Source organism: Pseudoalteromonas sp. GW168-MNA-CIBAN-0100, from assembly GCF_040309225.1.
Lineage (GTDB): Bacteria > Pseudomonadota > Gammaproteobacteria > Enterobacterales > Alteromonadaceae > Pseudoalteromonas > Pseudoalteromonas arctica.
Genome location: NZ_JBEOOL010000012.1, coordinates 57,672 through 115,342, shown reverse-complemented (window position 1 = coordinate 115,342; position 57,671 = coordinate 57,672). Strand labels below are relative to the sequence as shown.

Genomic DNA, 57,671 nt, shown 5'->3' with positions numbered 1-57,671 from the left:
TTTAGTAATATTTGCGCGAGAAATAATGCCATCAATTGGTGATACTACTGACGTAAACTCTAAATCAAGCTCTGCTGAAGTAAGTTGTGCTTGAAGTGCTGAAAGCTGTGCTTCGCGTTGGCGTAGTGTTGAAGTACGCGCTTGTGCTTGCTCAGTTGAGATTGCCTTACGATCTAATAAGCGTACCGCACGTTTGTCTTCACTTTTAGCTTGTTCAAGTGCGGCTTCTGCGCTGTTAATTTGCGCTTTTAAACTAGCAACCACAGCAGCAAATGGACGAGCATCTAATTGAAATAAAACATCGCCTTCTTTAACCACGTCGCCTTCTTTAAATTCAATGCTATCGATGATTCCCGATACACGCGGCATTAAGGCAACTTCTTGTGGAGACTCTAAACGAGTTGTATATGTGTGCCAGCTTTGTACCGGCTTAACAAGCACCTGTGCTACATCAATTGGTTGAAGTTGCTGTGCAGGTGCTGATTGAGCTGTGCTCTCATCGGCACAACCTGCTAGTGTTAAAGATGCCGCTGTAAGTGCAGCAGCAATTAGATGTTTGTTCATGAAGACGCTCCATTGTTGATTAGCCTCGCATAATACGGATTAAACCCGTGTGTAAAAACCATAGATTTTTAAATTCATTAATGCCAAAATGGCATCAATAGATTAGTTAGGGTGTAATAATGGATACAACAAGTCGACTTTTAATGTTACTTGAAGTGGTTGAGCAAGGCTCTTTTGCTAAAGCTGCAGAAATCCGCAACATAGATCGCTCTGTTATATCTAAACAAATTAGCCGTTTAGAGGATGAGTTAGGCGTTAGGTTACTTAACCGAACCACGCGTTCATTTTCGCTCACAGCGGCGGGTGCCGAAATGATCAAAAAAGCCGCTGAGCTTAGAGAGCTGCTCGGCGAAACCGTACGCATGGCTGAAAACTACCATTTAGAACCGCGTGGCGTATTGAAAATCACTTCCTCAACACTTATTGGTCGTCGTTATTTACAACCTGTACTTAATGATTTTCAAAAACGCTTTCCTCAAGTAGAAGTTGAACTGCGTTTAGACGATAGATTAGTAGATATAGTCTCTGAAGGATTTGATTTGGCTTTTCGTGTAGGTGAGCCTAAAGATTCGTCACTTATTGCACGTAAAATAGCGCGTAACCGATTATTAATTTTAGCTGCACCGCAGTTTATTGAAACTTACGGTATGCCAAAGACAATCGAAGAGTTAGCGCAATTACCAGCAGCAAGCTATGCCAGTAATTCTATTCGAGTAGAAACCATAGATTACTACGATAGTAAGGGTGAACGCTGCGAGCAAAAAATAAAAAGTGTGTTTCGTGCTAATGATGCCGAGTCATTGTTAATGAAAACACTATCGGGTACAACTTACTTTGTCGCCCCTGCATTTATTATTGGTGATGAAATAATACAAGGTAAGCTAGTGCCTTTATTGACCGATGTAAAACTCATGGAGTTTAGTGCGATGTATGCCGTATATCCGCACCGAGATTTACCAGTGAGGACCCGGTTGTTTTTTGATGCTGTGCGCGAGCATTTAGGAAAAGATAAACCGATTTGGGAAAACGGGATCCCCAATTTTGAGCAAATGTATTAAGTAACCCTGCTTAAGCAACTACCGTTTCGTAGTCATGTTCTTTTTTAAACTTACAATACACTTTATTGCGGCCAAATTGTTTTGCTTTGTATAACTGTTTATCTGCTTGGTTTACAAAGCTTTCCAATGAATTAGTACTTTTAAATTTTGCCACACCAATACTGGTTGTAACATTAATCGCAAGGCCGTCAATGTCAAATGTGGTATTTTCAAAACGTGCTCTTATTTGTTCAGCGGTATTAAGTGCAGCCTCTTCATTTGCAAAAGAGCTAAATAAAGCAAACTCTTCACCGCCTACTCTAAATACATACCCTCTACCAAGCACAACTCTTAGTAAAGTGGCCACTTCGATAAGTACTTGGTCACCGACACCATGGCCATGCTCATCATTTATCTGCTTAAAAAAGTCTAAATCGAGTAAAAACAAATATAACTGTGACTTATCTTGTAGTTCAACTTCAAAGTAGTGGTTCATTGAAAGGCGATTACCTGCACCCGTTAACGGATCAAGTAACGCTAAATTTTTAAGGCGCTTTGAAAAATGTGAGCGGCTCCCTTCAAAAACATGAGAAATCGCCCAAATACTTAAATAAGCACAGAGTAGATTAAGGGATAAGTTAAAAGTTTCAAAGGGGGCAAGTGTAGACTTACTCCCTAAAATAAACACTTGGATAACTAATAAATTTGCAGAGAAAATTACACCATATTGTTTACCTAATAACAGGTAGTACAAAATAGGTAATGCAAATGACCATACAAATACACCATTACGAGGCGATGCTAAGGATGTACCTAAAATAACAATTAGCGTTATAAGTACACACATTACAACGGATTGCCAAAACTGTAATGGGCGGCGTATAAGTGAAATATAAGTAAATATACAATAAATAGAAAAACAGATTTCGATGTAGCCAAGCAATGGAAAGTTATTTACGGTTAAATTAAATCCCGCAAATCCTACCGATAAAAAACCAAAACAAAGGCACATCCCTCTCAGGACGTCCTTTCTTAATGATTTAGTGCTATTAAGAGCCGCGATATCCATTCTAATCACTTAATAAAAATAAAAAGTAAGTTTAACGTGAAAATACAATTTAACAAGCTTTGTTGATATAAAACCATGTAGATACAACCAGTTATTTACCTTTTAGGGATAATGTACTGTATTTTAGAAACACGTTTGATGCTTTAGTATCACTAAGTGGCTTTAACAACTAGCCACCTAACATAGATAAATTAGTAGTAATACCGGTATTACCTTGGTGTAAAAGGTGAGTTGGCTTTTTAGTTTTAATATAACGAGATAACAATGCCATTAATTCACTGTTTGAACTGTCGTTCATATATTCTCTTAGCGAAATACCCTCTTCAGAAAACAAGCATAAGTGCAGATTTCCTTTTGCTGTAACCCTTAGTCGATTGCAGGTACTACAAAAGTCGTTACTGTAAGGCATGATCAAACCAATTCTGCCTTGATAATCAGGATGCGCAAACTCTTGAGCAGGACCTGCTGATGCACTACGCGCAACTTGCTGCCAGCCCGTTTGTAGTAGCTGAGTTTTTAAAACTTGCCCAGAAACATGGTTAGCATCAAAAAAGGCTTTGTTGTCGTTTGTTTGCATCAATTCTATAAAGCGGATGGTGACGGGGCGGTGTTTAACCCAATTTAAAAATGTATCAAACTCTTTTGCGTTGTATTGCTTCATCAGCACGCTGTTTATTTTTACCGAATCAATACCCGTTTCAAGCGCAGTATCAATACCTTTCATTACTGAGGTAAATTTGTCATGCCCAGTAATGGTGTTAAACATGCGCGAATCTAAACTATCAATGCTTACATTAATGGCGTTTAAGCCTGCATCTACCCAGTCATGAATATTCTTATGAAGAGAAAAACCATTGGTAGTCATTGCAATTTTTTTTATGCCCGCGACATCTTTTGCCGCGCGAACAACATCTATAAAATCTTTTCTAAGGGTTGGCTCTCCGCCAGTGATCCTTACTTTTTCGATACCATGGTGTGCAAACGCTTTAAGCGTGTTGCTAATTTCATCAATTGTGAGAAAACCACGGTCTGGCCCGCCCTGATAACCATCTGGTAAACAATAAACACACTTAAAATTACATACATCAGTAATAGACAAACGTAAGTAACTAAACTCTCGCCCTGTTGGGTCGATTAGCATAAATAAACCTTAACTAATATCAACACGTAATAACAACCTAATACCAATTTGCAATAATACTTAATCATTTAATTAAGCAAATTGGTATAAACAACGCTACTTATTGATACATAAATAATAATTACATAAATATATTTAATAACTTAAAGGGGCAGCATAAAGCATACCCCTTTAGTTATTTTTGTTTTACGCTTCTAAGCCTTTTTTAAGTTCGCTTGGCTTCATTGGTAGGTCACGTAAACGCACGCCTACTGCATTAAACACAGCATTACCAATAGCAGGAGCGACCCCTATCACGCCAGGTTCGCCTAAACCAACTGGAAACTCATCACTTTGTAAAAATTCAATGTCAATATCTGGCACATCTTGCATTCTTAGCGGTAAATAAGTATTAAAGTTAGTCGCTGATACTTGCCCATCTTTATACGTATTTGATTCATGCAATGCAAGGCTGCTGCCCCATAGTAACGACCCTTCAATTTGCGCCAGTGCGCCATCTGGGTGAACTATTAAGCCAGCATCTACAACAACATAGAGCTTTTTGAGCGTTATTTTACCACTATCACGGTTAACATGAACATGCGCTGCGGTTGCAAGCCATGCTGGCATAGTACGTTCTTGCCCTGAACTTACAGAAAAACCAATGCCCTCATCTTTAGCTAATTTTACAGAAGCTACTTTGTCAGACACCGTTTTAAGCACATTACGTAAGCGCAGTGCTCCGCCAACGCTCTCAGGTGCTTTACCTGCTTGCTTGCCTTTACCATCTAACATTTCAATTCTAAATTGAACTGGATCTTTGCCTTGCTTATGGGCAATTTCATCAATAAACGACTCAAGGCTCCAAGCAATCCAACCTGGCCCTACTGAACGTAACCAACCTGGAGTAAAGGTGCTTTGTGCAACTTCGTTATTAATAGCGCGTGCACGATGACTGCTCATGCTATACCAATGATCAGCGCCCGATGCCGAAAATGCATCAAATTTACCTTTACCATCAACACCCGGTGATAAAAACGCTGGTGCCATTGCTTTAGTAGGCCAACCTGCAGCAAATGCATGCTCTAAACCAGTAAAAGTACCGTTTTTATCAAACGACGCCGTCATTTTTGCAGCAGATGCAGAACGAGACTGATCGAATAAACTATCGTCTGCTCGTGTAAATACCAGCTTTACTGGTTTACCTACTGCTTTTGCAGTTAGAGCTGCAGGTACAGTCCAGTCACCAAATAATCGACGACCAAAACCACCACCTAAATAATAAGGACGAATAATTACTTTGTTTTGTTCTATATCGAGTGCTTTAGCAAGCGCTGGTAACGTAAGTGACTGCCACTGGTTACCTGTATGAATAATCCAATTTCCGTCTTTAAATTCTGCAACCGCATTTAATGGCTCTAGCTGATAATGACTTGCTGTCGCTGTGGTATACATTGATTCTAACGACTCACTGGCGTCTGCTTGAGTTTTCTTTATATCGCCTTGATCAACAAATAAAGTACCCGAGTCTCGTTGCTCGCATAATCGCTTACCTTCTTTTTGAATATCAGCCTCAGATATATTTGCTGACTCACCCTTTTTGTAACTCACCTTTAAAGCATCTACTGCTTTAATGGCACTTGGGTAACTATCAGCTAATACAACAACCCAGCCTTGCACTGTGTTACTAGGGTCATTTAAAATTTCATAGCCTTTGTAACCTTTAATAGCTTTTGCTGCACTATCGTCAACGTTTGTTACTGTGCTGCCATAACGGGTTGGCGGTATTACTGGTCGCGCGTACAGCATGCCTTCAACTTCTACATCTATCCCATATACTGCGGTACCATTTGTTTTGGCTGGTATATCAAGCGCTTTAAAGTCTTGTTTAAGCCCAGTTAAATGACGTTTATTAGCAGGTTTTAGTGGAAGGTTTGCAACTTCATCACTGGTAAATGTACGATTAAACTCGCCTTTTTTAACTATGTCAGCATAACTAACCGATTTTTCGCCTGCAATAATATAGCCCTTTTCAGCACGACATTTGTCTGCAGGCACGCCAAGCATTTTAGCTCCGGCTTCTATTAATGCAATTCGACCCGCAGCGCCGGCTTGAGATAATGGCTTGAAGCTTTGAAATACAGACCACGAACCACCCGTTACCATAAAGCCCCATTTTTCATGGGTATCTACGTAGGTAATTGATACTTTATCCCAATCACATTCAAGCTCATCAGCCACAATGCGCGCAAGAGCAGTACCAATATGTTGACCCATTTCAGCTTTAGCAATACTCACTTCTACGGCGCCGTCGGTGCTCATAGTCCACCAAATAGTGGGTGAAAAAGCTTGTTGCGCAATTGATTCTTTTGCACTGAGCGAACCCGAAAATAACGCAGGGGCAAACGCCATGACTAAGCCTGCGCTAACAGTGCCAATCATAAACGAGCGACGATTTAAATTAACGGTTTCGCTATTTTTTTGAAATAATTTTTTCATTATCGGCTCCAGTTAAGCGTCTTGTGCATTTGGATCAAATATATTTACTACACTTTGTGACTCATCTGCAGCGCGTTGAATAGCAGTTTTAATACGTTTATAAGCCATACAGCGACAGTAGTTACCATTCATATGGCTTACTATTTCTTCATCTGAAGGACTTGGATTAGCTGCCAGTAATGTAGCAGCTTGCATTATTTGCCCCGATTGGCAGTAACCGCACTGTGGTACTTGCTCTTCAACCCATGCTTTTTGAAGTGGGTGTTCGTTATTAAGCCCTTCAATTGTGGTAATGTTTTTTCCTGCAATTGCGCCAATTGGTAAAACACATGAGCGAGTTGCTTGCCCATCTAAATGCACCGTACACGCACCACACATTGCAATACCGCAACCAAACTTCGTACCTTTTAATCCAATTTCATCACGAATAACCCATAACAATGGTGTATCTTCACTTGCGTGTGATTCAACCACCTTGCCATTAATTGTAAACGTCACCATAGCTTGCCCCTTGATTAAGCTTTATAACCCGTGTTTAAATTATTTAATTTAAACACGGGTTATAACAGTTAAGATTGTTGTAACTACTAATCCATAACACATATAGTTACCGCATCAGCTACATTAACAGCTAAATACCATAACCACTGCACTAAAGCGTTAGCGCAGCTAAAACTTATTTTGCCCTACTAATACTTTTTCACTCATTTTTAGCTATAAAATTACTTAGCTGCTTTTGAGTATCTATGTCTAAACTCGCACTACGTAAACTAATTGTATTGACTACTTCACTGCTGGAGCGCAGTAATTGCTGTGCACCTCTATCTGAAGTTAAGCTTGCAAGCTGAGATAAATCAACCGCTGGGAATATAGCGGGTACACCTAAACGCTCGCCATAGTTTGCGCACCAGCGCGATGGATTACGTGTAAAACCAGTAACTAGCTCACTTAAGTGCGCTACTTTTAGCTCAACCTGATCCGCGAGCATAAATAAAATCCCATCAAAGGACTTATTTTTAAACACTGTTTGAGAAGCTATCGCGATTGAATTACCTAAACCTTGGCTCCATTGCTTGTTCTCAATGAGCTCTATGTTTTTATAACCTGCCAGTGCTTGTGATACTTCTTTATGCCATGCCCCGGTAACTACATATACAGGTGTGTCATCAAGTTCTTGAAGTGTATTTACTGCATGCTCAATCATTGTTTTGCCAAACCCGATATCAGCCGTTAATTTACAGCCGTTAAAGCGAGATGATTGACCTGCGGCTAAAACAACTTTTGCAATTAGCACGCCTCTTGCCCCCAATGGCTTAGCGATTGGGCGTTTTTGTCACACAGCACTGCATGTATTTCACTGATCAGCGATAGTGCAATACTCTCTGGCGAGTCGCCGCCTAAATTTAAACCGACAGGCCCAAAAACAGGAGCCTTAATTTGTGAAACACGCGTATTTGCGTGCTCTAAAACTTGTTCACGTCTGTGCTTAGGACCCAATAACCCTATGTATTTAAACGGAACATCTTTAAATTGAGCCAACGTACTCGCGTCGAGCTCAACGCTGTGAGCCATTAAAATAGCAGCATCTACTTTATTAGTTATGCAATATTCTTTTAACTCACTCGGTGTGAAGCGCAAAATAGCATCTGCATTTTTAAAATATTGCCTTTTTGCATTGGCAGCACGTGTATCCCATACAGTTACACTCCAACCAAGTTGTTTGGCAAATGTATAAACCGGAACTGCATCAGCGCCACCACCTACTATTAATAAATGAGGAGGCGGATAAATAGAAGTTTGCAAGCACGTAGCGCCTTGTAATTCTACCAACTGCGCTTTGCGGTTCATTGATAAACCATGTAACTCATCATTTTGCGTAAATACACCACTGCCGGCTGGCAAAATGGGGCTTACTTGTTGAAGGTATCGCCCTGGTTTATTCTCATTAAGTGCTTTAGATACAAGCTCTAACTGTAAATAGTCATTAGCTTTGTGAATGGGCTGCAGTAAAATATGTACTATGCCCCCACAACCAATGCCAAGTTGAAATGTTAAATCGTCTTCATCGGTGGCATCATAACTAATGGTTTTACTGGTTAAAGTACTCATTACTTGTTTAGCGTGGCGCTGTATGTCAGCTTCTAAACAGCCTCCTGAAAGCATGCCCAAGCGCTCGCCTAGGCAAGAAATAAGCATCATAGCCCCTAGTTTTCTGTAGCTAGAGCCTTCAATTTTGTACAAAGTAGCTAAAACCCATTCTTGGTTGTCCCTATTGAGATACCAAGTGTTTAAGATACTTTTCAAATCTGTAACCATATATTGCCCTTTAAAAAGCATTTTTTGCGTTTAAAAACAAACCAGCCTAAACAGCTAATTTAAAACTTAATAATTCACGCACAATTTAGTTTTCTATTATATCGTTTAAGGTCTCAATTAACTCATCAAATTGATCATTAACGCTTTGGCGTTGTTTATCATTTAGAGTTAGGTTTAATTCGTAGAGTAAATTTATATATAAATTTAAGTTTGCTTCATTGCTTTTCAATAGTGCGTCGCTCATATAAAGTTCGCGCTCTTCAATAACCGTACTTAACTGATTTATAAATTCTTTTTTTGTAATTTCAGCATTTTTGAATACCTGTTTGGCTGCATTCAAACGGTTTTGCTTGTACTCTAACCACAGAGCTCCTGCATCTTGATGTTGCTCATTAGTAGATTTAATCAGCGCTTTTTGTTGTTTATTAAGCTTGCCTATCCACTGCTCGTAGTATTCAAATTGCTCTTCCAAACGCTCACTTTTTCGCTCAAGCGGGGTTTGTTCGTTAAACTCTTCGCGTTCGTCGTTAATTTTTATTTGGATATTGTCTAAAAGCTCACCTCTTTGCTCACTTGATAAGGTTGCTCCAAGCTCAGCTAAAGGCAGTTTTGCATACCCAAGTAGGTTCTGCCAATGTTGTTTTGCAAGCACAACCTGTGTTTTTAATTGTTTAGCCTCCAATGTTTGGTTAAACAATACTTTTATATTTTGTATGTCTTGTCTGTAGGCGGGTAACTGGGTAGTTCGGTGCCAATTTTGTGTTGTTGTAATTATGTTTTTTAGCTGTGTATTTTGCTTTTTATTTAAATCAACATAATCGTCAACCCAAAACGATGAAAGCCAACTCAAATTATTGTAAGTAAAAGATGCCGAACAACTACATAAAAACAACATACTTACAGCAAGGCATATCTGTTTTAGTTTTTTTGCTTTGAAATTATTAAGCATAACCTTCTCTATTATTTAGATTGTGGCAAAGCTCAAAACTCATTTGATAATAATTATCATTTAAGTATTGACTTGTATTTAGATCTAACTGATAATCGTTCGCACAAACACAGTGTAACGACCTCAGTGCCTACGGAAGAATATTCAGCAAGGATGCTGACACATTAAAAGAAGAGCGTGCCGCTTCGTGTTATTACTTACTCGACCCAAGTAATAACATCAAATATCACATTTACTTGCTACATTGCTCATATTAGTGACGGTTAATATGATTCAAAAAAGCCCTAACGGGCTTTTTTTATTTCTTTAAATTTTCTATAAAATCTGTATCTTACACTTCTTAAACTCGTTTACTTACCTTAAAAGTCCACCGCGCTGTTATTTACATTTTATACGCACGATCTGATAAGGTATCGCCTTGCGTTTGCGCTAAAGCTGGCGTAAAACATAACAGTAGACACCCTTTTTTGCATCTATTTATAATAACCGATTTAGTCTCTACTTAAATGCATTGAGTATTAAACGTTTAAAATGCGTAAATAGTGCAAAAATTTAATAATTTAGCATTTAACTAAAGTCTGTTTACCTTTCGGGATTAAAACTTGTTCTATTTAGGCGCTATTTAATCGCGGCAAGATATACTGGCCCTAAAACCTATCGTAACTATTACTAATTGGAGACATTAATATGTCACAGTTTAATTTGAAAGCACTCGTTCTTGCTGGCGTTTTACTTGCCAGCCCTTTCGCTCATGCAACATTAGAAGATGGCATAAGAGCAGCTAACGAAGGTGAATTTGCAGTCGCCCTAAAAGAATTTCAATACCTTGCCGATAAAGGTTTTGCACCAGGAATTTACGAACTAGCTAAATTATACGAAGGTGGATACGGTGTAACACGCGATTACCGCAAGGCAGCTGCGCTTTATCAACAAGGCGTTAAAAAGAACCATCCGGATTCAATGTTTGCGTTAGCTGTTTTATACGACGAAGGTAAAGGCGTAAAGCTTGATCACCAAATGGCTGTTACCTTATTTGAAAAAGCAGCCAATAAAAACCTGCCTGCGGCTCAGTTTAATTTAGGTGTAATGTATTCCAATGGCGTGGGCGTTACGCGAGATTATGAAGCGGCACGCAACTGGTACGAAAAAGCAGCTGCAAACAATTACTCTTTAGCACAATTCAATTTAGCCCTCATGTATTTTGAAGGGCTAGGTATGCCAAAAGATTTAGAAAAGTCATACATTTGGAATACTATCGCTGAGTACAACGGCAATATGCAAGCGAGTCATAGCCGCAAACTTGATGAGCGTAAAATGCTGCCTAAAGAAATTGAAGAAGCTAAAGAAAAAGCCGATGCCATTTATGCAAAAATACAAGTGGGTACTTATGCTGGCGAAGGTCGCTTATTTTAAAGTTTAAGAGTTTAAGAGTTTAAGACCTTAGTTTGAAACTAATCTAAAAAAGGCTGAATTACATAACGTAATTCAGCCTTTTTAATATCTTGATTTAGCAAGTTCAAAATCTATTCAACTTTACAAAATCAACATACTCTTATTTTATGTAAAGCCACTTTAGTAGCTTAATAAGAAGTTTGCTTTGTTTTAGCAGCATAACAATACGAGGATTAAACGAGCCCGATACTAACGTGTTTTTAGCATGGCTAAACGTTAAAAACCCTTCTATGCCATGATAATGCCCCATTCCTGAATGCCCTACACCACCAAAAGGGGCATCGTCAGCAGTTACTTGCACTAACGTATCGTTTATCGCTACAGTGCCACTGATTGTTTGCTTCATAATGTATTCTTGAGCGTGCTTATCTTGCCCTAAAATATAAAGCGCTAACGGGTGGTGATGGGCTTTAATATAGTCAATTGCGCTGTCGAGCGTGTCATAACTCATTATTGGTAGTATTGGGCCAAATAACTCATCTTGCATAAGCTGCATTTCGTCAGTAACTTGAGTCACTAAGTGCAGCCCCATACGATGTTTTTGCTCATCTTGCTGGTTTTGCTCAAGTGGCTTAATAATGTTTGCGCCAAGCTCTTGGGCTTGCTCTAAGTAGGTTGCTAAACGTTTATAGTGTGCATCGCTAATAATAGAGGTTAAGTTTTTACCTTCAACACCGTCTTTAAAGTGCTTTTTATAAAGCTCGCATAATTGCTGAACCAACTGATGCTCAAGCTCTTTGGGTACAAATACGTAGTCGGGAGCAACGCATATTTGCCCTGCGTTGGCCATTTTTCCAAACAGTAAAGCTTGTGCCGCTTTTTTAATATCGGCATTTTGCGTAATAATAACTGGCGATTTACCACCGAGTTCGAGCGTTACTGGTGTTAAATTACGACTCGCTGAAGCCATTACTAATTTACCAACGGCCGATGACCCCGTAAATAATAAATGAGCAAATGGCAGTGATGAAAACTGCGCGGCTACGTCGCTACCGCCTTGTATTATTTTGCAATGCGTTTGCATGTCGTCTTTAAATATTTTTTCGATAACGACGTTTGTGTGAGGTGTAAACTCGCTTAATTTGAGCATAACTCTATTACCAGCAGCTATGGCGGTAAGCACAGGTACTAACGCTAACTGAATCGGGTAATTCCACGGTGCAATAATACCAACCACACCTTTAGGTTGGTAATTAACACTTACTTTTGAAGGCCACAAACTTAAACCTACAGAGCGATTACTTGGCTTTGCCCATTTTGGTAGCTTTTTGATAATGTGCGCGAGTGTTTGAACCGTAGGCAATATATCGCCAAGTAGAGTATCGAAAGCGGTTCTGTAACCAAAGTCTTTTGAAGCAGCATCCACTAGCTCTTGCTCAAGTTCAACAATACGTACACGGAGTTTTTTTAATAAAACGAGACGTTTATCAATTGGCAAGTAAGGTGTTTCGAGAAAGCTTTTTTGCAATTCATCAAATAGGGGAATTAAAGGCATTGCCTGTGATGTGTCGGTGCTCAAAATAGATTACTCAATTTTTAAAGTTACCGCAGACTATAACCTTGTTCTGTTTTTCGAGCAATAACACTAATTATCTAAAAAAGAGCTTCTTGAGCAATATAAATAAGTATAAAGAGTAGCTTTGTTTAAAACTGTAAATATAAACAAAGCTACTGGTTGGAACTAATTTAGTACAGCTTTAAAAGCCAAATACTTGCGCTGCAATCGTCATTGTTACCAGCGTAATTAATACAATAGCCACAATATTTAGCACAAAGCCGGCTCTTATCATGTCGCGCATTTGAATTTGCCCTGAGCCAAACACAATAGCGTTTGGTGGTGTTGCTACAGGCATCATAAATGCGCAACTACACGCAATAGCAGCAGGAATAACCCATACAAGGGGTGAACCTGTTATCGATTCAGCAACAGGACCTAATAACGGTAAGAAACCTGCAGCGGTTGCTGTATTGCTTGTAATTTCAGTTAAAAATGTAATTAAAGCAACCACAACAAGTACGCTCATAACAAGAGGAATCGCACTTGCGCCTTCAATCATGTGAGCAATAAACTCGGCAAGACCTGACGATTTAATTTGAGATGCAAGCGTAAGTCCGCCCCCAAACAATAGCAATACGCCCCAAGGCACTTGTGAGGCGTTTTGCCAATCAAGAATACGCTCATCACTGCCTTTATTAGCAGGCATTACAAACAGCAGTAATGCAGCAGCAATTGCAATTGTAGTATCTGAAATTTTAAGACCTGTTATATCACCCAATAAAGGTCTAAATATCCAGCAAAGTGCAGCAAGCACAAATACAAACAATACGCCTTTTTCTGCGCGTTGCATTATTCCAAGCTTTTTTAACTGTTCAGAAAATACCGCTTTGGTATCAATTTTTTGATCGTTTTTAACATTAGCATCTACTTTATACGCAAATTTGGTAAGCCAAACCCAACTAATAATAAGCATACTTAAAGACAGTGGTACGCCTACAATCATCCACTGAGCAAAGCCTATTTCAATTTGGTAACTGTCAGATAGGTATGCAGCCATTAATGCATTAGGCGGTGTACCAATTAAAGTAGCAATACCACCAATGCTTGCACCATAAGCAATTGATAGTAGCAATGCTTTGCCAAACCCTTCATTACTTGGGTCTGATTGCTTAACCAAATTGGTAATTGAAAGTGCAATAGGCAACATCATTACGGCTGTCGCAGTATTAGACATCCACATAGATAAAAATGCAGTAACAAGCATCATAGCTAAAATTTGTAAACTTGGTTTTTTACCCGCATATAACATGGTGCTTAATGCAATACGTTTATGTAAACCCCAACGCTCCATAGCAATTGAGATTAAAAATCCGCCTAAAAATAAAAAGATTAACGGGTGTGCATATGGCGCAGCCACACTTTTTATTGCTGCTATGTCAGCCAGTGGTGATATTACCAGTGGTAGCAATGCAGTTGCCGGAATTGGTACAACTTCACTTACCCACCACGATGCCATCCAAAACGCTAAACCTGCGGTTTTAAATGCCGCAACCGACATTCCTGTTGGCGGATCAAGTAAACATGTTAATAGCATTACTAAAGGGCCCAGTACTAAAAAAAGCCATTGAAAATGTCTGTTCTTATCTGGTTCTTGCGTCAATATATTATCTGTCATGGCTAGCCTCTAAAACTTGTATTTAAGACCAAGCGCAACACTGCTGTCGTCTTGTTCTTCTAAATTAAGATCGGTATATAAAAGATAAGCTGTAGTTTGCTTATCAAATACATAATCAAGGCCTGTGCTCCATTGCGTTGCCTCAGATGCTTGACGAAGAGTTGAGTCATCTTTAGCAAATTGAATTTTTGGCACCCACTTATCAAGTGTATAACTGGCACTTAATACGTAACCATTGCCCGACTTTGTGCCATCTACTGATTCTGAATGTTGGTATAACGCACCAAGTTGTAATTGTTCGAACTTATAAACACCGGCAATTCTGCTTGCAGTAATATTATTAAGTGAATCAACATGGCTTAACGATAAGTAATATGGCGTATTATTTAAATTACGATCACCATAAATAAGCGTAGCAGCAAAGCCTGCTTTATCGTCTTTATTGTCATCTTTTGGCGCATAAGTAAACGAAAACTGCGTATTATGCCAATAGTTTGAGGTGTAAGTTATAGTATCACCGAGGCGGTCTTGGCCTGCAATAACCTGTGCCATATCGGCTTGAGTTTCGTTAAAGTTATCGAGTTTACCTTCAGAGTATTTAAAGCGAGTGTCGTTACGACCTACAACAACTTCACCAAAAGCACCTTTTAAACCTAAGTAAGTATTACGTGCAGTAAAAGGCTCTTGCGTATCATCTTCTTCAAAACCTTTAACTTGTACCTCATATTTAAAAACAGCACTTAAATATTCGTTAAGTTTATGATCGCCCTTAATACCAATACGCGAGTATGGCGCTTCAATTTGAGTACCCTCTTCGGCATAACGCATTATGCCCGTATCAGTACTGGCAATTTGTACTTCGGCTTTACCGTATACAGCGTACTCTGCAGCAAAAGATGTGTGTGAAAATGTAGCTAAGCAACCATAGGATAGAAATAAAATACAGGTGTGTGTAGTTTTTGTCATCGTGTGCCCTAATTATTAGAATCTACTTGTTGTAGCGCTAATAAGGCAACTTTACTGCCAAGTGTATAAAAGCAATCTATTTCAATAGCTTACTAAAATAAGTCGTTTAATTTAAATAAAAGCGTGTGAATTACCACACATAAGAAAGTGGGTCTTGTCACCAAACCCACACATTTAGTCAGTAAACATATCTCTATTAAGATTGTATTTACTCATTTTATCGTAAAGTGTTTTACGAGCAATTTGCAGTGTTTCCATGGTGTTTTTAATACTGCCGTGGTTTTGCTCAAGCGCGTACTCAATAAGTGACTGCTCATAAAAAGAGACTTTTTCAGATAAGCTTAAATCGGGAGATAAGCCACCTAATTGTTGTGTTTTAACTTCAGCAAAGGCAAGTTCGGCACCAAGTAATACAGCTCGCTCTGCTTGATTTCTTAGCTCTCTCACATTGCCCGGCCAGTCATAGGCAACTAACCGCTGTTGTATTTCGTAATTTACTGCCGCCGGCGGCTTATGATAGCGAGTTGCAGCAATAGAGCTAAAGTGTTTAAACAAAAGTAATATGTCAGCTTTTCGCTCTCGTAATGGCGGAATATTAACGTTAACCAAACTAAGTCTGTAATATAAATCAGCTCTAAAATCACCCTTTTCAACTAACGCAAGTAAGTCTACTTTTGTAGCTGCAACAATTCTGATGTTTAAATCAATTGCTTTGTTATCGCCTACAGGTGTTACTTTTCGCTCTTCTAATACGCGTAATAACTTAACTTGCAGTGCCATTGGAGTGCTTTCTATTTCATCTAAAAAGACCGTACCACCTTGTGCATATTCAAACTTACCTTTTCGACTTTGAGTAGCCCCTGTATATGCACCACTTGCTGCACCAAACAATTCGCTTTCTATTAACTGCTCTGGTACTGCGCCACAATTAATAGCAACAAAATTACAGCTAGAGCGATTACTCTGATCATGTAGATACCGCGCTACAAGTTCTTTACCTGTGCCAGTTTCACCTTCAATCATTACATCGGTTGGGGTATCTATAATTGTGTTTAATAAGTGCATCATGTGTTGCATTTTAGGTGTGTCACCTAGTATGCGTACACCTGGGGCTGAGGTTTTCTGTACAGCCACTTTTAATGCGCGGTTCTCCATAACAAGGCTTCGTTTGTCGCACGCTCGTGCTATGCAATCAAGAAGATGTTCGTTAACTGGTTTTTCAAATAAATCATACGCACCTAATTGCATCGCTTTAACTGCTATCGATACATCAGCGTAACCAGTTAAAAATATTACAGGGAGCTCACTATCAAAAGCCGTTATTTGCTCTAAAAGCGTTAAGCCATCCATGTTCGGCATATTTATATCGCTCAGCACAACTCCAGCAAAGCGCCTATTGAGTTTGCTAAGAGCGGTACTTGCGTCATTAAAGCAATCAACGGTGTATCCTTCGAGAGTGAGCAATTGCTTTAAAGAGTCTCTGATCATTGCTTCATCATCAATGACTATTATGTGATTACATGGAGAGCTGTCAATCATCTTTATTTTCCTGCCTGTTAGAGAGGCTAATTATAAATTCAGCCCCGCCTTCAACTCGATTGTGCGCGCTCAAACAACCATTAAACGAATCTATTATTTGTTTTGATATAGATAAACCAAGGCCTAAACCTTTACTTGATTTAGTACTATAAAAAGGTTCAAATAAATTACCAAATGCATGTTGCTCAATACCAGAGCCAGTATCTAAAATCGACAGTTTTACGCGCTCTTCAAAACACTCCAGCTGAAAACTTAAGTTACGAATAATTGCGCCATTCATAGCTTGGCTAGCATTAGTAATTAAATTAACGAGTACTTGTTCAAATTTAAGCGAATCGACCCACACAACGACTGTTTCATCAAATTGAGGTGGCTCTACTTGTACGTTATCTTGCTTTAACTGCGCGCTAGAAATCATTAATGCGTTATTAACAAGCCCTGCAAGAGGGTAAGGTCTGAGCTGCATTTTGGAAGGTTTACTAAAATGCTTTAACTGACCTACAATTTGGTGCACTCGATTAACTAATCCCTCAATCACTACTAAGCTTTCACCAAGTGCTGAAGTATTTCCTTTAGCTAATAAACGCTTTGCCGAAGCTAAATAAGTATTAATAGCACTGAGCGGCTGGTTTATTTCGTGGTTAATTCCTGCACTTAGCTGTCCTATTGTCGCAAGCTTTGCAGACTGCACTAAAGCCGTTTGTACTTTTTCCAAAGCCTGAGTGCGCTCAAGGACTTCAAGTTCAAGGCTATGTCTGGAGTACACCAGCTTTTTATAACCCGCAAACCGAGTTAATAAAATATAACTAATAATAATAACTAAGCTACAGATAATAAATACCCAAAATAAGCGAGGCAGTTGAGCTGAATTAACTTTTGTTATATCAACGAGTACGTTCATTGTGGCATTAAAATATCGTAAAGGTCTTTGCGACATTACGTAAAGTTTTTTATCTATTTTTAAATGTTTAATACCTTCATTAGAAAATTGAAACTGCTTTATATACAAAGGCTGATGATCTAAATAAGCCCGACGAGATTTAATATCTCTGCGCATCGTTATATCAAGCTCAGTGAAGCTGTTTAATCGCCACATTTGCATATCTGACATTGCAATTACCTCATCTGCAAGCTGCAAAAAAAAGTGACTACCCTTTGAAGTATTTAGAAGCTCTCTGTCATCCTCAAATTTACTTACATTCACTTTTAACACAACAACACCAATGGCTTTATTGTCGCGATATACTGCTTGTGAAAAGTAAATACCACGCTCTTTAGAGCGCATGCCTAATGCAAAGTACGCTACTTTTTCGCCTGCAAATGCACGTTTGAAATAAGGTCTAAACGCAAAGTTGCTACCTAAAAAAGTATAATCTGCTTGCCAATTACTACTGGCAATAACTTCGCCTTGAGTATTTAGAACAAAAATATCTGAGGCACCACTGGCTTGTTGAATATCAGCAAGGTAGTTATTAATAGCGTTATAGTGCTGTGGCTGCGCATCTACAAAGTCTATCATTAACGAGTTATAGGTAAGTAACTGGGGAATAGCAGAAAAACGAGCAAGCTCAGTATCAATATAGTTATTTAATTGCGTAACTTGGCGCTCAGCCTGGTAGGTTGCTTGCTCAACATCATGAGAACGACCAAGCCAAAACGTAACAACTAATATAAGTACGAGTAACACACAAACAGTAATGATTTTTTTAGAAAAAGAAAACATGAAGAACTCGCAAAAAATAGCCAAGAAAATTTTAGGGCGCTAGTGTAACGGCTAATCTCTAGCAGAGATATAAACTTTTTGTTAACAACAGTTTTAAAGTGTTTAAAAACAAAAATCGCCGTAAACAACTATGTTTACAGCGATCTGTTTAGCATTAAATTAAAAAACAATTAATTTGTAGCTAATGTTGATCTATTTTTAACATATTTATATAAGCCAATTAACGACGCTGCAATCCAAAATATCTCGATTACAAAGCTCGCTAAATTAAAGTTATAACAAAGGCTAATTAACAGTAAAATTGCCCCTGTTAAATTCATCATATTATACGTTAAGCTAGCTGGAGATGTTTTACCTAGCTGCAGTAAAAAAAATGAACCAACTACTAAAAAAGTACCTGTCATGCCTATGATGTCAAATAAGAGTGCTATCACGAAACTATCCTTTATCCATTTTTAAATAACCCAATAAACTGGCCCGATCCATGGGGAGGGTATTTTTTCATTCATTGAAACAGCAAACCGGGCGATTCTATCAATATGGTAAATTCTAACAAGGCCATATGTCCGCATGCACAAGGCTTTATACTTATTCGCTTAATTAAGTATTATTGCGGTTTAGTATTACTTCATATACCTTATTTAAAGGTTACTTTGCCGCCAATTATTTTATAGGCAGGCGCACCGCGAATAATCGCTTCTCGGGCAAATGGCCGGCTACAGTTAGGGCAAATACAAGCCTCTGTTGTAAAGTCTTGGCTAATACGCTCTTTAAAGCACTTAACTAATGCTCCTTTCCCCCCTTTTCGATATTTAAATAAAGAGGCTTTACAAGCAGAGCAAAAAATATCAACCGTTTTAGTAGGGCCTTTTTTGTTGGGTTTTGCCATTACGTCCTGCGGTATTATATAAAGAGTAATTAGCAATTATATCAGTTTAGATGGGTAAAGGTTACCACCTCTGACTTAGAATTTAGATACGGCAGACTTAATCTATAAAGGCCCATTAAAATATAGCCCTTATAAAATAAACACATTCTAATCTTTAAAAAAGAAGCGGTTTAACTGAGATGACAATACATTCATATTAAAAGGTTTGACTATAAACCCTGATACCTTAGCTGCAATAACTTGCTTAACTTTATCTGTACTGTCTTCACAAGTAACCATTAAAACGGGAATATCAGCGAGTTCTTTATCTTTTCGAATGTTAGTAAGTAAACTAACGCCATCCATTTTTGGCATATGAAGGTCAGTAATAACCAAATCGAAATGCTGGTTGCGCAGAAATACCAAAGCTTGCAATCCATCAGTTGCTTCAACGATATTGCTATACTCTAGTTTTCTAAGCATATTAATTAATACGTGTCGCATGAGTGGCATATCATCAACAACTAATATTTTCATTAGTTTCTTTACCAAATTGTATAAATGGGATTATATAAAACTACTCTACTCGTAGATAAGGATCAAATTTGGATTTGCTGATTATTTAAATCTTACGGCCATATTCCTAAAATGAGCCCCATTAACGAAAACTGTAAAATATGGTACCCCCCGTTAATTAAAAAAAGCTTTAGAGGGCGTTGCTCAAATATATAACTCAATCCAAATGAACTACTGATCCAAAAAAAGCCGATCACAAAGCCGGTTCCTATACTTTCACCTACGCTTGCATCCTTACCTAAAAAAAGAGATAGCATTAAAGCCGCTATAAAAACTAAAAAAAAACTGCCACCAAATATCAACTTAGGGTTAGCCGATTGTAAATCCAGATCAGTTAAGCCAATACTTTCTAGCCATGCATTTTTAAAGAGAGCTTTTGAATACCATATACCACCAAGCATAAAAGAAGACAGTGCAGCCACTAGTATCGCAAAATAATCAACATCTAAAAGGTTCATACAAACAGCCATATACAAAAAGTGTAATACCGTTTGGTATTAAATATTAACGGTATAAAGATACTCCCAATGTAGTTATAAATAGGGGATTGAGCAAATGGCCTAACTTAAATTAATTTTTGGTATAGAAGGTAATTATAAAAATAAAATTTATAAATCGCCAAATTTTGCATTGGTCAATAAGGCTAAATCAGTTGGCGAGAGTGCTATTTCTAAGCCTCTTTTTCCGGCGCTCACATAAATAGTGTCAAAGAGAGAAGCACTGCTATGAATAAACGTAGCTAGACGTTTTTTTTGTCCAAGCGGACTCACCCCTCCTAAAATATAACCGGTACTAACTTGTACTTTTTGTGGGGCAGCCATAATTACTTTTTTAGCACCACATAGTTTAGCTAACTGTTTTAAATTAACTTGTTGAGATACAGGCGTTACAGCAACAATCAGATGCCCTTCATGTGTTTCAAGTACTAAGGTTTTAAATACTTGTGCACTGTCTAAATTTAACTTTTCAACGGCTTCAAGCCCGTAATGACTATTATTCTTATCGTGCTCATAACTGAGTACTTCAAAGGTTTTTTTTTGCTTTTTAAGCAGATCTATTGCTGGTGTCATGCTGTTTCATCTTTTTTATTCACAGTAACAAAAATTAAGTTTAAAGCAAAAAAAACGACGCTAAAAGCGTCGTTTTTTTGTTCATAATAATTTAAATTTATTTAGTTAAATCATCAAAAAACTTTTTAACACCGTCAAAAAAGCCTTGCTCTTTAGGACGGTTTTTAGAGCTATCTGTGCCCATGCTTTCATCTAACTCTTGAAGTAGTTCACGTTGACGCTCGTTAAGATTAACTGGCGTTTCGATTACCACTTTACAAATTAGATCGCCTTGGGCACCACTGCGTACAGACTTAACACCTTTGCCACGCATACGGAACATTTTGCCCGTTTGAGTTTCAGACGGTATTTTAAGTTTTGCACGACCATCAAGTGTTGGCACCTGAATTTCGCCACCAAGGCCTGCTGTAGTAAAGCTAATTGGCACTTCACAATATAAATTATTCGCTTCACGTACAAATATTTCATGTTCACGAACCGACACTTGCACATACAAATCGCCCGATGGCGCGCCATGCATTCCGGCTTCGCCTTCACCCGTTAAGCGGATACGGTCACCTGTATCAACGCCAGCTGGAATTTTAACTGAAAGCGTTTTAGTTTTTTCTACGCGGCCTTGTCCATGACAGCTGTTACAAGGATCTGAAATAATTTGACCTTGTCCCTGACACGTTGGACACGTTTGCTGAACAGCAAAGAAACCTTGGCGCATTTGCACTTGGCCAGCACCATGACATGTAGTACATGTTTTAGGTTTAGAACCCGCTTTAGCACCACTGCCATCACATGGCTCACAACCAACCCATGTAGGTACTTTAATTTCAACTTCTTTACCACGAACAGCTTCTTCTAAGCTTAAGTCCATGTTATAACGTAAATCAGATCCACGTTGTTGACGAGATTGACGTCGACCACCGCCGCCACCAAAAATATCACCAAATACGTCGCCAAATACATCACCAAAGTCGCCATGTCCGCCACCAAAACCACCGTGACCACCGCCACCACCTTGTTCAAAGGCTGCGTGACCATGTTGGTCATACATTTGACGTTTTTGATCGTCGGTTAGTATTTCGTACGCTTCTTTAACTTCTTTAAATTTTATTTCGAGATCTTTATCGCCTGCGGTACGATCTGGATGATATTTCATCGCTAAGCGTTTATACGCTTTTTTTATGTCTCGCTCACTCGCATCTTTGCTTACGCCGAGGACTTCGTAATAATCGCGTTTTGACATATCTATCACACTACTCTTTTCTGTTTACAGCGTAAGCTGCAGGATAAATCGATAAATCGCATCGATTTATCATTGAATTTTTAAACCTTGAATACATGCAAAAGGCGCGACAAGCTATTGCTCGCGCGCCTCAATTGTTCATCCTAACCTAAACACCTAACTGAGTTAAGTGTTTTTGGCTAGCGAGAAGCGGTAGCAACAATTACTTGTCGTCTTTCACTTCTTCGAACTCTGCATCAACAACGTCGTCGTCTTGCTTAGTTGACTGTTGTTCGCCAGCGTCTGCTGAACCTTGCTGTGCTTTCGCTTGAGCAATTTCCATTAGTTTTTGAGACTTTTCAGCAAGAGCTTGAGTTTTAGCTTCAATCTCTTCTTTATTGTCGCTCTTAATTGCAGCTTCTAAATCTACAACAGCAGCTTCAATTGCTTCTTTGTCTTCGTTTGGTAATGCATCGCCAGCTTCTTCAACTTGCTTACGTGTACCGTGAACTAAAGCGTCAGCTTGGTTACGAGCAGCTACAAGCTCTTCAAACTTTTTATCGTCTTCAGCATGTGCTTCTGCATCACGAACCATCGCTTCAATTTCGTCATCGCTTAAGCCTGAAGATGCTTGAATCGTAATTTTTTGCTCTTTACCTGTATCTTTATCTTTAGCAGATACATGTAAGATACCATCGGCATCAACATCAAATGTTACTTCGATTTGCGGTGTACCACGTTGTGCTGGACGAATACCTTCTAGGTTAAATTGACCTAGAGATTTATTGTCGCTTGAACGTTTACGCTCACCTTGAAGTACATGGATTGTTACAGCAGATTGATTATCTTCAGCTGTTGAGAACGTTTGCGATTTCTTAGTAGGAATCGTTGTGTTTTTCTCAATCAGTGCAGTCATTACTGAACCCATTGTCTCAATACCTAGAGATAATGGAGAAACGTCTAGTAATAGTACATCTTTAACGTCACCAGCAAGTACACCACCTTGAATCGCTGCGCCTACGGCTACTGCTTCATCAGGGTTAACATCTTTACGAGGTTCTTTACCGAAGAACTCTGCAACGATTTTTTGTACTAAAGGCATACGTGTTTGACCACCAACAAGAATAATGTCGTTGATGTCGCTTACTGATAAATCAGCATCAGCAAGTGCACGTTTAAGTGGCTCAATTGTTTTAGTTACTAAATCTTCAACTAGTGACTCAAGCTTAGCACGTGTTAGTTTCACGTTCATGTGCTTAGGACCAGATGCATCAGCAGTTACATACGGAAGGTTTACTTCTGTAGACTGTGCAGATGAAAGTTCAATTTTTGCTTTTTCAGCAGCTTCTTTAACACGTTGCATTGCAAGCGGATCATTTTTAAGGTCTAAGCCTTGATCTTTCTTGAATTCAGCTACTAAGTAGTTGATTACGCGGTTATCGAAATCTTCACCACCTAAGTGAGTGTCGCCGTTTGTAGCAAGTACTTCAAAAGTGTGCTCGCCTTCAACTTCATCAATTTCAATGATTGATAAATCGAAAGTACCGCCACCTAAGTCATATACTGCAACTACGTTTTCGCCACGGTTTTTATCCATACCGTAAGCAAGTGCCGCAGCCGTTGGCTCATTGATAATACGTTTAACTTCAAGACCCGCAATACGACCAGCATCTTTCGTAGCTTGACGTTGTGAATCATTAAAGTATGCAGGTACTGTGATTACGGCTTCAGTTACTTCTTCACCTAAGAAGTCTTCAGCTGTTTTCTTCATTTTTTTCAGTACTTCAGCAGAAATTTGTGGTGCAGCGCGTTTTTCGCCGCCCGCTTCTACCCATGCATCGCCGTTATCAGCTTTAACAATTTTAAACGGCATGATGCCGATATCGCGTTGTACTTCTTCGTCTTCAAAACGACGACCAATTAAACGCTTAATTGCAAATAATGTGTTTGTCGGGTTAGTAACCGCTTGACGCTTAGCAGATTGACCTACTAATGTTTCGCCGTCCTGCGTATAAGCAATAATAGACGGGGTTGTGCGATCGCCTTCCGCGTTTTCAATAACACGTGCTTTGCCACCATCAAGTACTGCAACACAAGAGTTTGTAGTACCTAAATCTATTCCAATAATTTTACCCATGAAATCTCTCCAACTTCAATATTCGTTAAACGTTCGATGACTAGTAAATAGGGTTGCTCCAAACTTATTTCAACTGTAAAAATGAAAAAAAATTCATTTTTTGTGATTTATTTACAAAATAACCCTAATAATTGTAAGGAATGGTGATTTTTACACCGCCAGGGACGCTTTTAATTACTGGTCTGACTAGTTTGATTGTGTTATAAATTTATTAAATAGCACTACAAAAGGACATCTTCATGCATTTTGAGCAACTACTTCAACAAGCGGAAAAAATTGGTCAAGCCGAAAATACAGAACAATTAAATAGTACAATGCAATTTCCAGAAAACTGGTGCCAAGGCAGAACTGCTTTTGGTGGGCTTTCAGCCGCACTGTTGTATCAAGCAATCAGAGGTAAGGTAACGGATGATCGTCGCTTACTTTCACTCAGTACTAATTTTGTAGGACCATTACTTGCCGATACTCCTTTTTCTTTATCAATTGAAATACTGCGCCAAGGTAAAAGCAGTACACAGGTACTCGCCAAAGCGATTCAAAATGAACAAGTGTGCGTAATTGTACAAGCGTGTTTTGCTAAAAGTAGAGAGTCGGGTATTAATGTGCCTGTTTCAAAATCTTTGGGTTTAAAGCCAGTAGATGAGCGCCATACATTACCTTTTATAAAAGGTCAGATGCCTGAATTTTTTCAGCATGTTGATTTATGCCCACAGCAAGGGGGTATGCCATTTAGTAGTGCAGAAACCTCTCACTTAGGTGGCTGGATGCGCTTTAAGCACACCCCAGAGCAAATTACAGAGGCTCATGTTATTGCATTGACAGATGCATGGCCGCCAACACTTTTACAAATGTTTAAACAACCCGCTCCTGCAAGTAGCATGTCGTGGTATTTAGAATTTGTACAAGAGCCAAACTTAACACCCGGCGAGTGGCTTGGCTTTGAAGCAATCACTCATCATTCAAAAGATGGTTACGGTTTAGAGGATGGCTGTATATGGTCGCAGTCGGGTGAGCTAATAGCGCTTACACGTCAAACAGTGGCTTTATTTGATTGATGATTGGGTTTGGCCTTCATCAACAATCCTTTTATAAGTACCATTTTGCTTGATGAGCGCCAAACCAATATCAAACTCAGTAGCTAAAGAGAAGTTGTTAAAATAAGCAGGTCGATCTGCTTTTGGAAATAAAGTGTAAATTTGTACAGCTTCGGGGGATTTATGCCGATTGTAATAATAGTAAAAAATACGCTTATCTAACACAATTACATCAACCCAACCTTTTAACAGCTTATCTACCTGCGCTTTTTGATTAATAACCTCTTGATATGAGCTAAAGTGTTTAACATTCCTTTTAAATATAGGAGGCAGATATGCCGTTGCATTTTGAAAAGCAAGAACATTTTTATTAAACATGTCTTCTATTTTATCAATGTTATATTTATTTCGCTTGAGTGTAATAGCTACATTTTCATAACTAAGTACCGTTTTACTTGGATAAATACCAGCACTAATTCCTCCAGCATAATTTAAAAGTATATCTACTCCTTTATTATGTAATTGATGCTCAGCGCGTTTATTCGACATATATTGCACATTAATATTAGTAAATCCATTGGCCTTTAACGCGGCTTTTATTAAATTTAGGTGTATACCCGAGTCCGTTTTTACAAAAACATAGGGTGGAATTGATGCGCTGGCAGCGATCATTACCTCTCGCTCTTTATTAATAGCCACAGCATTTTGCGAGCAAAAAAAGAGCCACATTAATATGTAGTAAAAATAATATTTCACACGCTTCCTTTATATAACGAACAGCTTGATGGCAGAACGCGTTGTATTAATGTATTAAATATAGCAAAATTGAAGAAATATTCTTCTTGCTTGGTATTAAATTGCAAACTGTATGCCCCTGCTGCGATCTGATCATAGATATACCTCGCATAATCGCAAAACAAATGGCGATATGCCCACATTGCCACCATAAACTTTGCGAAGCCGATGTTAATCACGATAGTCGTATAGTTGCACTAAGCTTTAGCGCACTATTAATGCTGCTGAGCAGTATGTTTTACCCTTTTATTTCTTTTAGCAGTAGTGGTATTACTCAAACTATTACTCTGCCCGACGCGGCTCGGATTTTATTTAATTACGATAGTGAACTGCTTGGCTTATTTATCGATTTGAGCATTATCGCTCTGCCTATGGGTTTGCTTCTTATTTTAATTCCTTTGCATCTTGGGCTTTTAAAAACATTACCAGAGGGCATAGCAAGGCGACTACTAAAGTTCACCCTTGCGTTAGAACCGTGGATTATGTCGGAAATATTTTTAATTGGCGTACTTGTTAGTATGGTTAAAATCATGTCGCTGGCTGATATTAGCTTTGGCACGAGTTTTTGGGCTTATGTGGGGTTTGTTATTTTATACATAGCTGCGCTTGTTCACTTAAATCGCCCACGCTTATGGGCTCAAATAAAGCCTGTAAAAGTACTCGAAGGCGCAGAGCATGCTAAACGTGCAATAGATGAAAATATTAAAGCCTGCCATGTGTGCCATCAACTATGTACCGGTAATATTTGTCAGCGTTGCCATACAAAAACGCACGTTAGAAATCCTTACAGCGTACAAAAAGCAGCAGCTTGGCTAATTACCTCTGTTGTTTGTTATATTCCAGCTAATGTTTTGCCTATTATGCATACCACTAGTCTTGGGGATGAATCCCCTTCGACTTTAATTGGTGGTGTTATTACTCTTTGGAAAAGTGGCTCCTACCCTATTGCCGCTATTATATTTTTAGCCAGCGTTGTGGTGCCACTTGCTAAAGCTTTTGTATTGAGCTTTTTATGCTTTATGGTAACGAGACCTGCCAATAGACATACAAAAAGTTACACCCGAATTTATCAACTGACTGAGTTTATTGGAAAATGGTCGATGATAGATGTATTCGTGGTTGCTATTTTAGTTGCCTTAGTTCAACTGGGTAATTTAATGTCAGTAACACCAGGATTAGGCATTGTATTTTTTACAGTTATGGTAATATGCCAAATGATGGCTGCCCATGCCTTTGACCCACGCTTGTTGTGGGATTCCCCTAAAAACAAAAAATCAGAGAACAAAGCATGACCGAAACTGCCGAAATAACAAAAGAACCGAAAATTTCCGCTATCTGGATCATTCCGGCAATTGCGCTGTTAGTGGGCATGTGGATGTTATACCAATACCAAGCTAATAAAGGCCCTACAATTTTTATCGAGATGCCACAAGCCGAGGGCATTATTGCAGGTAAAACTGAAATAAAAGTGCGCAGTGTAAAAATAGGTCAAATTGATCATGTTCGACTATCAGACACCCAAGACAGCGTTATTGCCCGTGCACAAATAGACAAAAACTACAATAACCTATTAACTGATGATGCCAAAATTTGGGTCGTAAAGCCACGCATTGATGAAACGGGTATTAGCGGAATGAGCACGCTATTATCTGGTGTATATTTAGAGTTTTCACCCGGTGAAAGTAAAGAGCTAAAAGAGCGTTTTAAATTACAAGACGAACCCGCCCTCATTGGTAAAGATGTGAAAGGTGGCCGTTTCAAATTAATGAGTTACAACGCTGAAGTGCTTGATGTGAGTACCGGTATATTTTTCAAAAATTATAAAATAGGGCAAATAGAAACCGCCACTTTTGATTGGGAAAACCAAGCAATGAAGTACGGCGTATTTATTAAAGAGCCTTATCAAAATCTCATCACCATGAACTCTATTTTTTGGGTGAACGCAGGGATTGAAATTGACCTATCTGCCGATGGCATCAATATTAATACGGGCTCTTTAAGTAAACTTTTAAAAGGCGGCATTTCGGTTGGCTTACCTGAACAACAGGCCCCGGGTGAAATAGCACAAGACGGACATAGCTTTTCATTAAGCCAAAGCTATAAAGAGGCGCTAGAAGAGCGCTTTTACGATTTTGATTACTACCTCATTGAATTTGAACAATCAGTTCGAGGACTACGCCCAGGTGCTCCTGTCGAATATAGAGGTATGCGTGTAGGTACTGTTGTTGAAACCCCTGCCAATGTAATTATTGACGGTAAACCTGCCCACTTTAGAAACCATAATACGGCGGTTCCAGTACTTATAAAAGTAGAATACGGACGCTTGTATCACGACAGTGCCTCAGCTAAAGAGTATTGGCAAGGTAGTTTAAAAGGCTGGATTGAAAGTGGTATGCGCGCCTCGTTAAAGCCTGGTAATTTATTAACGGGTGCAGTGTACGTTGATTTTGATATATACCCAGATGCACCGCAAGCACACCTAGGTAAACTTGTACAGTATGATGTTTTTCCGAGTATTTCTAGCGGCATAACCGTATTAGCAGACCAAGTCTCTGACGTACTTAATAAGGTAAATAACTTAAAAGTTGAAGATAGCTTAGAACAAATGCAAGCCACATTTACCGATTACCGAGCGCTTGCTAATGAAATGCGAGAGCTGCTAAGCCAAAAAGATACACAAAACTTACCAGGCGACTTTAATCGTAACTTCGAAAAGATGACAAAAAGTATGGAGCAGTTTGAAGTAACTATGCGCCAATTTGATAAAACCATGGCCAGTTACCAAGCAGGTTCTGAACTTCATCATCAAATACAGCAAACATTAAAAGAGTTTAAACGTTTAAGTGAGGGCCTACAGCCTCTAACTCGCGGATTAAACGAACAACCTAATATGCTAATTTTTGATAAATCATTACCAGCAGATCCAAAACCAAGGAAGCAATAATGAAATCGTTATTTTTAACTGCAAGTTTATTATTACTATTGGCAGGTTGTAGTTCATCAATACAAACTGCCACACAGTATTATCAGTTTGAGCAGCCTATTGGTGCATCGTCTCGAAATGTGACAGACACAGACGCACAATTAAGAATACAAACAGTTGTACTTAGAGGTGCTCTAAATAATTTAGGTATTGCTATGAAAATAGATAGCAACCAAATTCATGCTGCTAATTACAACTTGTGGGGCGAATCGCCGGATGTAATGCTTACTACAACAGCCCAGCAAGCTCTTTTTAATGCTATGCCAAATTGGATGGTAATAAAGGGCTTACCGGTCATTACTGAACTCGATCAACAAACGTTTTATGAACTGGAATACGAAATTCACCACTTTAATGGCGATATGAAAGGTAATGCTGATATCTCTGGGCTTTGGCGTTTATATTACACACACCCAGAAACAGGCCGACGCCTTATAAGTATTCATAACTTTTCGCAATTGGTCCCTATTGATGATGATGGATACGACGGCCTGGTTTCGACACTTGAAGCAATATGGCTAAATATAAACCTAAATGTTGCAAAACAAATAGAACAAGCAAGACTTTAATCATTAAGTGAAAATATAATTACGGCGGTTTTATCATTATTGATAACCGCCTTGCCCTCTATTTTAAAGCCCAATTTAACAACACATTCTGCGATGCCCTATTATCTGGTGATGTTATTGCACACAGTTTTGTAATTCCAAATTCATGCTTATGGCGCAAAAGTGCGCTGGCCGCTTCAAAAACATAGCCTTTTTTTTCAAAACCACTTACAAGAGCAAAACCTAAATCAGGTTGTTGTAACGCTGCTCGCTTATAAAACCCAACAACGCCAACCACTACAGCATTATGCAAAGTAATAACGTAAGGCCCAAAGCCTTGGTATTTATGAGAAGCAATAAATGACTAGGGCCTGTTGACCTTTCAGGATTAAAATTTGTTCAATCTAGGGGCGATTTAATCGCGGCGTGAGGTTTGTAACCTAGTGGGCTAAGTAAAAACCGAGCAACAAAGAGTTAATTGCCCCTAGGTAGAACCCTTCGGGCAGCGCATGTTTGGCATTTATGCTGTGTTATCGCCTATTTATGGGGAATAACCACACTACATAGGCTCTGCCTTGCCTAAATACCAAACATACTGCTGCAAATTTAACCTCGAAAGATAAACAGGCCCTATAATATACGACTGGCATCATCAAGGGTATAAATTGCTTTATCGCCAATGTGCTTTATAAAACTAGCCTGATTAACTAGCTTAAGTAAAACAGCTGCATCAAACTCATTTGCATGGCGCAACAACAGTCGATTTGTTTTAAATACTGCGTTCAATGTAAGTTCCTCTAAAAAACTTTGTTTTGCATGTAACTTTTTGTTGACTGAAATTAAAAAGCGGATTATTTTTGCGCCGATGTTTTTACAGGCACAACAATAGCGGTTTGCACTCCTTGCACCGTCTGGCGCCAAAGCCAACGCGTTTCATTTAAACAGCTATTTAACATAACTGTTTATGTATCCCTCCCACGCGTACAAAAGCAGTGACTTGGAAAATGATTTAACAACAAACTTATCATCTTCTTTGTTTTTGTATAAGCGGCTTGAAAATTAATTTAATTTTTATGCATGCTTTTAATTTTGTGAATACTTAAATGCTTGAACCTTCTGCGTTGAGTTTACTACCACCGTTAGTGGTGGTTGTATTGGCTGTTGTATTACGCCGCCCTATTTTATCTTTACTTATTGGTGCTTTAGTTGGTTTAGTTATAGCCGATCCTGCACAGGTACTTACTAACTTTGCGAGTACATCGCTAAAAGTAATGACAGACGAAACCATCGGCTGGCTAATACTTGTATGTGGTGGTTTTGGCGCTTTAATCGCACTGTTAGTACGCACAGGTGGCGCATCAGCTTTTGGCAAGCTAGCTCTTAAGTACACCAAAGGTAAGCGTTCATCGTTGTTCATGACCTTTTGTTTAGGTGTGGTTATTTTTATTGATGACTACTTAAATGCGCTTACTGTGGGTGAAACCATGAAACGCATTACCGATAAATTTAAAGTTAGCCGTGAGATGCTTGCTTACGTTGTTGACTCAACTGCGGCACCAATTTGTGTGCTTGTCCCTTTATCTACCTGGGCGGTATTTTTTAGTGGCTTATTGGTAGATAACGGTATTGCTGAAGAAGGCAAAGGTATTGCTGTTTATATTCAAGCTATTCCGTACATGTTTTACGCGTGGTTTGCAGTGCTTGTTGTTTTACTTGTTGTGTTGGGTGTTATTCCTGCGATTGGTCCAATGAAAAAAGCAGAACAAATGGCGCAAATTGAGCAAGCTCAAGTCGATCCAGCTCAATACAATAACGTTCAAACAGCAGATGAATACGCAGTAAAAGCAGCTGAAGAAAACTTTGAAGACGCTGATCCTAAAGGTAAATTACGTAACTTTTTAGTGCCGATTATTTTACTAATCGCATTTACTGTTTACTTTGAAATAGACGTATACAAAGGCTTACTAGCAACAATGGCGGTCACTCTCCCGTTTTATGCGCTACAAAAATTAATGAGCGTAAGTGAAATGATTGAGCGCATGCTTGATGGCTTTAAAAGTATGATCCCCGCTATTGGTACTGTTATAGCGGCGTTTATATTCAAAGACGTATGCGACTTAATTGGTTTGCCTCAGTTTGTTATTGGTAGCTTAAGCCCTTATATGACCGCAGCATATTTACCAGCCGTGGTATTTATTTCAATGGCTATTTTAGCGTTTGCAACAGGGTCGAGTTGGGGTATTTTTGCTGTATCAATTCCGATTGTTATGCCACTGGCTAATGCGGTTGATGCAAACATACCACTGGTCATTGGTGCGCTATTATCGGCTTCTTCTTTTGGTAGCCAAGCGTGTTTTTACTCAGATTCAACCGTACTCGCAGCGCAAGGCTCTGGTTGTAATTTAATGAGCCATGCCGTTACACAATTGCCTTACACGCTAATTGCTGCGGCATTAGCTGTTATAGGCTTTTTAATAATGGCTTAATAAATAAAAACCCCAATGTAGCAATACATTGGGGTTTATTTTTAGCTGTATAAATAAAGCTTATTTTTGTAGTTTAATTCCATTGTAATAGGCATCAAGCGTTGTGATTTTAGTTTGATTTGGTAAATCGGCAAAGTCACTTTCTATAAACTTAGTACCACGTAATTGCACATTTAAACGTGCGGCATTAGGATTAAGCATTGTTTGCTTGTAGTAGTCTTTTATATCTGCAAGCGTTACTTTTTCAACTTCATCAATCAGCTTTTGCTTAGAATCAAAGGTAAAGTTTTCACGGTACCAATCGTTTATAAGTGGGCTCATTTCGTCACTTAAGTTTTTAGGCTGCTCTTTAAGCGATACTAGGGTTGAATTTTTAAGCTGCTCAAAAGTCTCTTCGCTCATGTTATCAAGTTCAACTGCGTATTCTTTTTTAAACTTATCAAAACGAGCTTGTATTTCTTTAGGACCTTTAACCGGTGTTTGAATATACAAACCAATTGCAGAGTAATCCTCGATTGGGCGAGCTAATGCACCTACTGCATATGCAAGTTGCTCCTCAGTTCGCATTTTATCAAACGCAACTGTTCTAAAGTGACTTTGTAATACAGCCGCTTCTGCTTTTTGTTTGTAACCCGCAACAGGGTGAACGGTCATATCAACCACCGCTACATCAGCTACATCAATATCTTTTTGCAGTACCAGCGTTTCGCCCGGTTGTGGTAACCACGCTTTGCTGCGCGCAAATTCACTGCGTTTATGGTTGCTTGGTAGCGTTGCACTTAATTCGTCTGCAATCGCGTCTATATCTTGCTGATTGTAGTTACCGTAACTAAATACGCGTAAATCGTTTTGTGCAAACGTAGCTGTTTTTAATTGTGCTAAGTCGGCAACACTCACTGAGTCAGCGGCTTTAATAAGCGCGTCTGTATCAAAACCACCTGTACGCGTTAGTTTTGAATACTCGCCAAATGCTTGTGCATACGGAAACTGTTTTTGTTGGTTTAGTAAATTACGTTTAAAGCGATCAACTGCTTGGCTAAATGCTTGTGCTGTTTCATCGGCTTTTAATCCGGTTAAAGCTTGTTTAAGCAATACATTTTGTTTGTCTGTGAAACCACTCATAGATAAAACAAGACCATTACTCGGCGCAAGGCCTACACTCATACCAGCGATTGCTGCTTCGGTACTTAACTGACTTTGTTGAATATTGTATAAATCAGCCCAAACAGAATAAAGTACTTCTGCTTTAATATCGTTCAAACCTGGTTGAGTATTTATATAAACTTCGACAAGCCCTTTTGGCTGCTCTGCAAATTTTTGACTTGCTTGGCGCCATACTTTTACACCATTTTTATCGTAAGCAAGCTCAGGATGTTTTTGCTCTTTAAAAGCTTGAGTTTTTATTGCAAAATTTTCAGGCAATAAATTGTTTACAGTCGGTAGTGCTAACTTAAATTCGCTTGGTTTTTTCCAGCTTGCAATCTCTTGTTCGCTAATGTCACTGATGCGATATTTACCGTCGTAAAAGTGTAGTTGTGAGTCTGTCTCTTCTTGCTGCGATACATACCAAATACGAAGAGTATCGGCATTTAACTGCTCAAGTACTTTATTTACAGCATCAGCGTCAAATTTTGCATAATAGTAAGGTGCATTAATAGCGTGATTTAACGGATAGTCTTGCATGCTTTGTGTAAGTGAACTTACATAATTAAACTCATCACCTTTTTCTAAAAACTTAAACTGGTTATTTAGTGATGTACGAATTTCGTTGAAGTACTTGCTATCAACGCCCTCTTTTTTAATTAAATCGATGTACTGCATGATAGTTGCAACTATTTCATCACGATTTTTCATGCCTTCATCTGTAAGCTCTGCGTTTACGTTTAATGACCCGTAGTTACCATATTGATTTGGTGCAGCTGAAGCTGACAACTGAGATACCCACCCTTTGTCACGAAGCAGTTGCGCTGGGCTGCCCGGCATTTCATTACTTAGTAAATACGCTACAAATCGATTTGGTTTAAGCGCGAATTCGCTATTATTATTAGCAATGGTGAAATCAAGTTGTAGCTGTTTTACATCTTCATTTGGTGCATAAAACACGCGTTTTCCGCCAGCGTTATCAAAATCAAGTTTTGCAGTTACTGCTGGTTTTTCGATGTTTTTATTTTTTATATCAGCAAAGTATTTTTGTGCTTTTTGCTCCATTTCAGCAATAGGTAAATTAGAAATAAGCGCTACTTTCATAACATTTGAAGAATAATATTTATTATAAAAATCAACCGTTTCTTTGTGAAGAGAACTATTTTCTTTGTCACCAAGTGTTTCTAGGTTACCAATTAAAAAGCGATTAGCGGGGTGATCGCCCATCATTTTACGCGCGAGTTTAAATTGACCAAAAAAGTCCATTTCGCGACGCATTGACCACTCTGCGTTTACTGCATTTTTTTCTTTGTCTGTGTATTCAGGGTATAACTTAGGTGCTTTGAAAAAGTCGGCAAAACGGTCTAGCCCTTCATCAAACGCGTCGTTATTAATTTTAAACATGTAATTAGTAATATCGAGCCAAGTATACGCATTGTGCGCGCCACCATTCTTGGTCATAAAATCAGAATACCCTTTTGTATCTGGGTAACGATCAGTGCCTAAAAACAGCATGTGTTCTAAATAATGCGCCATACCCTGTTGCGACATCGGGTCGTGGAGTAAACCTACACCTACACTAAGTGCCGCTGCTGACTTTTCAGCACCCGGATCAGACACTAAAATAACTTCAATGTCGTTTGCTAATTTAAGTGTTTTATATTCGCGGTTATCGTTAGGGCTTACAACTAACGTGTCTGATAATAAAGAGGCCGGAGGCGCCACAGAAACCGAAGCTGTATTTGAACAACCACTTAAAACTGCAAGTGCGATAGCACTAAAACCAATAATCTTTTTCATTTTTGTTTTCCATTAAAAAGTATTGCGCAAAATAGCATGCGCCAATTCAAAGCAATATAGTTAAGCTAAACTAACATTTTCAATTAATAACTTTCTACAAAATAACGCTATTTTGTGTAACACATTGTGAAAAATGTCTTCATAATCGGCTATTAGTTGCGAGTCTGCCAACCTTCGAGATTAAAAATCATTCAATATAAAAAGATACACAAACTCTAAATAATAATAAGGAAAAACAATGGAAAAAATCATCATACTTGCCATGTTTGCACAAGTTACGCTTTCACTGGTTGTAATGCTCATTATGGGTAAAAGGCGCTTTGCAGCAGCTAAAAACAAACAGCTTGATTTAAGCGATTTTAAAACAATGCAGTTAGATAAGGCTGGCGACACTATCAGGGTTGCAGATAGAAACTTTTCAAATCAGTTTGAAATACCTGTACTTTTTTACGCGGGATGTTTACTTGCACTACAGCTAAATAGCGCCAGTACACTTGTGGCTGTACTGGCCTGTTTATTTGTAGCAACACGTATTGTGCATAGTGTTATTCATTTAGGTGAAAATAACGTACGAGCACGTTTTAAAGTGTTTTTACTAGGTTGTGTTTGTGTGTTTTCAATTTGGCTAGCGATGGTTTGGCGAGTGTTACTTTAAATAGCAAAGTTTAATAATGGTAATGTGGACGGCTGGTTTACGCCATCCACATTACCATTAATTTTAATTATTTAGCACGTTTTAAACGAGGAACCGCAAGTAAAAAAGCACCTAACAGCCAAATTAACCCGCCGCCAGAACTGCTACTAGAATCTGTTGATGAGTTAGAATCAATTAGCGTATTTTCAGTAACAGTAAGACCTGCGGCTGAATTAGGATCATCATCCATTATCGCCACATTTTGAATAGTCACTAAATTAGCACTGCTAATTGTTACATCAGTGCTTGCACATTGTTCAGCAGTAATACCAACAACGGGTGTTTCACCACAGTGTACTAATGCTGCAATTTTATCTAACGTTGATTGGCTTGCTGCAGTAATTTGTCCAAACACAGTAAAGCCACCGTTTTGGGTATCAAGTGCTGCACTATTGTCTGTAATATTAAAAAACCACTGGCTCGTTGCACTATCAGCATTACCCGATAGTTTAGCCATCGCAATGGTGCCCTTAACATTAGAAAAAACGGGTTCATTTTCTACAGCAGGTTTTGTGGTAATCGCATCTAGCGAGTCAGAAAATGTAAATCCCCCCCCTTGAATAACAAAGTTACTAACAGAGCGGTGAATTACTGTTTCGTTATATGAATCGTCTTGAACGTAACTTAAAAAATTTGCAACTGTTTTAGGTGTTTGTTGATCAAACAAGTTAATTTCTATGACACCTTGGCTCGTGTTCATTTCGACAATAGTGGCAGCACTTGTAAAGCTTGCTGCGGCGAGTACTGAGCCAAGTAAAAGTTTTTTCATGTTGTATTCCTGTTGTTATATTTTTAGATAATTGTTAATGCGTTAACACATTAATGCCATAGGCGATTAAAATCGATTCTAAAGTGAGAGTTGATACAAATTAGACCGTGTTGATAACAAATTAATTACATATACCATTACTTATATTCTTTTTAGCTATATAAATCTAATTATTTAAAATTAAATCATCTTAAGAGTATGGCTACTTTTTGTTACCTTTAAAAAACACAAAACAACAGGATCTTATAATGCCACACACTAAACATGTAATTTGCGACTTTGGTTTACACAAAGGCGAACCCTATACAAAACTGCCAGCAAGCTTTTTAACCTGGATGATAGGTACTAATCACCATAAGCGAGAGTATGCGAATACGGAGTTGAAGCGTCGTGAACGTGCTGCCACAAACCAATTAACAGCCCCTTCCAAATAAAATGTAAAATAAGTACGTTTTTTTAGCATAGAACTAGTTTAAACTAGCTGCCTGATAAATTAAGTAGACCTTAATCCATAGGTATTTTATGCGTATAATTATTTTATTTTCGGTTATTTTTAGTGTACTTGGATGCACATCTCCTGCTCCTGAATCCGTGTTTAGCGCTACCCCGACTAAATATTTAACTGTTCTTCATACTAATGATAACCACGGGCGTTTTTGGCAAAACGAAAAAGGCGAATACGGTATGGCCGCTCGCAAAACGTTAATTGACTCTTTACGCAATAAAGCTCAAAAGCAAGGTCATGCAGTATTACTACTCTCTGGTGGTGATATAAATACAGGTATTCCTGAGTCAGACTTACAAAAAGCAGAGCCTGACTTTAAAGGAATGTCGCTGATTGGTTACGATGCAATGGCATTGGGTAATCACGAATTCGACAACCCTATTGATGTATTGAAGCAACAGCAAAAATGGGTGAATTTTCCTTTTCTATCAGCCAATATATTTGAAAAGGAATCAGGCGAACACGCGTTTGATAGCTATAAAATATTCAAAAAGAATGGATTAACTATTGCTGTTATTGGTTTAACAACAACCGACACAGCTAAAATTGGTAATCCTCAATATATTGGGCACTTAGAGTTTAAAGACCCTGTTGATGTTACAGCAAAACTAGCTAAAGAAATAAAAGCTAAGTACAACCCTGATATTACAATCGCCCTGACTCATATGGGTCATTATGTTGATGCTAGCTTTGGTATCAACGCACCCGGTGATGTAACACTTGCTCGCTCACTTCCTGCAAACACGCTTGATATGATCATTGGTGGCCACTCTCAAGAACCTGTATGTATGAGCGATACAAATGTAAATGACGATAGCTTTAAACCAGGTCTTGCCTGTAAACCAGACAAACAAAACGGTACTTACATTATGCAAGCCCATGAATGGGGTAAGTATGTTGGTAAAGCTGAGTTTAAGCTTGAAAATGGAAAATTAACGTTACTAGACTACAAACTGATGCCAGTTAATTTGTATGTAGATAAAGTACAAGCTGATGGCTCAACTAAAGCAGTATTAGCAAACGAGTACATTAAACCAGACTCAAAACTTGAATCTTATTTAGCGGTATACCAAGCTAAAGGCGCTAAACAAATTGAAGGTACCATTGGTGAAGTAGATGCTCGCTTAGAAGGTGACAGAAACAAAGTTCGCTACCAACAAACAAATCTTGCACGCGTAATTATTCAAGCTCAAATGGATGTAGTGGGTGCAGACTTTGGACTAATAAGTGGTGGTGGTATTCGCAGCTCAATAGAGGCTGGTGAAGTGAGCTATAAAGATATTTTAAAAGTACATCCTTTTAAAAATCGTATTACTTACATGGATTGGCAAGGCAGTGATTTATGGGACTATTTAAATACAGTAACGAGCTTCCCACCGGATGCTGGCGCTTATTTGCAATACCATAAACTATCGTTTGAGCGTAAAAATAATCAGTTAGTTAATGTTGTTATTAACGGCCAACCTTTGAACAAAAATAAAACTTACCGTATGAGCTTAAATAGCTATAACGCATCAGGCGGTGATGGCTATCCTGCGCTTACAAATAAAAAAGGCTTTGTTAGTACAGACGAAACAGATGCCCAAGCACTTCAAGATTTTATATCAAAAAACAGCCCTCTTAAAACGGCTGAATTTACTCCTAAATAGCCTCTAATAATAGGAAAGTAACCTTGTTACTTTCCTATTATTTCAATACTGCCCTTTTTAATATTTGCCAGCCCATAACTATGCAGACGAGAGCGAGAACCCTCCCCGTATGCTTTAGGTGGATAATATAACTCTTTTTCTTCGGGATACTCGCTGAGTACTTCATCTAATGCAGCACGTACTTCGCTCAGGGTTTTTTCTAGGCTATTATTAAAGTTAGGCCTTTTTCTAACTGTATGGCCGAGTTCGACCAACCTATAAAAATACTTGTTAGCAAGCTCTAGCAGCTCCTCTGGCACATCTTTATTATGACTAAGCGCTACATCATCGTTATTTGTACAATACTCTACAAGTGCTAAATAAAAGCACAATGGCTTATTGGCTAAACACATTTTTTGTTCTGTATTACAACTACTTGATAATGTTTTATCATTAAGGTCAACAATAAGTATCAACGGCGTAGGCTCTACAATTGATTGATGCTGTGCATTATTAAACTGCTTATTGCTCTGTTTAATAAACGCAAATTTCATCCAAAAACTAATCAACACACTTAATACTAAAAATATAAAATAGTAAATAAAATGACTCAATGTAAAGTGGGTTTGTTGGACGTTAAATACAACTAATACGAACCCATTACTAGTGCTCAAACTACGTATTATTTGGTGTGAGTTTACAGGTGTTACCATCTCGTTTTTTGGTGCAATAGCAACAACTTTGAGCTCGTTCGAATTAATGTAGCTGTTTAAAGTTTTAATGTAGCTGTTAACTGCATCTTTATTACCTGAATGCTTTAGCAGCTCATTCGATAAATCGAGTAATGGTAAGTCGAGTGCTATTTGCCTTTCTATCTGCGTAATTTTTTGTTTAGCTACTTGCTGGCTTTTTTGAGTTACAGAAATATAAAAGACAGACGACAAAATAAAAAACAAACTTATAATAACAAGTAATTGCTTATACTTACTCATCACCAGCCTCCTCTTTTAAGCCTACTAAGCTGGCGCCACAGCGCCAAAATGGCTGGACGTTTTGATAGTAATGCAAACTTTGATCTTTAGACATATCAAGCAAATTTTCCTGCACTGCGCATAATAAATCAGTGTTGTTTTGCTGCATTTTTAAATACCATCTTGTTCCAGAAATATTATTACTCAATGGCGTAATATAGTTTTTTGAAAAACGTTTTTCGTCGCTCTCTTTCCAAAACGAAGCAATAATATCTACTTTTCCATTAGCGAGTAAATCACGTAATTCGTTATGAGAGCTAGCATAAGTGATTTTCAAATTGGCTAAATTAATATCCAACTCTTTAAACGTTTGCTTTGGTAAAATATGCCCTGATCGGCTGGTCGGATAATCAAGCAAACCTATGCGCTTATCTAAAAAGTATTGTTTAGTGACTCGAGGTTTTTCTTTAGAAGATATAAAAAAAGCCGTGTAGTCAGAAAAACCAACAACGGGCTGGTAGTTATATGTCGACTCTGCTTTAAAGGCTGCCATAATATTGTTTTTAGCCAAAATTAAGTCAGCAATTCCTTTACCCACAAACTCAAAGCTGTCTGCCGTTCTATACCCCCAATACCCTTTTACAGAGCCATATTGCTTAGCCACCACGTTATCAGAGCATAACTTTTGTGTTAATAACTTAGCTATTTTTTTTGATTGCGTAAAAACAATTAATTGGCCTTTGTTACTTGTTGCAGTTGTTTGACACTCTGTTGAGGTTTCGATCATAACTGGAAAGTGTAATTCATCATTGTATACACTAACTTGACCGCAAACCCACGTAACGACCAATAATAGAAACAAAAATGTAACAATTAACATTTTGTGCAACACGATATTTTTAAAATTCAAAGCAATGCCACTCAAAAATAGACTATATAGTGCATTTGAACAATTTCGCTTACTTATTACAACAAGTAATTTTACCTGTTAAACATAAACCATTGATTTAAAAGTAATGTGAATAAGAAACTATGAATTTTAATGAGTCCTTCCTATCAACACCAAAAGTAAGGACAATTGACCGCATTAGCCTGTAGCAACGCCATGAAATATTCATTAAGGAAGTTCTAATGCATAGCAATATAAAGTACTCGATATCTTCTGCGCTTTTGATTAGTGCAATATTTACAAGCACTGACTCACATGCTTGGGGTCAAAATGGCCACCGCATTGTAGGTAAGATTGCAGAATCTCATATAAGCGAAACAACTAAAGCGGCAATACAACCCTACCTTGATGGTGAATCACTTGCACAAATATCAACGTGGCCTGATGAAATGCGCTCTGCCCCTGGCGAGTTTTGGCAAAAGCAATCATCTCGTTGGCATTATATTAATGCAGCACCAGGAAAATCTTTCAGCTTCAATCACGATCACACTAAAAACAAAGAATCTGTAAGTAATATCCTAGAAGGCATTCACTATTCAATGCAAACGCTCACTGATAAAAATAGCACCTTAGATGCTAAACAGTTCAGTTTACGTTTTTTAGTACATTTGGTGGGCGATAGTCACCAACCATTTCATGCTGGTCGAAGTGAAGATAGAGGTGGCAACCGTATTAAGGTTTCATTTTTTAACGAAGAAACAAATCTTCACAGCCTTTGGGATACAAAGTTAGTTGAGAACGAGAATTTATCGTTTACTGAGTACGCACAATTTATTGATACAAATAACAGCGAGTTAATTGCTGAGTATTTACAAAGCTCACCTATGACATGGGTTGAAGAATCTCATAATTTAGCCACAAAAATTTATAAATATACCAACAACGAAATTGGTTATAGCTACATATATAACAATACTCCAATTATAAAGACACGCTTACAACAAGCGGGTATTCGATTAGCTGGATTACTAAATGCCTTATTTGACCCTTCTGCAAAAGAGTTAGAAACGGCACTGAAAATGACGACTGACAAATAAACTGTATTAAATTTATATAACCTACACACGGGAAATCAACATTATGACTAAGCTTCGCCTTTCGAAATTAACTGGAGCGGTAATTTTAGCTCTAGGTGTTTCTACAAGCGCAATGGCTGCTGATACTTCATCTGCAATGCGTGGTAAAATTACAACGCCTTCAGGTGGCAGTGCTGCAAACGTTAAAATCAAAGTAATTCACCAACCAACGGGAACTATTAGCGAACTAACTACAAACGAAAGTGGTACGTTTATCGCTAATGGTTTACGTGTAGGTGGTCCTTACATGGTTATCATTGATTCTGATACGTTTAACGATACCACTGTTGAAAATATCTACTTGAACCTTGGTGAAACTTACCGTTTAAGCTCGCAGCTTGCTCCGCTAAACATCGAAAAGATTGAAGTGTCTGGTTATAAGATTGTTCAACAATCAGGTGGCTCTAGCAGTACATTTGGCTCTGACACTATTGAAAATATGCCAAGCTTTAATCGCGACATTAAAGATATTGCGCGCTTAAACCCACTTGCCAGTATTAATGGTAATGGTGAGCTAACGTTTGCAGGTAGTAACCCTCGTACCAACGGTTTAACAGTTGACGGTATTGGTCAAAATGATGACTTTGGCTTGAACTTTGGTGGCTACCCTACTTCTCAGCCTCCTGTAGCACTTGACGCTATTGAACAAGTTTCTGTTGATGTATCTCCTTTCTCAGCTTCTAAAGGTAACTTTGGTGGCGGTACTATTAACGCAGTAACAAAGTCTGGTACGAATGAGTTTAAATTCTCTGGCTTTTATGAAATATCGACTCCTGAGATAGCTGGCGATGTTGATAATATTGTACAAGAAGACGATCTTGATGAGCTAGGTCATAAAACTTATTCTACAAATAAAGTAGAGCCGATTAAAACTGAAGAAAGATTTGGTTTTAACGTTGGTGGCGCAATTGTTAAAGACGAACTGTTTTATTTCGTTAACTATGCAGAATGGTCAAGTGAATTAGATCTAGATTACGGCTTTGACGGCTCTGGTGCTTCAAATGAATTTAATACTTCTGAAGCTAACTATAATCGTTTCATTTCTATCTTAAATAATGAATATGGCTTAACTGATTCATTAGCCGGTGCGCCAGAAGATACAAACAAAAACTTGCTTGTTAAATTAAGCTGGAACGCAAGTGATGACCATCGTTTAGATTTCACTTATCAATGGCAAGACGACCAAGATGAGCGTAATTCTAGCACAGGCGGTGATAATATAGCCTTAGTTTCAAGTACTTATGCATACGTAACTAAGTTTAATAACTTTTCATCTAAGCTTTACTCTGATTGGACTGAAAACTTTTCAACAGAAATTGGTGTGTCGTATAAAGATGTTACCTCTGATAGCGCAACTCGCTCTAACTTAGGAAGCATTACTGTTGAGGAAGACGGTCGAAATGGTCCTTCTTACAACTTTGGTACAGATCAATACCGCCATGCAAACCGTTCAGAAACACAAAACCTAACTTTTACGTTAGACGCTACGTATTTAATGGATGAGCATGAAATAAACTTTGGAGCTCAGTACGAGTCACTTCGTTTATATAACTTGTTTGCTCAAAACTCTCTTGGAACGTGGAAATTTGATAGCTTAGAAAATTTTGAAAACCGTAAAATTGGTTCTTATGATTTTTCTTATCAAAATGCTTACACTAATGATTCAGCTGATACAGCATATGATGTAAGACGTAACCAGCTAGCGCTTTACATAGAAGATACTTTTTATGTAGGTGATGATTTAGAAGTTACAGCAGGTGTTCGTTATGAGCGTTTGTCATCTGATGATAAACCAACTCTAAATGAAAACTTTGCTAATACGTATGGCTTTACTAACCAAGAAAATCTTGATGGCCTAGACATTATACTTCCTCGTGTTGGCTTTAAGTACTACGTAACAGAAGCGCTTACTATTAATGGTGGTATTGGTCGTTTCCAAGGCGGCATTCCAAATGTTTGGTATAACAATTCATTCCAAAGTGATGGCATTACTTTAGTATCAGCACAAAACGATGTAATTAATGATTACTATGCAAATAACACAGCTGATATTACTCAGGTTCCTGATGAAATAAAAAATACATTAGAGCAAGGTGCTGGTAGCGTTGCGTATATCGACCCTGATTTTAAATTGCCTTCAAGCATTCGTACTCAAATAGGTTTTGAATATGAGTTTGATTCTGAACTATTAGGTGATGGCTTTAAATGGCAAGCAGAAATTGCTTACCATAAAAAAGAGAATGAAGCGGTATGGCATAATTCGTCTATTAACCCAGTAGGCTTAGCTGCGGACGGCGAACGTGTTATCAATCAAAGTATTTACAGTGGCGATAATGTTGACATAGAAATGACTAATTCATCGGATGATGGTCGTTCAATTATTATTTCAACGGGTATTGCTAAACAATGGGACAATGGCCTGTTTGTATCGGCAAGCTATGCTCACCAAGATGTTACAGAATCATCAGCAGGTTCAGCTTCTCAGGCAGAAGGTAACTATAAGCACAATATTACAGTAAATCGTAATGAAGATATTGCAGCACGTGGCTTTTACGAAGTTGAGCACAGCTTTAAAATTAACTTAGCGTATAACACTGAATTTTTTGAAGGATATGCAACCAAGTTCAATGTTTATTTTGAACGTCGTTCAGGTCGCCCATTTAGTTACACAATGAATATGTATAAAGATGAAGACTTAGGTGATACTAGCTCTTTATTCACTAATGGTGCTTACTTACCTTATATCCCTACAGGTGCTGATGATCCGAATGTAAATTGGGCTGATTCTAAAATGACTTGGGCTGAGTTAGAACCGTTATTAGAGCGTGCTGGTATATCTCAACGTGGTGGGATCTTAGGTAAAAATACAGCAACGCAACCTTGGGTTACTACAATGGACGTTAGCATTAAGCAAGAAATACCTGGCTTTGCTGAAGGTCACACTGGTGAGGTTTATCTAATGATTGATAATTTCGCAAACCTTCTAAACAGCGATTGGGGTGTAGAAAAACGCTTAGGTTACTCTAACCAAACTATTTATGACTTTGGTGGTCTTGATGATCAAGGTAGATATAAAATAGACAACAGTTTTGGCGGTGCGGATGTGCGTAATTACTCGCAAATCAGTTCATCGTCATCAGCTTGGCAGGCTAAAGTTGGTATTAGCTACAAGTTTTAAGTCTTAATAGGTAAGTAATAACACATTAAGTTATTTGTTAACAAAACCCATTGCAAAATTGTAATGGGTTTTTTGTTTTTCACACCCCAATTTCACATGTTTGTCATAAAGCCCACGTAATATATACCCCGATATAGAGTTATTGCTCGAAAAAACACTCAAATAGACAAAAATAGTACTATTTATTAAAAATATATTGCAGTTGTATTTTATTTGTAACGAATAAATAAGGTACACTAGTAACGGATTTTGAATAAATGAACTTCAACTGTTTATTTTGCAAAATTTTAAAATAAAAATATAAAAATTTAATTAATAACTACACGGGAAAATTAAATGAAAACTCAATTACGCAAAACAGCTCTTTCACTTGCTATTGCAGCATGTGTTGGTGTAAGTGGCGCTGCAATGGCTAACGAAACGACCTCAGCAATTAAAGGTCAAGTAATGGGGCCTAACGGCAACCCAGCAGCCGGCACTAAAGTAACAATTTTACACGTGCCTTCTGGATCAGTAAAAACAACTGAAGTAAATGACGCTGGTTATTTCACAGCTAAAGGCCTGCGAGTTGGCGGTCCTTATAAAGTGGTTGTTGATTCAGATGTATATGCAGACCAAGAATTCAATAACATTATTCTTAATATTGGTAACGATTACCCAGTAAACGTTTCTCTTGAGTCACAATCAAGCATGGAACAAATTGTAGTTTCTGGCGCGCCAATTAGCTCTATGTCTGGTGGTACTGGTCCGGCGTCTACATTTACGCTAACTGATCTTGAAAATACGCCAGCTATTAACCGTGATTTAAAAGACATTATTCGTATCGACCCGCGTATCACAATTGATGACAGCCGTGGTTCAATTAACTGTGGTGGTGGTAACCCTCGCTACAACAGTTTAACGCTAGACGGCGTTCGTATGAACGATAACTTCGGCTTAAGCTCAAATGGTTACCCTACTATTCGCGCCCCTTTCTCTTTTGATTCAATTGAACAAGTTTCAGCTGAACTTGCACCGTTTGACGTTCAATACGGTGGTTTTACATCGTGTAACATCAACGCAGTAACCAAATCTGGTGGCAATGATGTTCATGGCGCTGTTTTCTACGATTACACTAGTGACTCTTTCAAGGGTGATAAAATTGAAGGTGATGACGTTGATAACGGTAATTACACCGAAAAACGTTACGGCTTCAACGTAGGTCTTCCACTAATTGAAGATAAACTATTTTTATTTACTTCATATGAAAAACTTGAAGGTGTTCAACAGTTTAACTACGATGGTTTAAGCAGCGGCAGTGTAACTGCTGATGATATCTCGCGTATCACAAGCGTTGCTCAAACTGTATATGGTTACGATGTAGGCGGAATGCCTTCAAGTATGCCTGTTGAAGATGAAAAAATCTTAGTTAAACTAGATTGGAACATCAACGAAGATCATCGTGCAAACTTAATCTATAACTACAACGATGGTAATACTGTTTCACAGTCAGATACTGGCTCTAGCCGTGTATCACTATCTAATCACTTTTATGACCAAAGTGCAGAATTCACTTCAATCATTGCATCTGTTTACTCTGATTGGTCAGATGACTTCTCTACTGAAGTTCGTATTGGTAAGTCTGAGCTAGATGCAACAGTACAATCACTAGATGCAGCAAGCAGCTTTGGTGAAATGCAAATTCGTACCGAAGATGGTGGTACAGTTTATATTGGTCCAGATGACTCACGTCAATCTAATGACTTAGACTACGATACAACTACATTTAAAGTTGCAGGTACTTACTACCTTGATCAGCACACAATTACTGCTGGTTACGAGTTTGAAGAGTTAGATGTATTTAACTTATTCGTTCAGCATACTGAAGGTGAATACCGTTTCAACAATGTTGATGATTTTGAAAATGGTATTGCAAGTGCTGTTTACTACAACAATGCTGCTGCTACAAATGATCCAAACGATGCTGCTGCGAGTTTTTCGTACGCTCAGCATACATTTTACGTGCAAGACGAGTATTCGTTTACTGACTTAGACGCAAATATTACGTTTGGTTTACGTTACGATAAATACACCAGTGATGATGTACCTAACTTAAATCAAAACTTTACTGATCGCTATGGCTACAGTAACCAAAGTACATTTGATGGTATTGATTTAATTCAACCTCGTGTAGGCTTCCAATGGTACGCGACAGATGCACTTGAAGTACGTGCAGGTGTTGGCTTGTTCTCAGGCGGTAACCCTAACGTTTGGCTATCTAACTCTTACTCAAACGACGGCATTACTAACATTAGTGCAAACCAGTTTGGTTCTATCGACTTGTTCGCAACACCTAATGTAAATAATGGTACTCCAGGATTTGAAGTTCCTCAGTCTCAATTTGATGCAGTAGCTGACACTGTAATCGGCTCAGGCGATTCACAAGCAAACGCTGTTGACCCAGACTTTGAAATCCCATCAGAGTGGAAATACTCACTTGGTGCAACGTACACAACAGAAAATGAATATGTAATCTCTCTTGATTACTTATACTCGAAGAAAAAAGATGCTGCGTTAATGCGTGACATCGCACTTCAAGATACAGGTACAACTACGTTTGACGGCCGCCCTATTTACGAATCAATTGAAGGTCGTTCTAACGAATACTTACTAACAAATGTAAGTGGTGATAGCGGTGATTCATCTGTTATCTCATTAGCGGTTAGCAAGATGTTTGATAATGGTGTAAGCGTTAACTTTGGTTATGCCTACACAGATTCTGATGATGTTAACCCAATGACAAGCTCTGTAGCTGGTTCAAACTACGGTAACATTGCACTAACTGATCCAGGTAACCCAGGTGTTGCTTCATCTGATTACGAAATTCCACATCGTTTTACTATGACTCTTGGTTATAGCCATGAGTTTGTTGATGGGTTTGCTACTCGCTTTAATCTATTCGGTGAAGCATATAAAGGCCTACCTTACAGCTACACATTCGATGGCAGTGATGGTACCTTCGGTGACAACAACTGGAATGGCAACCGCCAACTATTGTATGTTCCACTTGAAAACGATCCTAACGTTGTTTACGACATGAGTGCTGCTGATATCAATGAATTCAATGAATTTATTGCATCAAATGGTTTAGAACGTGGTCAAACGACTAGCCGTAACGCAGAAAACTCTGATTGGTTTGTTAAGTTTAACTTTAAAATGACACAAGAGCTTCCTGGTTTTATGGAAGGTCACAAAGGTGAAGCGTTCTTCGTAATTGATAACCTTACTAACCTGTTAAACGATGATTGGGGCGTACTTAAGAAAGGTCCTTTCGTAGGCGCTAGCATGATCGAAACATCACTTGATGATCAAGGCCGTTACGTTTACTCAGGCTTTAACGGAAATAATGCAAATACATCAGTACAAACTGATGCATCTGTATGGCAAATGCGTGTAGGTGTTCGTTACACTTTCTAATTTAGAACTGTAACCTAAAACATCTTTTAAAAGCCCACTTTGGTGGGCTTTTTTATGCCTTTAATTTGTTATTTAACTTTTCAAAAATACTCACTAGCACTTCGTATTCTTCGTTGGTTAAAGTGCTCAGTAACTGTTTTTCCCAATTTAGTGCATCGGGCGCTATATTTTCATATAAGTTTTGCCCTACTTGGCTCAGCACAAGTAATGCTGCGCGTTTATCTTGTGCATTTAACTCACTTTTCACTAAACCTTTATCTATTAAAACTTTTACCGCACGCGACACTGTCGACTTGTCCATATTTGCTTGCGTGCATAAATCCTTTGCGTTGCTCTGACCATACTGCGCTAAATTAGCAAGTATTCGCCACTGCGGAATATTTAAACCGTATTTAGTTTGATAAACCTCGGCAAAGTCATTACTTACACGTGTTGCTACATTCGTTAATTGATAAGGTAAAAACGTTGCTAAATCAATTTTCATTTTTAGTTATCCCAGCTTTATAAGGCTTACTTTAGTGTTCATTAATATTTACACGGATGCGTAGTTGCACATTTGATATTAGTCTCACTTGAGAGTATCTTAACTGAAATAAAAATAATATTAAACCAACCCCCTCTCACAGGAGTCAGTAATGGCGACACAATTAAGTTATATGACCGGTTTTGGTAATGAATTTGAAACACAAGCGCTACCCGGTGCACTGCCAATAGGACAATTTAGCCCACAAAAAGTTAAATACGATTTATACACAGAGCAATTTAGTTCGACTGCATTTACGGCTCCTCGCGCTTCAAATCGTCGCACTTGGTTTTACCGCCTTCGTCCGTCTGTAGTGCAAGGTGATTACCAAGCAATTGATAACGGCCTAATAAGAACAGCCCCAATCACTGAAGCCGTAACACCACCAACAATGCTACGTTGGAATCCTATTGATATGCCTTCACAGCCTACTGATTTTATTGATGGGTTAGTAACTATGGCAGCTAATGGCAGTGCTAATGGGCAATCTGGTATTGGCATTCATGTATATGTCGCTAATCAGTCAATGCAAGGGCGTTACTTTTGTAATGCCGATGGCGAAATGTTGTTTGTCCCTCAGCAAGGTGAGTTATTAATTCACACCGAGTGCGGTAAGTTAAGCATTAAACCGGGTGAAATTGCTGTAATTCCCAGAGGAATTAAGTTCGCTGTTGATTTAATTGATGATACAGCCCGTGGTTATATTTGTGAAAATTATGGCCATGCGTTAGAGCTTGCAGAGCGAGGACCTGTTGGTGCAAACGGTTATGCCAACGACAGAGACTTTCAATACCCTGTAGCGGCCTTTGAAGATAAAGAGGGTGACTTTGAGCTTGTTTCTAAATTTAACGGTAATTTATTTAGCTGTGAAATTAAGCACTCTCCTTTTGATGTAGTTGCATGGACGGGTAATAGTGCGCCCTATAAATACGACTTATCGCGTTTTAATGTAATGAATACAGTGAGCTTTGATCACCCCGATCCTTCTATATTCACTGTACTAACCTCTCCTTCTGCTACTGAGGGTATGGCAAATGTCGATTTTGTGATATTTCCACCGCGTTGGATGGTAGCCGAAAATACATTTCGCCCGCCGTATTATCACCGCAATATTATGAGTGAATTTATGGGCTTAATTGAAGGTGTGTATGATGCAAAAGAGCATGGTTTTGTACCTGGTGGTGCAAGTTTACACAATTGTATGTCGCCACATGGACCTGAAGCCGACGTATTTGAAAAAGCCTCAAACGCTGAACTTACACCACAAAAATACGAAAATACACTCGCTTTTATGTTTGAGTCGCGCTATATAATTTCACCGACAAAATATGCATTAGAAGGTAGGGAACGCCAACCAAACTACACCGATTGCTGGCGTACTATTAAAAAACAATTTACAGGTTCACAGGATTAATTATGAAATTATACAGCTACTTTCGCTCATCAGCGGCCTATAGGGTACGTATAGCGCTTAACTTAAAAGCAATTGATCATGAACTTGCTATTGTTAACCTTTTAAAATCGGAGCAGCTTGGGGAAGAATACTTAGCGACTAATCCGCAAGGGTTACTACCTGCACTTGAAACCGATAATGGTGTTTTAGCACAATCACTTGCAATACTGGAATGGCTTGATGAAACTTATCCGCAATCGCCATTAATTACAGGAACTGCGTGGCAAAAAGCACAAATAAGAAATTTAAGCTTTGCCATTGCTTGCGATATTCATCCTGTTAATAATTTACGCGTGCTGAAGTATTTATCGAACGAATTAGGTGTTGATAACGAGGCTAAAAATAAGTGGTATCGACATTGGATAGAAGTTGGTTTTGAAAAAATAGAACTGATGCTAAACGAAAATGATGACTACTGTTTTGGTAACCAACCAACACTTGCTGACATTTGTTTAGTGCCGCAAGTATTTAATGCAATTCGTTTTAACGTAGATATGAGCGCTTATCCAAAAATTGCAGCTATTTACGAACACTGTAATAAATTAGCTGCATTTAATGATGCTGCACCGCAAAATCAACCCGATGCAAATTAAGCTAGTTTAGTAACTAACCAGAGTTCAAATTAGCTAGCTTTGTAGCGCACTATGAATAACCGTAATGTGCTCAATTAAATCTAAGCCCAGATCAGTTAAATATCCGCCATCTGGGCTATCTATAATCCCTTTTTCAAATAAACGTTGCGCTGCACTAAGTAAGCTTGGCTCTGCGTCTGAGTGTAATTTAATACCCTGCATTTTACTGTCGCGAGGAAATTTTGCTAATAGTGTGAATTCTTCGATCATTGTTTGATTAAATTGCATTGTGTGCACCTTTTTATTTGAATCCAAGTTGTTCTGTGAGTAACTAAGTTTATAATTAAAATCACTTTGTGTACTTTACACTAGCACGTTTTTTAGCTTAATGTATTATTTTTAACCCTCCCTATTTAAAGGCCTCTAATGCGTAACTTTTTAATTCTATGCTTTTGTTTTAGCAGCTTATCGTATTCAATACTTAGTGAAGCAACAACCCTTAAAACCCATTCAATTATTGATGCAAACCAGTTTGTAAATGAAGAATCAAACTGTTGGTACGACAACAAACGCTATAGCGAAGGCGCATTAATACAAATTCACTCATTTACACTTTTGTGCGGTGCTAAAACACCCCAGCACAGTAACAGCCAACTCATTTGGCTTAAAATAGATAAACAAGGTAATGCTATTTACCCAACAGCTCCTAAAACAATCACTGTGAATTAGCGCTAAAAGCTGATTTGAGCTACAATGCACGCAGTTTAAATAAGTAGTATGGCTATGGATAATCAACCTAAAAACCCTTTACATGGGGTAACGTTAGAACAAATACTTGTTGAGTTAGAACAGCGACTTGGCTGGAGAACACTTGGCGAGCAAGTAAAAATCAAATGCTTTACTGATCAACCGAGCATTAAATCGAGTTTAAAGTTTTTGCGTAAAACGCCTTGGGCTCGCGATAAAGTGGAAGCACTTTATATTCACACTATAAATAACAAACCTATTCGTAGACCAAAAAGTGCGCCGAGAGAAACATCTTCTCAAGCGCCGGATACAACAGGGTTTGTTTGGCCATCAATTAAAAAATGATGTAAAAAAGGAGCTAATTTAGCTCCTTTTTTGATTGTAATTAGCGCGATTTATTGCTCTTTGCAAATCACATTTAATGAGGCCGGCTCAATAGTAATAACAAGTTTGTGAGCAGTTTTAACTTCACCGTCAAGTACGTACTTAAGCTCTCCTTCACCTGTCACCTCGACTCTTTTAGCATTTGTATGATGCGAATTTATAGCTAAATGTGTTTGCGTTAAACTGCTAAACATCAGTTCTGCAATACTCAATATTGTCGTAGAATTTTCATTATTTGGTGTTAGCCAATTCACATCAAGAAGCCCGTCACTATGATTTGGCTGCCCACCACCTTGAGCCAATAACGTTGTAAAAGGCGCAGCATTAGCCACAATAAAGCTATTTGTACATATTTCTTTGGGCTCATTATCATCGAGTTTTACACTAAGTAACTGTGATTTTTGCTCGCCAAACGCTTCAAAAAAGCCATTTAAATAGGCAAGTTGCCCCGACTTATTTTTCGACTCTCTATCTGCTTTTTCAATCATTGACTGCTCAAAACCAATGCCCGCTAATAAAAGTACTAATTCGTTATTACAATAAGCGGTATCTATTGTGCTTGTTTGACCATCAATTATTAAATCACAAGCTTGTTCAACAGGAATAAATTTAGAGCTAATCCCCATCAATACATGCGCAAGTGCGTTTGCAGTCCCCATTGGTATAATACCTAGCTTACATTGTGTATTTACAAGTACGCTTGCAACTTCGGCCACTGTACCATCGCCTCCACACGCTATTATCATGTCTGGTTTTTGCGTAATCGCTTGTTTAGCAAGCTCAATACCGTTTACGTCTTGTGAAGTAGTAAGTACTTTTAAATCGTAATAGGCCGATAACCGCGCAACAATTAAGTGCTCTTTTTCTTGCCATAATCGTGTACCAGATACTGGATTTGCAATTAAAACTGCTTTGTTTTTAATTAGCAGCTCGCCTTTTTTATGACGCTTAGCTAAATGACGAAGCTGATGCTTATTTAAGTTTGCGGTTTCGCGGGTTTCCTTTATTTGTGCAAGTACTTCATGTACATCTGCATTTTTGTTTTGACTCAATAAATAAGCCGCCATTACAAAAACAGACCGCCCACGGCCTAAAGCACAATGTACAACTACGCGACGGTTTTCTTTAATATGATGATGTATCCAATTAATAGCCTGATTTAACTGAGAATGGGTAGGAATACTATGATCGAGCACCGGAATGTTTAAGTAATTTATATTCTCTTGTGTTGAACTCCACTCGAGTCCGTCGAATTCACACGTAACGTCTAAAATTGCAGTAATTCCGTTATCTTTTAATGTGTCTATGTCTGAGGGAAATAATCGGCAAGCTAAAAATAGGTTTTCGTTTATTTTTTGAATTGGCGGCACTTTATCGCGCTTACGTGACCAGGCATTATAAATTTGCACACCAAATAAAAATGGCACAAACGCCCACCGTATATAAAATGGGATCACCCCATTTTCACGTTTTCTAAATATTTTTGCTGTATTAAAAATATATGCGGTACTCACTAATAAAAGTGACAGCGCAGTCCAATAAAAAACAATAGCAAAGTAAACAGAGTTTACTTCCCAACCAATAAAAATAAGCAGTAATGCTAAAAGTGAATAACCAATTGCAGCCCACATAGTCTCTCCTTTGTGTAAATAATTCCGATTTTCTAATTTTAATTTAAACGGCTTTATGTACTCTTTTGCAAATATCACGCCATATAAATACCATTTAAAATTTAAATTAAAACCATAAACTATTGATATATAATGTTAATAATAAAATAAATTTAAGTACAATCTGCTCTTTGTGCATTTTTTACAAACATGTGAATAAATTATACTTACACGTCTAAATTTCAAACACTGATCGGTTATTGCTTGTACTAACGTATAAAGCAGCTAATCTAAAAATCAATTAAATTTTTTGCATCCAAATCACACTCTCAACCGTTTACTCAATGATAATAAGAAAAACAGGACCCCTATGGATAACGATGATTTACTCCCTCTTTTGTGCGCAACAGCACAAGGAGACAAAAATGCTTTCTCAAGTTTATATCAACAAACTAGCGGCAAACTTTTTGCTATTAGTTTAAATATGCTCACTAACAGAGCTTATGCGGAAGAGGCACTACAAGACGCTTTTATAAAAATTTGGCATAACGCATCTGAATATAACGCCTCTAAAGGCACCGTTATTAGTTGGATGATAAGTATAGTTAGGTATAGAAGTCTTGACTCACTGCGCTATCACAAAGTACGAAAAGAGCAGTCGTTAGGCGATGACGAATATGAAAATGAAAGTGTTGACGTTAATTACGATGAAGAAACAAAACTGGTTAATTGTATCGAACAGCTTGAGCCGCAACAAAAACAAGCTATTCACTTAGCTTATTATAAGGGGCTGAGTCATAGCGAGTTAGTGGATCATATAGAAACGCCGTTAGGTACAGTTAAAAGCTGGATCAGGCGTGGGCTTATGCAGCTACAAAGGTGTTTAACATTATGAATTATAATAAACCCGAACTATTAGACGCGCTTGCTGGGCAGTACGTGCTTGGCACACTTAGAGGGCTTGCCCGTAAGCGTTTTCAGCGTCTGTTACTTAACTCAAATCAAGCACGTGAAGCAACAAGTCTATGGGAGCAAAACCTAAACAACTTAGCGAGTGCTATTACACCGCAAACGCCACGTGACGATGTATGGGTAAATATACTACAGCGTATTGAAAACAGGCCACAAACAAGTAAAACAGTCATACATACCAAGCCTTCAATTTGGCGTACATGGTCTTTTGTGGCAACTGCTGCGTGTATTGTTTTAGCCTTTTTGGTTATTCAACCTAGTACCAATGTTATGCACACTCAACAAATTGCTTTGGTTCAAAATCAAGATAAACAATCATTATGGTTTATTGATGTAAGCGAGCAAGGGCTCTCAATTAAAGCCAGTAGCCAATTGGTCGCCCAAACTAATAAAGATTATGAGTTGTGGATGATTTTAAAAGGGCAAGATGCACCTATTTCACTGGGTTTACTTCCCAAGCAAGGCAGTAAAATATTATTAAAAGATAACCGTTTTAACGCAAGTGATATTGCATTGCTAGCAGTGAGCTTAGAACCTATTGGCGGCTCACCAAATGGTTCTCCTACTGAAGTGCTTTACACCACAGAGCTAGTACTTTTATAACCCTACTATTATGACTAAAGTTGGCTGTTTACTTAAAGCAGCCAACCTTCTTTAAAACTTTTTTAACAAAAAATAAAAATAATTTAACTTTTTTGCATCCAATTTAAATCCTGCCCCGTTATTAGCTATGACTTCAATCAAAACTAAAGGACAAAGTCATGAAAGCTTTAACTCCATCAATACTCGCAGTAGTAATATGTAGTACGTTTGTAAGTGCACCAAGTGAAGCATCAAGCCACAGAGAAGCGCCAAATATAAGCCGTTTCCCGACTTTAGACTCAACCGATTTTTATGTATTTAATAGTTACGAGCAAGGTCGTGATGATTTTGTAACATTAATTGCTAACTATATCCCGCTGCAAGATGCATACGGCGGTCCTAATTACTTTGCAATGGACCCAGATGCTACCTACAGCATTCATATAGATAACGACGGCGATGCCGTTGAAGATATTACATTTGCATTTAACTTTAAAAGCATGCTCCCTAATGATAACCAAGGTGTGCAATTAACTGTTGGACCTGAAGGTAATCAACGCACCGTGTCTGTACCGCTTAAAAATGTAGGCGGTGTATCTGCCGGTGATGACAGCGCTGCAAATTTTAGCGAATCATACACAATGAGCATGATTAGCGGCGCGCAGCGTACTGGCGAAACAACGGTATTAAACAACACAGCATCAAACTCAAGCACATTTTCTAAACCGCTTGATTATGTCGGCAATAAAACATTTGGCTCAATGAGCGATTACCAAACTTATGCTGACCAATTTGTGTATCAGGTTTCAATTCCTAACTGTGAAAGCATGGCACAAGTTTTTGTAGGACAACGTAAAGACCCATTTGTAGTTAACCTAGGTAAAACATTTGATTTAGTTAACTATGTACCTGTAGAGGGTGATAGCGCCCCTGGTGCTGGTGACGGCGGTGGTTTTCCAGGTGGTATAACACAATCAGCTGATAACGACGACCTTGCAGATAAAAACGTAACGTCAATCGCTATCGAAATTCCTAAAAGTTGTGTTGTAGGTGAAGGAAATGGCGTCATTGGTTCGTGGACAACAGCAAGCCTACCTCAAGCTCGCGTATTAAACCCTAATGCTAAATTTGCTAATAACGCCGTTAATGGTGGTGCTTTAACACAAGTTTCACGCTTGGGTAGCCCGCTTGTAAACGAGCTTGTAATTGGCATTAAAGACAAAGACACATTCTCTACTGCTCACCCTAAAGATGATGCACAATTTTTAGATTATGTATCTCATCCAGCACTACCAGAGTTATTAAACATTTTGTTTAAAGATGCTGTTAATACGACCCTTGGCGCAAACTTAGAAACACTGGCACCCACAAACTTCCCGCGTACTGATTTAATCACTGCATTTTTAACAGGTTTTGCAGGCGTTAATCAACAAGCAACTGTAACACCTTCAGAAATGCTACGTTTAAATACAGGCATTGCAGCAACAGCGCAAGCTGATCAATCTGCATTTGGTGTAGCGGGTAATGATTTAGCCGGCTTCCCAAATGGTCGTCGCCCGGGTGATGATGTGGTTGATATTGCACTTCGTGTTGTGATGGGTCGTTTATGTCATCCTATTCCTGTAAATGGTGAAGACACTGATTTAGGACTTTGTGCACCAGAGGATGCTAATACAGGCACAGTGCCATTTACAGACGGCGCACCTATTGATGCAACAATGATGGATTCATCATTCCCATACCTTGCAACACCGCTTGCTGGCTCTAAATAAGGAGTAAAATAATGCGTAATTTAAAAACTACCCATATTTGTGTTCTCCTCAGTGCATTAACATTGGGAGCATGTAGTAGCGATGATGATAAAAAACAGCCTACACCGGTTGTAAACACAGCGCCTACCGCAAGTGATGCAATGCTAACTACACAAACTGAAGTAAGCATTACCGATATGCTTAGCGCAACCGACAATGATGGCGATTCACTGACTTACTCATTAACAAGTGAGCCAACTCTCGGAACTGTTACCCTTAATAGCGATGGTAACTTTACCTATACACCAAATAAAGAAGTGACAGGTTCAGATAGTTTTATGTTTGGTGTAAGTGATGGCGTTAATTCGCAAGTAACTGCAACAGTAAACATTACAATTGACGCACTACAGGTCGACTTTGCTCAATTTGCAACCGATGCATTTAATCAAGCCCCAAATGCAGAGCCATTAACTGTTAACGGTCGGGTGTTTACAAACACCGATACCGATGTTGATGGATTAATTTCAACAAACGGTAAATAAATTAGCAACTAAACAAGTAATTAAGCTGACAGGCCATGGATGGCTTTTTTCAAAGGATATTTATAATGCATTTATCAATTTTTAAGTCCGTCGCATTTATTACTTTATGCCTAACACCCCTTGCGTTAAGCGCTGCGCCTTTTACCCCAAAAGATGATGCAGTTATTGCTAAAAGTAATTCAACGCTTAGTGCTTCCCTCTCTGTTGAAGAAATAAATACATTAGTCACTAACAGCCAATATGCTG

The 57,671-nt window shown here is 38.4% G+C and carries 52 protein-coding genes (2 of these 52 cut by a window edge); 22 read left to right on the top strand and 30 right to left on the bottom strand.

Annotated elements, in window-relative coordinates; all coding sequences use genetic code 11:
* Nucleotides 1-564: the 5' portion of an efflux RND transporter periplasmic adaptor subunit gene (locus AAEY62_RS09615; RefSeq protein WP_010553924.1), read on the bottom strand. It extends 606 nt beyond the left edge of the window; only the first 564 of its 1,170 coding nucleotides appear in the window; its start codon is at nt 562-564; its stop codon lies off the left edge, out of view.
* A gap of 119 nt (nt 565-683) precedes the next feature.
* Here AAEY62_RS09615 and AAEY62_RS09610 point away from each other — a divergent pair, with 119 nt between their 5' ends.
* A complete protein-coding gene (locus tag AAEY62_RS09610) occupies nt 684-1,622 on the top strand; it encodes a LysR family transcriptional regulator (protein WP_007582020.1) in 939 nt (312 codons plus the stop codon).
* 10 nt (nt 1,623-1,632) lie between these two features.
* Here the strand turns inward: AAEY62_RS09610 and AAEY62_RS09605 are convergent, their stop codons facing one another.
* The 7 genes from AAEY62_RS09605 to AAEY62_RS09575 form a co-directional block, all read right to left on the bottom strand.
* The gene (locus AAEY62_RS09605; protein ID WP_350634863.1) at nt 1,633-2,670 is read right to left on the bottom strand and encodes a GGDEF domain-containing protein; all 1,038 of its coding nucleotides are present in this window, start codon (nt 2,668-2,670) and stop codon (nt 1,633-1,635) included.
* 169 nt (nt 2,671-2,839) lie between these two features.
* Nucleotides 2,840-3,811 carry a GTP 3',8-cyclase MoaA gene (moaA, locus tag AAEY62_RS09600; protein WP_024593165.1) on the bottom strand — a complete coding sequence of 324 codons (972 nt, stop codon included), beginning with the start codon at nt 3,809-3,811 and terminating at the stop codon, nt 2,840-2,842.
* Nucleotides 3,812-3,997: 186 nt separating this feature from the next.
* Complete coding sequence (locus tag AAEY62_RS09595; RefSeq protein WP_350634862.1) at nt 3,998-6,289, bottom strand: xanthine dehydrogenase family protein molybdopterin-binding subunit; 2,292 nt, start codon at nt 6,287-6,289, stop codon at nt 3,998-4,000.
* Nucleotides 6,290-6,301: 12 nt separating this feature from the next.
* Nucleotides 6,302-6,790, bottom strand: a complete 489-nt coding sequence (locus tag AAEY62_RS09590; RefSeq protein ID WP_007582016.1) for a (2Fe-2S)-binding protein — start codon at nt 6,788-6,790, stop codon at nt 6,302-6,304.
* A gap of 199 nt (nt 6,791-6,989) precedes the next feature.
* Nucleotides 6,990-7,583 (bottom strand): nucleotidyltransferase family protein, encoded by a 594-nt coding sequence (locus AAEY62_RS09585; RefSeq protein WP_350634861.1) that lies wholly within the window; start codon nt 7,581-7,583, stop codon nt 6,990-6,992.
* Complete coding sequence (locus AAEY62_RS09580; RefSeq protein ID WP_350634860.1) at nt 7,577-8,605, bottom strand: XdhC family protein; 1,029 nt, start codon at nt 8,603-8,605, stop codon at nt 7,577-7,579. Before AAEY62_RS09580 ends, AAEY62_RS09585 begins: the two co-directional genes overlap by 7 nt.
* Before the next feature lie 85 nt (nt 8,606-8,690).
* On the bottom strand, nt 8,691-9,554 hold the full coding sequence (locus AAEY62_RS09575; RefSeq protein WP_197209150.1) for a DUF6279 family lipoprotein: 864 nt from the start codon (nt 9,552-9,554) through the stop codon (nt 8,691-8,693).
* Nucleotides 9,555-10,241: 687 nt separating this feature from the next.
* Between AAEY62_RS09575 and AAEY62_RS09570 the strand changes: the two genes are divergently transcribed.
* Complete coding sequence (locus tag AAEY62_RS09570) at nt 10,242-10,967, top strand: tetratricopeptide repeat protein (RefSeq protein WP_007582012.1); 726 nt, start codon at nt 10,242-10,244, stop codon at nt 10,965-10,967.
* A gap of 139 nt (nt 10,968-11,106) precedes the next feature.
* Here the strand turns inward: AAEY62_RS09570 and AAEY62_RS09565 are convergent, their stop codons facing one another.
* The 12 genes from AAEY62_RS09565 to dnaK all read right to left on the bottom strand — a co-directional run bounded on the left by AAEY62_RS09565 (nt 11,107) and on the right by dnaK (nt 24,274).
* Complete coding sequence (locus AAEY62_RS09565) at nt 11,107-12,525, bottom strand: coniferyl aldehyde dehydrogenase (protein WP_350634859.1); 1,419 nt, start codon at nt 12,523-12,525, stop codon at nt 11,107-11,109.
* A gap of 178 nt (nt 12,526-12,703) precedes the next feature.
* The gene (locus AAEY62_RS09560; RefSeq protein ID WP_024591797.1) at nt 12,704-14,179 is read right to left on the bottom strand and encodes an SLC13 family permease; all 1,476 of its coding nucleotides are present in this window, start codon (nt 14,177-14,179) and stop codon (nt 12,704-12,706) included.
* A gap of 9 nt (nt 14,180-14,188) precedes the next feature.
* Nucleotides 14,189-15,145, bottom strand: coding sequence for a porin (locus tag AAEY62_RS09555; RefSeq protein ID WP_222714202.1), 957 nt, complete (start codon nt 15,143-15,145; stop codon nt 14,189-14,191).
* Between the two features lie 174 nt (nt 15,146-15,319).
* On the bottom strand, nt 15,320-16,684 hold the full coding sequence (locus AAEY62_RS09550; RefSeq protein WP_024591799.1) for a sigma-54-dependent transcriptional regulator: 1,365 nt from the start codon (nt 16,682-16,684) through the stop codon (nt 15,320-15,322).
* Nucleotides 16,677-18,407: a sensor histidine kinase gene (locus AAEY62_RS09545; RefSeq protein ID WP_024591800.1), complete on the bottom strand. Its 1,731-nt coding sequence runs from the start codon at nt 18,405-18,407 to the stop codon at nt 16,677-16,679. Before AAEY62_RS09545 ends, AAEY62_RS09550 begins: the two co-directional genes overlap by 8 nt.
* Nucleotides 18,408-18,577: 170 nt before the next feature.
* Nucleotides 18,578-18,841: a CBU_0592 family membrane protein gene (locus tag AAEY62_RS09540; protein ID WP_010553937.1), complete on the bottom strand. Its 264-nt coding sequence runs from the start codon at nt 18,839-18,841 to the stop codon at nt 18,578-18,580.
* A gap of 203 nt (nt 18,842-19,044) precedes the next feature.
* Nucleotides 19,045-19,296 carry a hypothetical protein gene (locus AAEY62_RS09535; RefSeq protein ID WP_007585454.1) on the bottom strand — a complete coding sequence of 84 codons (252 nt, stop codon included), beginning with the start codon at nt 19,294-19,296 and terminating at the stop codon, nt 19,045-19,047.
* A 147-nt stretch (nt 19,297-19,443) separates the two neighbouring features.
* Complete coding sequence (locus AAEY62_RS09530; protein WP_010553939.1) at nt 19,444-19,812, bottom strand: response regulator; 369 nt, start codon at nt 19,810-19,812, stop codon at nt 19,444-19,446.
* A gap of 92 nt (nt 19,813-19,904) precedes the next feature.
* Nucleotides 19,905-20,309, bottom strand: a complete 405-nt coding sequence (locus AAEY62_RS09525; protein WP_024591801.1) for a DUF1761 domain-containing protein — start codon at nt 20,307-20,309, stop codon at nt 19,905-19,907.
* A gap of 150 nt (nt 20,310-20,459) precedes the next feature.
* A complete protein-coding gene (ybaK, locus tag AAEY62_RS09520; RefSeq protein ID WP_024591802.1) occupies nt 20,460-20,921 on the bottom strand; it encodes a Cys-tRNA(Pro) deacylase in 462 nt (153 codons plus the stop codon).
* Nucleotides 20,922-21,018: 97 nt separating this feature from the next.
* Entirely contained in the window at nt 21,019-22,158 is a 1,140-nt protein-coding gene (gene dnaJ, locus AAEY62_RS09515) for a molecular chaperone DnaJ (protein WP_010553942.1), read from the bottom strand.
* A gap of 202 nt (nt 22,159-22,360) precedes the next feature.
* A complete protein-coding gene (gene dnaK, locus AAEY62_RS09510; protein ID WP_024591803.1) occupies nt 22,361-24,274 on the bottom strand; it encodes a molecular chaperone DnaK in 1,914 nt (637 codons plus the stop codon).
* 239 nt (nt 24,275-24,513) lie between these two features.
* On the opposite strand from dnaK, the gene AAEY62_RS09505 reads away from it, so the two are divergent.
* On the top strand, nt 24,514-25,329 hold the full coding sequence (locus AAEY62_RS09505; protein ID WP_010553943.1) for a thioesterase family protein: 816 nt from the start codon (nt 24,514-24,516) through the stop codon (nt 25,327-25,329).
* Here the strand turns inward: AAEY62_RS09505 and AAEY62_RS09500 are convergent.
* The gene (locus AAEY62_RS09500; RefSeq protein WP_350634858.1) at nt 25,318-26,064 is read right to left on the bottom strand and encodes a substrate-binding periplasmic protein; all 747 of its coding nucleotides are present in this window, start codon (nt 26,062-26,064) and stop codon (nt 25,318-25,320) included. The two genes, AAEY62_RS09505 and AAEY62_RS09500, sit on opposite strands and share 12 nt — an antisense overlap.
* A gap of 164 nt (nt 26,065-26,228) precedes the next feature.
* On the opposite strand from AAEY62_RS09500, the gene AAEY62_RS09495 reads away from it, so the two are divergent.
* Genes AAEY62_RS09495 through AAEY62_RS09485 form a run of 3 tightly spaced genes read left to right on the top strand, consistent with a single transcriptional unit; the run spans nt 26,229 to nt 29,655 of the window.
* A complete protein-coding gene (locus tag AAEY62_RS09495) occupies nt 26,229-27,395 on the top strand; it encodes a paraquat-inducible protein A (protein ID WP_010553945.1) in 1,167 nt (388 codons plus the stop codon).
* Nucleotides 27,392-29,047 (top strand): intermembrane transport protein PqiB, encoded by a 1,656-nt coding sequence (pqiB, locus tag AAEY62_RS09490; RefSeq protein ID WP_024591805.1) that lies wholly within the window; start codon nt 27,392-27,394, stop codon nt 29,045-29,047. Before AAEY62_RS09495 ends, pqiB begins: the two co-directional genes overlap by 4 nt.
* On the top strand, nt 29,047-29,655 hold the full coding sequence (locus tag AAEY62_RS09485; protein WP_024591806.1) for a PqiC family protein: 609 nt from the start codon (nt 29,047-29,049) through the stop codon (nt 29,653-29,655). Before pqiB ends, AAEY62_RS09485 begins: the two co-directional genes overlap by 1 nt.
* Before the next feature lie 58 nt (nt 29,656-29,713).
* On the opposite strand, the gene AAEY62_RS09480 is transcribed toward AAEY62_RS09485, so the two are convergent.
* Together AAEY62_RS09480 and AAEY62_RS09475 are read right to left on the bottom strand one after the other, a co-directional pair.
* A complete protein-coding gene (locus AAEY62_RS09480; RefSeq protein ID WP_257983253.1) occupies nt 29,714-29,932 on the bottom strand; it encodes a GNAT family N-acetyltransferase in 219 nt (72 codons plus the stop codon).
* 332 nt (nt 29,933-30,264) lie between these two features.
* Nucleotides 30,265-30,420 carry a hypothetical protein gene (locus tag AAEY62_RS09475; protein WP_374703132.1) on the bottom strand — a complete coding sequence of 52 codons (156 nt, stop codon included), beginning with the start codon at nt 30,418-30,420 and terminating at the stop codon, nt 30,265-30,267.
* A gap of 317 nt (nt 30,421-30,737) precedes the next feature.
* On the opposite strand from AAEY62_RS09475, the gene AAEY62_RS09470 reads away from it, so the two are divergent.
* Complete coding sequence (locus AAEY62_RS09470) at nt 30,738-32,120, top strand: Na+/H+ antiporter NhaC family protein (protein ID WP_024591807.1); 1,383 nt, start codon at nt 30,738-30,740, stop codon at nt 32,118-32,120.
* 60 nt (nt 32,121-32,180) lie between these two features.
* Here the strand turns inward: AAEY62_RS09470 and AAEY62_RS09465 are convergent, their stop codons facing one another.
* A complete protein-coding gene (locus tag AAEY62_RS09465; protein WP_024591808.1) occupies nt 32,181-35,063 on the bottom strand; it encodes an insulinase family protein in 2,883 nt (960 codons plus the stop codon).
* Nucleotides 35,064-35,301: 238 nt separating this feature from the next.
* Here AAEY62_RS09465 and AAEY62_RS09460 point away from each other — a divergent pair, with 238 nt between their 5' ends.
* On the top strand, nt 35,302-35,718 hold the full coding sequence (locus AAEY62_RS09460; protein ID WP_024591809.1) for an MAPEG family protein: 417 nt from the start codon (nt 35,302-35,304) through the stop codon (nt 35,716-35,718).
* A gap of 67 nt (nt 35,719-35,785) precedes the next feature.
* Here the strand turns inward: AAEY62_RS09460 and AAEY62_RS09455 are convergent, their stop codons facing one another.
* Nucleotides 35,786-36,526, bottom strand: coding sequence for a peptidylprolyl isomerase (locus AAEY62_RS09455; RefSeq protein ID WP_024591810.1), 741 nt, complete (start codon nt 36,524-36,526; stop codon nt 35,786-35,788).
* A gap of 248 nt (nt 36,527-36,774) precedes the next feature.
* Between AAEY62_RS09455 and AAEY62_RS09450 the strand changes: the two genes are divergently transcribed.
* Both AAEY62_RS09450 and ushA read left to right on the top strand, forming a co-directional pair.
* On the top strand, nt 36,775-36,960 hold the full coding sequence (locus AAEY62_RS09450; protein ID WP_350634857.1) for a hypothetical protein: 186 nt from the start codon (nt 36,775-36,777) through the stop codon (nt 36,958-36,960).
* An 88-nt stretch (nt 36,961-37,048) separates the two neighbouring features.
* Nucleotides 37,049-38,680 carry a bifunctional UDP-sugar hydrolase/5'-nucleotidase UshA gene (ushA, locus tag AAEY62_RS09445; RefSeq protein ID WP_024591812.1) on the top strand — a complete coding sequence of 544 codons (1,632 nt, stop codon included), beginning with the start codon at nt 37,049-37,051 and terminating at the stop codon, nt 38,678-38,680.
* Between the two features lie 26 nt (nt 38,681-38,706).
* Here the strand turns inward: ushA and AAEY62_RS09440 are convergent, their stop codons facing one another.
* Complete coding sequence (locus tag AAEY62_RS09440) at nt 38,707-39,651, bottom strand: hypothetical protein (protein WP_024591813.1); 945 nt, start codon at nt 39,649-39,651, stop codon at nt 38,707-38,709.
* Complete coding sequence (locus AAEY62_RS09435) at nt 39,644-40,510, bottom strand: type 2 periplasmic-binding domain-containing protein (RefSeq protein ID WP_029751213.1); 867 nt, start codon at nt 40,508-40,510, stop codon at nt 39,644-39,646. The genes AAEY62_RS09440 and AAEY62_RS09435 overlap by 8 nt, the downstream gene beginning before the upstream one ends.
* 251 nt (nt 40,511-40,761) lie before the next feature.
* Here AAEY62_RS09435 and AAEY62_RS09430 point away from each other — a divergent pair, with 251 nt between their 5' ends.
* From AAEY62_RS09430 to AAEY62_RS09420, 3 genes are all read left to right on the top strand, one after another.
* Complete coding sequence (locus AAEY62_RS09430; protein ID WP_007582418.1) at nt 40,762-41,616, top strand: S1/P1 nuclease; 855 nt, start codon at nt 40,762-40,764, stop codon at nt 41,614-41,616.
* Nucleotides 41,617-41,659: 43 nt separating this feature from the next.
* Nucleotides 41,660-44,833 (top strand): TonB-dependent receptor, encoded by a 3,174-nt coding sequence (locus AAEY62_RS09425; RefSeq protein ID WP_101163569.1) that lies wholly within the window; start codon nt 41,660-41,662, stop codon nt 44,831-44,833.
* 336 nt (nt 44,834-45,169) lie between these two features.
* Complete coding sequence (locus AAEY62_RS09420) at nt 45,170-48,289, top strand: TonB-dependent receptor (RefSeq protein ID WP_350602877.1); 3,120 nt, start codon at nt 45,170-45,172, stop codon at nt 48,287-48,289.
* A 52-nt stretch (nt 48,290-48,341) separates the two neighbouring features.
* Here the strand turns inward: AAEY62_RS09420 and AAEY62_RS09415 are convergent, their stop codons facing one another.
* Nucleotides 48,342-48,773: a MarR family winged helix-turn-helix transcriptional regulator gene (locus AAEY62_RS09415; RefSeq protein WP_002959044.1), complete on the bottom strand. Its 432-nt coding sequence runs from the start codon at nt 48,771-48,773 to the stop codon at nt 48,342-48,344.
* A 151-nt stretch (nt 48,774-48,924) separates the two neighbouring features.
* Here AAEY62_RS09415 and hmgA point away from each other — a divergent pair, with 151 nt between their 5' ends.
* Both hmgA and maiA read left to right on the top strand, forming a co-directional pair.
* Nucleotides 48,925-50,226 carry a homogentisate 1,2-dioxygenase gene (gene hmgA / locus AAEY62_RS09410; protein ID WP_101163571.1) on the top strand — a complete coding sequence of 434 codons (1,302 nt, stop codon included), beginning with the start codon at nt 48,925-48,927 and terminating at the stop codon, nt 50,224-50,226.
* Nucleotides 50,227-50,228: 2 nt separating this feature from the next.
* On the top strand, nt 50,229-50,858 hold the full coding sequence (gene maiA / locus AAEY62_RS09405) for a maleylacetoacetate isomerase (RefSeq protein WP_350634856.1): 630 nt from the start codon (nt 50,229-50,231) through the stop codon (nt 50,856-50,858).
* Nucleotides 50,859-50,891: 33 nt separating this feature from the next.
* Here maiA and AAEY62_RS09400 read toward each other — a convergent pair whose 3' ends face one another.
* Nucleotides 50,892-51,125 carry a TIGR02647 family protein gene (locus tag AAEY62_RS09400; protein WP_007582405.1) on the bottom strand — a complete coding sequence of 78 codons (234 nt, stop codon included), beginning with the start codon at nt 51,123-51,125 and terminating at the stop codon, nt 50,892-50,894.
* 138 nt (nt 51,126-51,263) lie between these two features.
* Here AAEY62_RS09400 and AAEY62_RS09395 point away from each other — a divergent pair, with 138 nt between their 5' ends.
* Both AAEY62_RS09395 and AAEY62_RS09390 read left to right on the top strand, forming a co-directional pair.
* Nucleotides 51,264-51,566, top strand: coding sequence for a DUF1496 domain-containing protein (locus AAEY62_RS09395; protein ID WP_008134362.1), 303 nt, complete (start codon nt 51,264-51,266; stop codon nt 51,564-51,566).
* Between the two features lie 54 nt (nt 51,567-51,620).
* Entirely contained in the window at nt 51,621-51,929 is a 309-nt protein-coding gene (locus AAEY62_RS09390; RefSeq protein ID WP_010553962.1) for a VF530 family protein, read from the top strand.
* 50 nt (nt 51,930-51,979) lie between these two features.
* Here the strand turns inward: AAEY62_RS09390 and AAEY62_RS09385 are convergent, their stop codons facing one another.
* Nucleotides 51,980-53,599, bottom strand: a complete 1,620-nt coding sequence (locus AAEY62_RS09385; protein WP_010553963.1) for a diacylglycerol kinase family protein — start codon at nt 53,597-53,599, stop codon at nt 51,980-51,982.
* A 349-nt stretch (nt 53,600-53,948) separates the two neighbouring features.
* Between AAEY62_RS09385 and AAEY62_RS09380 the strand changes: the two genes are divergently transcribed.
* From AAEY62_RS09380 to AAEY62_RS09360, 5 genes are all read left to right on the top strand, one after another.
* The gene (locus tag AAEY62_RS09380) at nt 53,949-54,473 is read left to right on the top strand and encodes a sigma-70 family RNA polymerase sigma factor (protein WP_007582398.1); all 525 of its coding nucleotides are present in this window, start codon (nt 53,949-53,951) and stop codon (nt 54,471-54,473) included.
* On the top strand, nt 54,470-55,153 hold the full coding sequence (locus AAEY62_RS09375) for an anti-sigma factor (RefSeq protein ID WP_166377155.1): 684 nt from the start codon (nt 54,470-54,472) through the stop codon (nt 55,151-55,153). The genes AAEY62_RS09380 and AAEY62_RS09375 overlap by 4 nt, the downstream gene beginning before the upstream one ends.
* 158 nt (nt 55,154-55,311) lie before the next feature.
* Complete coding sequence (locus AAEY62_RS09370; RefSeq protein ID WP_197117096.1) at nt 55,312-56,904, top strand: DUF4331 domain-containing protein; 1,593 nt, start codon at nt 55,312-55,314, stop codon at nt 56,902-56,904.
* Nucleotides 56,905-56,915: 11 nt separating this feature from the next.
* Entirely contained in the window at nt 56,916-57,425 is a 510-nt protein-coding gene (locus AAEY62_RS09365) for a cadherin-like domain-containing protein (protein ID WP_024591825.1), read from the top strand.
* Nucleotides 57,426-57,490: 65 nt separating this feature from the next.
* Nucleotides 57,491-57,671 carry the 5' end (the start) of a hypothetical protein gene (locus tag AAEY62_RS09360; protein WP_350634855.1) on the top strand. It continues 845 nt past the right edge of the window, so the window shows 181 of its 1,026 coding nt (coding positions 1-181); the start codon lies at nt 57,491-57,493; its stop codon lies beyond the right edge, outside the window.

What these genes read in the sequence shown, in the direction of transcription:
- AAEY62_RS09610 (WP_007582020.1), top strand. Translation starts at nt 684, where the DNA reads ATGGATACAACAAGTCGACTTTTAATGTTACTTGAAGTGGTTGAGCAA.
- AAEY62_RS09605 (WP_350634863.1), bottom strand. Translation starts at nt 2,670, where the DNA reads ATGGATATCGCGGCTCTTAATAGCACTAAATCATTAAGAAAGGACGTC.
- moaA (WP_024593165.1), bottom strand. Translation starts at nt 3,811, where the DNA reads ATGCTAATCGACCCAACAGGGCGAGAGTTTAGTTACTTACGTTTGTCT.
- AAEY62_RS09595 (WP_350634862.1), bottom strand. Translation starts at nt 6,289, where the DNA reads ATGAAAAAATTATTTCAAAAAAATAGCGAAACCGTTAATTTAAATCGT.
- AAEY62_RS09590 (WP_007582016.1), bottom strand. Translation starts at nt 6,790, where the DNA reads ATGGTGACGTTTACAATTAATGGCAAGGTGGTTGAATCACACGCAAGT.
- AAEY62_RS09580 (WP_350634860.1), bottom strand. Translation starts at nt 8,605, where the DNA reads ATGGTTACAGATTTGAAAAGTATCTTAAACACTTGGTATCTCAATAGG.
- AAEY62_RS09575 (WP_197209150.1), bottom strand. Translation starts at nt 9,554, where the DNA reads ATGCTTAATAATTTCAAAGCAAAAAAACTAAAACAGATATGCCTTGCT.
- AAEY62_RS09570 (WP_007582012.1), top strand. Translation starts at nt 10,242, where the DNA reads ATGTCACAGTTTAATTTGAAAGCACTCGTTCTTGCTGGCGTTTTACTT.
- AAEY62_RS09560 (WP_024591797.1), bottom strand. Translation starts at nt 14,179, where the DNA reads ATGACAGATAATATATTGACGCAAGAACCAGATAAGAACAGACATTTT.
- AAEY62_RS09555 (WP_222714202.1), bottom strand. Translation starts at nt 15,145, where the DNA reads ATGACAAAAACTACACACACCTGTATTTTATTTCTATCCTATGGTTGC.
- AAEY62_RS09550 (WP_024591799.1), bottom strand. Translation starts at nt 16,684, where the DNA reads ATGATTGACAGCTCTCCATGTAATCACATAATAGTCATTGATGATGAA.
- AAEY62_RS09545 (WP_024591800.1), bottom strand. Translation starts at nt 18,407, where the DNA reads ATGTTTTCTTTTTCTAAAAAAATCATTACTGTTTGTGTGTTACTCGTA.
- AAEY62_RS09535 (WP_007585454.1), bottom strand. Translation starts at nt 19,296, where the DNA reads ATGGCAAAACCCAACAAAAAAGGCCCTACTAAAACGGTTGATATTTTT.
- AAEY62_RS09530 (WP_010553939.1), bottom strand. Translation starts at nt 19,812, where the DNA reads ATGAAAATATTAGTTGTTGATGATATGCCACTCATGCGACACGTATTA.
- AAEY62_RS09525 (WP_024591801.1), bottom strand. Translation starts at nt 20,309, where the DNA reads ATGAACCTTTTAGATGTTGATTATTTTGCGATACTAGTGGCTGCACTG.
- ybaK (WP_024591802.1), bottom strand. Translation starts at nt 20,921, where the DNA reads ATGACACCAGCAATAGATCTGCTTAAAAAGCAAAAAAAAACCTTTGAA.
- dnaJ (WP_010553942.1), bottom strand. Translation starts at nt 22,158, where the DNA reads ATGTCAAAACGCGATTATTACGAAGTCCTCGGCGTAAGCAAAGATGCG.
- dnaK (WP_024591803.1), bottom strand. Translation starts at nt 24,274, where the DNA reads ATGGGTAAAATTATTGGAATAGATTTAGGTACTACAAACTCTTGTGTT.
- AAEY62_RS09505 (WP_010553943.1), top strand. Translation starts at nt 24,514, where the DNA reads ATGCATTTTGAGCAACTACTTCAACAAGCGGAAAAAATTGGTCAAGCC.
- AAEY62_RS09495 (WP_010553945.1), top strand. Translation starts at nt 26,229, where the DNA reads ATGGCGATATGCCCACATTGCCACCATAAACTTTGCGAAGCCGATGTT.
- pqiB (WP_024591805.1), top strand. Translation starts at nt 27,392, where the DNA reads ATGACCGAAACTGCCGAAATAACAAAAGAACCGAAAATTTCCGCTATC.
- AAEY62_RS09485 (WP_024591806.1), top strand. Translation starts at nt 29,047, where the DNA reads ATGAAATCGTTATTTTTAACTGCAAGTTTATTATTACTATTGGCAGGT.
- AAEY62_RS09470 (WP_024591807.1), top strand. Translation starts at nt 30,738, where the DNA reads ATGCTTGAACCTTCTGCGTTGAGTTTACTACCACCGTTAGTGGTGGTT.
- AAEY62_RS09465 (WP_024591808.1), bottom strand. Translation starts at nt 35,063, where the DNA reads ATGAAAAAGATTATTGGTTTTAGTGCTATCGCACTTGCAGTTTTAAGT.
- AAEY62_RS09460 (WP_024591809.1), top strand. Translation starts at nt 35,302, where the DNA reads ATGGAAAAAATCATCATACTTGCCATGTTTGCACAAGTTACGCTTTCA.
- AAEY62_RS09455 (WP_024591810.1), bottom strand. Translation starts at nt 36,526, where the DNA reads ATGAAAAAACTTTTACTTGGCTCAGTACTCGCCGCAGCAAGCTTTACA.
- AAEY62_RS09450 (WP_350634857.1), top strand. Translation starts at nt 36,775, where the DNA reads ATGCCACACACTAAACATGTAATTTGCGACTTTGGTTTACACAAAGGC.
- ushA (WP_024591812.1), top strand. Translation starts at nt 37,049, where the DNA reads ATGCGTATAATTATTTTATTTTCGGTTATTTTTAGTGTACTTGGATGC.
- AAEY62_RS09440 (WP_024591813.1), bottom strand. Translation starts at nt 39,651, where the DNA reads ATGAGTAAGTATAAGCAATTACTTGTTATTATAAGTTTGTTTTTTATT.
- AAEY62_RS09435 (WP_029751213.1), bottom strand. Translation starts at nt 40,510, where the DNA reads ATGTTAATTGTTACATTTTTGTTTCTATTATTGGTCGTTACGTGGGTT.
- AAEY62_RS09430 (WP_007582418.1), top strand. Translation starts at nt 40,762, where the DNA reads ATGCATAGCAATATAAAGTACTCGATATCTTCTGCGCTTTTGATTAGT.
- AAEY62_RS09425 (WP_101163569.1), top strand. Translation starts at nt 41,660, where the DNA reads ATGACTAAGCTTCGCCTTTCGAAATTAACTGGAGCGGTAATTTTAGCT.
- AAEY62_RS09420 (WP_350602877.1), top strand. Translation starts at nt 45,170, where the DNA reads ATGAAAACTCAATTACGCAAAACAGCTCTTTCACTTGCTATTGCAGCA.
- AAEY62_RS09415 (WP_002959044.1), bottom strand. Translation starts at nt 48,773, where the DNA reads ATGAAAATTGATTTAGCAACGTTTTTACCTTATCAATTAACGAATGTA.
- hmgA (WP_101163571.1), top strand. Translation starts at nt 48,925, where the DNA reads ATGGCGACACAATTAAGTTATATGACCGGTTTTGGTAATGAATTTGAA.
- maiA (WP_350634856.1), top strand. Translation starts at nt 50,229, where the DNA reads ATGAAATTATACAGCTACTTTCGCTCATCAGCGGCCTATAGGGTACGT.
- AAEY62_RS09400 (WP_007582405.1), bottom strand. Translation starts at nt 51,125, where the DNA reads ATGCAATTTAATCAAACAATGATCGAAGAATTCACACTATTAGCAAAA.
- AAEY62_RS09395 (WP_008134362.1), top strand. Translation starts at nt 51,264, where the DNA reads ATGCGTAACTTTTTAATTCTATGCTTTTGTTTTAGCAGCTTATCGTAT.
- AAEY62_RS09390 (WP_010553962.1), top strand. Translation starts at nt 51,621, where the DNA reads ATGGATAATCAACCTAAAAACCCTTTACATGGGGTAACGTTAGAACAA.
- AAEY62_RS09385 (WP_010553963.1), bottom strand. Translation starts at nt 53,599, where the DNA reads ATGTGGGCTGCAATTGGTTATTCACTTTTAGCATTACTGCTTATTTTT.
- AAEY62_RS09380 (WP_007582398.1), top strand. Translation starts at nt 53,949, where the DNA reads ATGGATAACGATGATTTACTCCCTCTTTTGTGCGCAACAGCACAAGGA.
- AAEY62_RS09375 (WP_166377155.1), top strand. Translation starts at nt 54,470, where the DNA reads ATGAATTATAATAAACCCGAACTATTAGACGCGCTTGCTGGGCAGTAC.
- AAEY62_RS09370 (WP_197117096.1), top strand. Translation starts at nt 55,312, where the DNA reads ATGAAAGCTTTAACTCCATCAATACTCGCAGTAGTAATATGTAGTACG.
- AAEY62_RS09365 (WP_024591825.1), top strand. Translation starts at nt 56,916, where the DNA reads ATGCGTAATTTAAAAACTACCCATATTTGTGTTCTCCTCAGTGCATTA.